The organism is Acidimicrobiales bacterium (assembly GCA_035512495.1).
Lineage (GTDB): Bacteria > Actinomycetota > Acidimicrobiia > Acidimicrobiales > CADCSY01 > DATKDW01.
Genome location: DATKDW010000025.1, coordinates 55,743 through 113,413 on the forward strand (window position 1 = coordinate 55,743; position 57,671 = coordinate 113,413).

Annotated in this window: 52 protein-coding genes and 1 tRNA gene (2 of these 53 cut by a window edge); 27 read left to right on the forward strand and 26 right to left on the reverse strand. The window is 71.8% G+C overall.

The window, feature by feature from the left end:
• The 3 genes in view from VMN58_02870 to VMN58_02880 are tightly spaced (at most 51 nt apart) and all read left to right on the forward strand, a layout consistent with a single transcriptional unit that may run on beyond the window.
• Positions 1-154, forward strand: the 3' portion of a protein-coding gene (locus tag VMN58_02870; GenBank protein ID HUF32137.1) for a hypothetical protein. It extends 104 nt beyond the left edge of the window; 154 of the gene's 258 nt are visible here — the last part of the coding sequence; the start codon falls outside the window, past its left edge; the stop codon is at positions 152-154.
• 51 nt (positions 155-205) lie between these two features.
• Positions 206-463, forward strand: coding sequence for a hypothetical protein (locus VMN58_02875; GenBank protein HUF32138.1), 258 nt, complete (start codon positions 206-208; stop codon positions 461-463).
• Positions 464-505: 42 nt separating this feature from the next.
• Positions 506-1,414 carry a hypothetical protein gene (locus tag VMN58_02880; protein HUF32139.1) on the forward strand — a complete coding sequence of 303 codons (909 nt, stop codon included), beginning with the start codon at positions 506-508 and terminating at the stop codon, positions 1,412-1,414.
• A 102-nt stretch (positions 1,415-1,516) separates the two neighbouring features.
• Here the strand turns inward: VMN58_02880 and VMN58_02885 are convergent, their stop codons facing one another.
• From VMN58_02885 to VMN58_02895, 3 genes are all read right to left on the reverse strand, one after another.
• Entirely contained in the window at positions 1,517-3,535 is a 2,019-nt protein-coding gene (locus VMN58_02885) for a M13-type metalloendopeptidase (GenBank protein ID HUF32140.1), read from the reverse strand.
• Positions 3,536-3,698: 163 nt separating this feature from the next.
• Entirely contained in the window at positions 3,699-4,529 is an 831-nt protein-coding gene (locus VMN58_02890; protein ID HUF32141.1) for an acyl-CoA thioester hydrolase/BAAT C-terminal domain-containing protein, read from the reverse strand.
• A complete protein-coding gene (locus tag VMN58_02895; GenBank protein ID HUF32142.1) occupies positions 4,526-5,194 on the reverse strand; it encodes a DUF402 domain-containing protein in 669 nt (222 codons plus the stop codon). Before VMN58_02895 ends, VMN58_02890 begins: the two co-directional genes overlap by 4 nt.
• Before the next feature lie 485 nt (positions 5,195-5,679).
• Between VMN58_02895 and VMN58_02900 the strand changes: the two genes are divergently transcribed.
• Positions 5,680-6,081 carry a PIN domain-containing protein gene (locus tag VMN58_02900; protein ID HUF32143.1) on the forward strand — a complete coding sequence of 134 codons (402 nt, stop codon included), beginning with the start codon at positions 5,680-5,682 and terminating at the stop codon, positions 6,079-6,081.
• Between the two features lie 61 nt (positions 6,082-6,142).
• Here the strand turns inward: VMN58_02900 and VMN58_02905 are convergent, their stop codons facing one another.
• The 5 genes from VMN58_02905 to VMN58_02925 are packed head-to-tail and all read right to left on the reverse strand — an operon-like array spanning position 6,143 to position 10,004.
• Positions 6,143-7,027: an ABC transporter ATP-binding protein gene (locus VMN58_02905; GenBank protein HUF32144.1), complete on the reverse strand. Its 885-nt coding sequence runs from the start codon at positions 7,025-7,027 to the stop codon at positions 6,143-6,145.
• Complete coding sequence (locus tag VMN58_02910; protein ID HUF32145.1) at positions 7,027-7,839, reverse strand: zf-HC2 domain-containing protein; 813 nt, start codon at positions 7,837-7,839, stop codon at positions 7,027-7,029. The genes VMN58_02905 and VMN58_02910 overlap by 1 nt, the downstream gene beginning before the upstream one ends.
• Before the next feature lie 31 nt (positions 7,840-7,870).
• Positions 7,871-8,410 carry an RNA polymerase sigma factor gene (locus VMN58_02915; protein ID HUF32146.1) on the reverse strand — a complete coding sequence of 180 codons (540 nt, stop codon included), beginning with the start codon at positions 8,408-8,410 and terminating at the stop codon, positions 7,871-7,873.
• Positions 8,407-9,051 (reverse strand): hypothetical protein, encoded by a 645-nt coding sequence (locus tag VMN58_02920; protein ID HUF32147.1) that lies wholly within the window; start codon positions 9,049-9,051, stop codon positions 8,407-8,409. Before VMN58_02920 ends, VMN58_02915 begins: the two co-directional genes overlap by 4 nt.
• Positions 9,051-10,004 carry a hypothetical protein gene (locus tag VMN58_02925; GenBank protein ID HUF32148.1) on the reverse strand — a complete coding sequence of 318 codons (954 nt, stop codon included), beginning with the start codon at positions 10,002-10,004 and terminating at the stop codon, positions 9,051-9,053. Before VMN58_02925 ends, VMN58_02920 begins: the two co-directional genes overlap by 1 nt.
• Before the next feature lie 146 nt (positions 10,005-10,150).
• Here VMN58_02925 and VMN58_02930 point away from each other — a divergent pair, with 146 nt between their 5' ends.
• Positions 10,151-11,452, forward strand: a complete 1,302-nt coding sequence (locus VMN58_02930) for an adenosylmethionine--8-amino-7-oxononanoate transaminase (protein HUF32149.1) — start codon at positions 10,151-10,153, stop codon at positions 11,450-11,452.
• A 23-nt stretch (positions 11,453-11,475) separates the two neighbouring features.
• On the opposite strand, the gene bioB is transcribed toward VMN58_02930, so the two are convergent.
• Complete coding sequence (gene bioB, locus VMN58_02935) at positions 11,476-12,429, reverse strand: biotin synthase BioB (GenBank protein HUF32150.1); 954 nt, start codon at positions 12,427-12,429, stop codon at positions 11,476-11,478.
• A 93-nt stretch (positions 12,430-12,522) separates the two neighbouring features.
• On the opposite strand from bioB, the gene VMN58_02940 reads away from it, so the two are divergent.
• Positions 12,523-13,632, forward strand: a complete 1,110-nt coding sequence (locus VMN58_02940; GenBank protein ID HUF32151.1) for an 8-amino-7-oxononanoate synthase — start codon at positions 12,523-12,525, stop codon at positions 13,630-13,632.
• Entirely contained in the window at positions 13,629-14,276 is a 648-nt protein-coding gene (locus VMN58_02945; protein HUF32152.1) for a dethiobiotin synthase, read from the forward strand. Before VMN58_02940 ends, VMN58_02945 begins: the two co-directional genes overlap by 4 nt.
• 18 nt (positions 14,277-14,294) lie before the next feature.
• Here VMN58_02945 and VMN58_02950 read toward each other — a convergent pair whose 3' ends face one another.
• Together VMN58_02950 and VMN58_02955 are read right to left on the reverse strand one after the other, a co-directional pair.
• Positions 14,295-17,648: a carboxyl transferase domain-containing protein gene (locus VMN58_02950; protein HUF32153.1), complete on the reverse strand. Its 3,354-nt coding sequence runs from the start codon at positions 17,646-17,648 to the stop codon at positions 14,295-14,297.
• 2 nt (positions 17,649-17,650) lie between these two features.
• The gene (locus VMN58_02955) at positions 17,651-19,006 is read right to left on the reverse strand and encodes an amidase (GenBank protein ID HUF32154.1); all 1,356 of its coding nucleotides are present in this window, start codon (positions 19,004-19,006) and stop codon (positions 17,651-17,653) included.
• Positions 19,007-19,071: 65 nt separating this feature from the next.
• Here VMN58_02955 and VMN58_02960 point away from each other — a divergent pair, with 65 nt between their 5' ends.
• Both VMN58_02960 and VMN58_02965 read left to right on the forward strand, forming a co-directional pair.
• Positions 19,072-19,716, forward strand: a complete 645-nt coding sequence (locus VMN58_02960; protein HUF32155.1) for a VOC family protein — start codon at positions 19,072-19,074, stop codon at positions 19,714-19,716.
• Positions 19,717-19,762: 46 nt separating this feature from the next.
• The gene (locus VMN58_02965) at positions 19,763-20,368 is read left to right on the forward strand and encodes a hypothetical protein (protein ID HUF32156.1); all 606 of its coding nucleotides are present in this window, start codon (positions 19,763-19,765) and stop codon (positions 20,366-20,368) included.
• A gap of 19 nt (positions 20,369-20,387) precedes the next feature.
• On the opposite strand, the gene VMN58_02970 is transcribed toward VMN58_02965, so the two are convergent.
• Positions 20,388-21,398, reverse strand: a complete 1,011-nt coding sequence (locus VMN58_02970; GenBank protein HUF32157.1) for an adenosine kinase — start codon at positions 21,396-21,398, stop codon at positions 20,388-20,390.
• Positions 21,399-21,505: 107 nt separating this feature from the next.
• Here VMN58_02970 and VMN58_02975 point away from each other — a divergent pair, with 107 nt between their 5' ends.
• From VMN58_02975 to VMN58_02990, 4 genes are all read left to right on the forward strand, one after another.
• Positions 21,506-24,079 carry a M1 family metallopeptidase gene (locus tag VMN58_02975; protein HUF32158.1) on the forward strand — a complete coding sequence of 858 codons (2,574 nt, stop codon included), beginning with the start codon at positions 21,506-21,508 and terminating at the stop codon, positions 24,077-24,079.
• Between the two features lie 9 nt (positions 24,080-24,088).
• On the forward strand, positions 24,089-24,886 hold the full coding sequence (locus VMN58_02980; protein ID HUF32159.1) for a PhzF family phenazine biosynthesis protein: 798 nt from the start codon (positions 24,089-24,091) through the stop codon (positions 24,884-24,886).
• A 63-nt stretch (positions 24,887-24,949) separates the two neighbouring features.
• Positions 24,950-25,393, forward strand: a complete 444-nt coding sequence (locus VMN58_02985) for a GNAT family N-acetyltransferase (protein HUF32160.1) — start codon at positions 24,950-24,952, stop codon at positions 25,391-25,393.
• Between the two features lie 61 nt (positions 25,394-25,454).
• Positions 25,455-26,183, forward strand: coding sequence for a class I SAM-dependent methyltransferase (locus VMN58_02990; GenBank protein HUF32161.1), 729 nt, complete (start codon positions 25,455-25,457; stop codon positions 26,181-26,183).
• A gap of 86 nt (positions 26,184-26,269) precedes the next feature.
• On the opposite strand, the gene VMN58_02995 is transcribed toward VMN58_02990, so the two are convergent.
• The gene (locus VMN58_02995; GenBank protein HUF32162.1) at positions 26,270-28,792 is read right to left on the reverse strand and encodes a glycoside hydrolase family 3 C-terminal domain-containing protein; all 2,523 of its coding nucleotides are present in this window, start codon (positions 28,790-28,792) and stop codon (positions 26,270-26,272) included.
• Between the two features lie 73 nt (positions 28,793-28,865).
• Entirely contained in the window at positions 28,866-29,453 is a 588-nt protein-coding gene (locus VMN58_03000; GenBank protein ID HUF32163.1) for a helix-turn-helix domain-containing protein, read from the reverse strand.
• A 116-nt stretch (positions 29,454-29,569) separates the two neighbouring features.
• Here VMN58_03000 and VMN58_03005 point away from each other — a divergent pair, with 116 nt between their 5' ends.
• The 4 genes from VMN58_03005 (at position 29,570) to VMN58_03020 (ending at position 39,153) form a co-directional block, all read left to right on the forward strand.
• Positions 29,570-30,622, forward strand: coding sequence for a hypothetical protein (locus tag VMN58_03005; GenBank protein ID HUF32164.1), 1,053 nt, complete (start codon positions 29,570-29,572; stop codon positions 30,620-30,622).
• Positions 30,619-31,983, forward strand: a complete 1,365-nt coding sequence (locus VMN58_03010; GenBank protein HUF32165.1) for an LLM class flavin-dependent oxidoreductase — start codon at positions 30,619-30,621, stop codon at positions 31,981-31,983. Before VMN58_03005 ends, VMN58_03010 begins: the two co-directional genes overlap by 4 nt.
• The gene (locus VMN58_03015; protein ID HUF32166.1) at positions 31,983-32,744 is read left to right on the forward strand and encodes an SDR family NAD(P)-dependent oxidoreductase; all 762 of its coding nucleotides are present in this window, start codon (positions 31,983-31,985) and stop codon (positions 32,742-32,744) included. Before VMN58_03010 ends, VMN58_03015 begins: the two co-directional genes overlap by 1 nt.
• A 157-nt stretch (positions 32,745-32,901) precedes the next feature.
• Complete coding sequence (locus VMN58_03020) at positions 32,902-39,153, forward strand: EAL domain-containing protein (GenBank protein HUF32167.1); 6,252 nt, start codon at positions 32,902-32,904, stop codon at positions 39,151-39,153.
• Positions 39,154-39,159: 6 nt separating this feature from the next.
• Here VMN58_03020 and VMN58_03025 read toward each other — a convergent pair whose 3' ends face one another.
• The 9 genes from VMN58_03025 to VMN58_03065 form a co-directional block, all read right to left on the reverse strand.
• Entirely contained in the window at positions 39,160-39,765 is a 606-nt protein-coding gene (locus tag VMN58_03025) for a nitroreductase family protein (GenBank protein HUF32168.1), read from the reverse strand.
• Positions 39,766-39,818: 53 nt separating this feature from the next.
• Complete coding sequence (locus VMN58_03030; GenBank protein HUF32169.1) at positions 39,819-41,285, reverse strand: S-layer homology domain-containing protein; 1,467 nt, start codon at positions 41,283-41,285, stop codon at positions 39,819-39,821.
• Between the two features lie 167 nt (positions 41,286-41,452).
• Positions 41,453-41,525, reverse strand: a tRNA-Ala gene (locus VMN58_03035).
• Between the two features lie 58 nt (positions 41,526-41,583).
• Complete coding sequence (locus tag VMN58_03040; GenBank protein ID HUF32170.1) at positions 41,584-42,102, reverse strand: hypothetical protein; 519 nt, start codon at positions 42,100-42,102, stop codon at positions 41,584-41,586.
• Between the two features lie 191 nt (positions 42,103-42,293).
• The gene (moaC, locus tag VMN58_03045) at positions 42,294-42,794 is read right to left on the reverse strand and encodes a cyclic pyranopterin monophosphate synthase MoaC (protein ID HUF32171.1); all 501 of its coding nucleotides are present in this window, start codon (positions 42,792-42,794) and stop codon (positions 42,294-42,296) included.
• Between the two features lie 21 nt (positions 42,795-42,815).
• Entirely contained in the window at positions 42,816-43,799 is a 984-nt protein-coding gene (gene moaA / locus VMN58_03050; protein ID HUF32172.1) for a GTP 3',8-cyclase MoaA, read from the reverse strand.
• A 13-nt stretch (positions 43,800-43,812) separates the two neighbouring features.
• Entirely contained in the window at positions 43,813-45,060 is a 1,248-nt protein-coding gene (glp, locus tag VMN58_03055; GenBank protein ID HUF32173.1) for a gephyrin-like molybdotransferase Glp, read from the reverse strand.
• On the reverse strand, positions 45,057-45,941 hold the full coding sequence (gene galU, locus VMN58_03060) for a UTP--glucose-1-phosphate uridylyltransferase GalU (GenBank protein ID HUF32174.1): 885 nt from the start codon (positions 45,939-45,941) through the stop codon (positions 45,057-45,059). The genes glp and galU overlap by 4 nt, the downstream gene beginning before the upstream one ends.
• Positions 45,938-47,176, reverse strand: a complete 1,239-nt coding sequence (locus VMN58_03065; protein HUF32175.1) for a sensor domain-containing diguanylate cyclase — start codon at positions 47,174-47,176, stop codon at positions 45,938-45,940. The genes galU and VMN58_03065 overlap by 4 nt, the downstream gene beginning before the upstream one ends.
• Positions 47,177-47,296: 120 nt before the next feature.
• Between VMN58_03065 and VMN58_03070 the strand changes: the two genes are divergently transcribed.
• Both VMN58_03070 and cpaB read left to right on the forward strand, forming a co-directional pair.
• Entirely contained in the window at positions 47,297-47,641 is a 345-nt protein-coding gene (locus VMN58_03070) for an FmdB family zinc ribbon protein (protein HUF32176.1), read from the forward strand.
• A gap of 88 nt (positions 47,642-47,729) precedes the next feature.
• The gene (gene cpaB, locus VMN58_03075; protein HUF32177.1) at positions 47,730-48,389 is read left to right on the forward strand and encodes a Flp pilus assembly protein CpaB; all 660 of its coding nucleotides are present in this window, start codon (positions 47,730-47,732) and stop codon (positions 48,387-48,389) included.
• A 15-nt stretch (positions 48,390-48,404) separates the two neighbouring features.
• On the opposite strand, the gene VMN58_03080 is transcribed toward cpaB, so the two are convergent.
• Positions 48,405-48,776 (reverse strand): BON domain-containing protein, encoded by a 372-nt coding sequence (locus VMN58_03080; protein ID HUF32178.1) that lies wholly within the window; start codon positions 48,774-48,776, stop codon positions 48,405-48,407.
• A gap of 52 nt (positions 48,777-48,828) precedes the next feature.
• Here VMN58_03080 and VMN58_03085 point away from each other — a divergent pair, with 52 nt between their 5' ends.
• Complete coding sequence (locus tag VMN58_03085) at positions 48,829-49,524, forward strand: CehA/McbA family metallohydrolase (GenBank protein HUF32179.1); 696 nt, start codon at positions 48,829-48,831, stop codon at positions 49,522-49,524.
• Between the two features lie 16 nt (positions 49,525-49,540).
• On the opposite strand, the gene VMN58_03090 is transcribed toward VMN58_03085, so the two are convergent.
• Positions 49,541-50,881 (reverse strand): TldD/PmbA family protein, encoded by a 1,341-nt coding sequence (locus VMN58_03090; protein ID HUF32180.1) that lies wholly within the window; start codon positions 50,879-50,881, stop codon positions 49,541-49,543.
• The gene (locus tag VMN58_03095) at positions 50,878-52,266 is read right to left on the reverse strand and encodes a TldD/PmbA family protein (GenBank protein ID HUF32181.1); all 1,389 of its coding nucleotides are present in this window, start codon (positions 52,264-52,266) and stop codon (positions 50,878-50,880) included. The genes VMN58_03090 and VMN58_03095 overlap by 4 nt, the downstream gene beginning before the upstream one ends.
• Positions 52,267-52,364: 98 nt before the next feature.
• Between VMN58_03095 and VMN58_03100 the strand changes: the two genes are divergently transcribed.
• From VMN58_03100 to thpD, 7 genes are all read left to right on the forward strand, one after another.
• Entirely contained in the window at positions 52,365-52,739 is a 375-nt protein-coding gene (locus VMN58_03100; protein ID HUF32182.1) for a hotdog domain-containing protein, read from the forward strand.
• Positions 52,740-52,875: 136 nt separating this feature from the next.
• Positions 52,876-53,847: a lysylphosphatidylglycerol synthase transmembrane domain-containing protein gene (locus VMN58_03105; protein HUF32183.1), complete on the forward strand. Its 972-nt coding sequence runs from the start codon at positions 52,876-52,878 to the stop codon at positions 53,845-53,847.
• 13 nt (positions 53,848-53,860) lie between these two features.
• Positions 53,861-54,727, forward strand: a complete 867-nt coding sequence (locus tag VMN58_03110) for a phosphatase PAP2 family protein (GenBank protein ID HUF32184.1) — start codon at positions 53,861-53,863, stop codon at positions 54,725-54,727.
• A gap of 194 nt (positions 54,728-54,921) precedes the next feature.
• On the forward strand, positions 54,922-55,455 hold the full coding sequence (gene ectA / locus VMN58_03115) for a diaminobutyrate acetyltransferase (GenBank protein ID HUF32185.1): 534 nt from the start codon (positions 54,922-54,924) through the stop codon (positions 55,453-55,455).
• The gene (gene ectB, locus VMN58_03120) at positions 55,452-56,723 is read left to right on the forward strand and encodes a diaminobutyrate--2-oxoglutarate transaminase (protein HUF32186.1); all 1,272 of its coding nucleotides are present in this window, start codon (positions 55,452-55,454) and stop codon (positions 56,721-56,723) included. The genes ectA and ectB overlap by 4 nt, the downstream gene beginning before the upstream one ends.
• The gene (locus tag VMN58_03125) at positions 56,720-57,118 is read left to right on the forward strand and encodes an ectoine synthase (protein HUF32187.1); all 399 of its coding nucleotides are present in this window, start codon (positions 56,720-56,722) and stop codon (positions 57,116-57,118) included. Before ectB ends, VMN58_03125 begins: the two co-directional genes overlap by 4 nt.
• A protein-coding gene (gene thpD, locus VMN58_03130) for an ectoine hydroxylase (protein HUF32188.1) crosses the window boundary here: on the forward strand, positions 57,118-57,671 show its 5' portion. It continues 373 nt past the right edge of the window; the window shows 554 of its 927 coding nt (coding positions 1-554); the start codon lies at positions 57,118-57,120; its stop codon lies off the right edge, out of view. The genes VMN58_03125 and thpD overlap by 1 nt, the downstream gene beginning before the upstream one ends.

Consider the following 57,671-nt stretch of genomic DNA (forward strand, 5'->3'; position numbering starts at 1 on the left):
TGATCTCAAGAGCGGACGCGGCCCAGTTGAGGTGCTCATCCTGCTCCAGCTCATCAGCGAGGCCATGGCGCTCGAAGAGCGAGGAGAGTCGGTCCCGAGCAGCCTGGAGCAAGAGATCACGCGACGCCGTGCGGCCGCCGACGCCTTTCTATGATCTCACTTGCCGACCGCCCAACCTGACGGCCACGGGTGTAGCGTGATCCGCATGGCAAGGGATCTTGTGCATTTCTTGCTCGTCTTCGACCACGAGACTGGCGAGCTCACCGAGCAAATCGACTTCGGTGGCAACTCCGAGGCGGCTGTCCGCGCCTACTCGGCGTGCGAGGAGACATACCGCGACAAGGCACGAGTCGAAGTGGTCCTCATCGCCTCAGATTCGATCGACACGATCCGAAGCACCCACTCGAACTACTTCGACGGCACCATCGTCCACGCTTCGCGGTTCCTCGCCGGACTCGGCTGAGCGGCTCGGCCGTTCACCGGCCGCCATCGCAGGGGGGCCACCTTGGCCAAGGCAGACTTCGACGAGATCTACACCTCGCCTGATCCTCGCCGGTACTACTCGACCCTGAGCGAGCACGATTACCAGATCCCCGCGCACAGCGGCGCTGTCTTCGGTCAACTCGCTGATGCGTTCGCTGCGGGCCCAAACTCGCGCGTCGTCGACCTGTGCTGCTCCTACGGCGTCAACGCCACCGTGCTCAAGCACGACCTGGAGTTCGACGAGATCATCCGGCACTACTGCGATCCGCCGGTCGACGACCTCGAGAGCGCGGAGCTCCTCGCTCTCGACCAGGAGTGGTATGCCACGCACCGGCGAGTCGACCCCACCCGGGTCAGCGGGGTCGACAGCTCGGCTCCCGCGATCTCCTACGCGACCGCGGCAGGCATCCTCGACGCGGGATTCGCGGAGGATCTCGAGGGGAGCGACCCCTCACCGGCGCTCGCCCGCGAGCTCCGCGATGCCGACCTGATCACCGTATCGGGTGGGATCGGCTACATCACCGATCGGACGATCGACCGCGTCCTGCGCTGCGCCCGCAGCCCGCGCCTCGCCGTGCTGTGCCTGCGATGGGTCGACTTCGCCCCGATCGTGGACGCGGGCGCCGCGCACGGCCTCGTGACCGAGCGCCTCGACGAGGCCACCTTCCCGCAACGACGTTTCGCCGACACCGAAGAACGCCTCTACGTCCAGCATGAGCTCGATCGGCTGGGGGTCGGGCAGAAAGGTCGGGAGGAGGATGGCTACCACCACACCGACCTCTACCTGCTCCGTCCTGAGCAGGAGGTCCTGGCGCGACCCCTCGATGCCCTCATCGAGCCGGCAGGCGCCATCGACGACGCTGGAAATCGATGGTCGAAGACCGACGAGGTCGACGTCTCCGTGTTCACCAGCGGCCAGGGCCTCCGGTGACCGGCCTCCCCCAATCCGCCTGCCGCTCCTGCGACGGAAGCTACGCGCAGCGTCAGTGACCGAGGAGCGCCATCCCAAGCGGGCACCTCGGGGGGCCACCCGCTACCAAATCGAGACGCGCAGCTCCGGGTCAAGCCACAGGCCATCACCGGGAGCGGTACCGAATGCGTCGTGGAAGGCGTCGACGTTGCGAACCGCATTCGCACGAAACTCCGGCGGAGAATGAGGACCGAGCGACAGGCGCTGGATCGCGTAGGCCTCCCGGAGGACCACTCGCCAAACGAGCGCCCAGCCGATGAAGAAGCGCTGGTCGCCTGTGAGCCCGTCGATGACGGGCGCATCCTCACCGCTAGCTCCGAGGCTGAGCCGGTAGGCGTGGTGGGCAACCGTCACGCCGCCAAGGTCCCCGATGTTCTCGCCCACGGTGAGGCCGCCGTTCACCGTGTGCCTCGGGTCGAGGCCTCGCGGTGACAGGCAGTCGTACTGCTCGATCAGCGCCTTGACCTTCACGTCGAAGCGCGCGCGGTCCTCGGGCGTCCACCAGTCCCGGAGTGTGCCATCACCGTCGTAGCGAGAACCCTGGTCGTCGAAGCCGTGGCCGATCTCGTGGCCGATCACCGCACCGATGGCGCCATAGTTGTACGCCGGATCGACGTCTGGATCGAAGAACGGCGGCTGCAGGATGGCCGCCGGGAAGACGATCTCGTTCATCGGCGGGTTGTAGTAGGCGTTCACCGTCTGCGGCGTCATGTGCCACTCGTTGCGGTCCACCGGGCCCTCAAGCTTGCCAAGCTGGTACTCGAACGCGAACGCGTCGGCCCGGCGGATGTTCCCGATGAGGTCGTGGGGGTCGACCTCGAGGCTCGAGTAGTCGCGCCACTTCACCGGCTTGCCGATCTTCGGGGTGAACGCCGCCAGCTTCGCGAGCGCCCGCTGCCGCGTCTCGTCCGCCATCCACTCGAGGTCAGTGATGCGCCGCCGGTACGCCTCGAGGAGGTTCTCCACGAGCTGCGCCATCTGCGCCTCGGCTTTCGGCGGGTAGTGGCGCTCGACGTATCGCTTCCCCACCGCCTCACCGAGCACCGCCTGGACGAGCCCGACGCCCCGCTTCCACCGCTCACGCAGCTGGGGAGCCCCGGTGAGCGTCCTGCCGTAGAAGTCGAAGTGCGCCTCGACGAACGCGCTCGAGAGGTACGGCGCCTGGGACGCGAGCACCCGCCAGCTGCTCCAGTGCTTCCAGGAGTCCAGATCCACCTCCTCGAGCAGGCGGCTGGTCGCCTCGACGACGTCGGGCTGGGCGACCACCACCTCCGCCCATGCCTGCTCGGTGATCCCGCCGGCCGTGAACAGCCGCGGCGCGACCGGCAGCAGTGCCTCCAGCTCGTCTGCGGATCGCAGGTTGTAGGTCTTCACCGCATCGCGGACGGCGGTCCGATCCCAGTGCGCGTCCGCCAGCCGCGTCTCCAGGCCGATCACGGCATCTGCCTCCTCGCCGCCGCCGATGCCGGCGAGGTCCATCAGGCCGATCATGGACGAGCGGTAGGCGACACGGAGCGCTTCGTGCTCGTCGAGCCGGTAGTAGGACTCGTCGGGCAGCCCGAGGCCGCTCTGGAAGAGGTGCAGGACGTTCCGGCTCGGGTTGCCCTTGTCGACGCCGACGTGCATCGAGAGCGGGCCTCCGACACCGAGACGGAGGAGCTCGCCGAGGAGCTGGACGAGCGCCTCCCGGTCGTGGATCGCCGCCACGCGTTCGAAGAGCGGTCGCAGCGGGGCAGCCCCGGCGGCCTCGACCGCCGCCTCGTCCATGAAGCTGGTGTACAGGTCGCCGATCTGCTGCAGCTCAGTGCCGCGAGGTGCCTCAGAGGCCGCCGCCTCCTCGATGATCGCCCGCACGTTCGCCTCCGCCTCGTCCCGCAGTATTTCGAAGGAACCGTGGACAGAACGGTCCTCCGGGATCGACACCGTCGCAGCCCAGGTGCCGTTGACGTGGCCGAACAGATCGTCCTGAGGGCGGATGGTGACATCGAAGTCGTGCGACCGCGGTGGGTCAGTAGTGGTCACGCGCTGGCTCCTGTGATGATCGACGTGGTGCGACGAGATGGTGCCATGGACTGCGAACACATGACACTGCCGCTCGGCGCCTGACGCCGCGGCGAACGCACCCGCACCGATTGATCACCGGCTCGCGCGGACACACCCCAGCGGCACGTCGCACCTATCGCCCGCGCCGAACGACGCCAAGCGGTTCAGCCCAAGCCCGCGCTATCGGCGCTTCGCGCGCTGGTCAGAAATGAAGCACTTCGAGGATCTGCGGCCATGCACGTTCACCGAGCGCGGCGTCAGCGCTCGGGTTGCCACCCCGCGCCATCTCACTGGATGGCTCGACGGCGGGTTCGCCGGGAAGACGGGCGTGGTGCCCGGCGCCCCGCCCGATGATGATGTCCACATCTCGGCCCTGTCGGCGTTCGGCGAGCTGACGGGCGAAGAGGTCTGACGGCCAGAGCTGATCGTCGTCGCCTGCGACGAGAACGAGGCGTGCCGGGGAGTCTTCGACTCGAAGCGCCGCTCGCTCCGCTTGGACTGGATCGACACGAAGGCTGTGCTCGTACATCGGCCGGTACGCGATCGGTTCCGGTGGAACTGGCCAGTCATCGTCGTAGTTGACGAACGGGAGCGGCTTGCCTTGCCATGTCCAAGACGACCGCTGCGGTCGGAGGTTCCCGTCGTGGCCAGCGCCGAGGTTCCCCCACGTCACCGAGGTCGGAGCGAAGCCGACGACGACGTTGACTCGGGCGTCGCGCACGGCGACCGCGAGCGCGGCTTCGGCTCCCTTGGACGTGCCCACGATGCCGAGCCGGCTCGGTGCGTGCTCCACCAGGACATCCAGCGCTAAGACAAAGGTTTTGAGCGGGATCTCGCAGATGCCGGGCGCCTGGCCGGAGCCACCGAAGTACCGCAACGTCGCGGCCGCGCACCCGGCTTCAGCGAACAAGCGGGCCCGGCTGTTGTCGACGCGACCGCTGGATCCAGCGATCACGAGAACTCCCGCGACGGGGTCCATGTCCGGCAGGAAGAGTGTCCCATCCGGAAGTCGGTCCGACGTGAGCTCCTTCACGTAGAGAGCGTGACTCTCGAACCAGGCGGCGTCGCGACTTGGCCCGCGAAGTCGTGAGGGAGTTCTGGTGCATCCCACCCATCCGGGACACTCCAGCTCGACCAACTGGAGCTGAAGGGCCCCGTCCGAGCTGCAATCTCCCGCTCCACTCGCTGGGCTTCGACCCTCACCGCCTCCTCGACTTCGGAAGCGAAGATGCCCCGTTCGATGCCGGCCCGGAAGGGTTCCTCGTCCTTCCATGTCCATGATCCGTCCGGCGCCACCACGATGTCGATGACCAAGTCGAGGGTGTCGTACCCACGAGCCCACCTTTGGAGGGGAAGCTGGAAGTTCACATACCAGTGCGCGAAGCGACCGTCGGCATACCAGGTGGCAGCAACGCTTGCCCAACGCCCGGCCCGGATGAAAGACAGGCTCGTCCCTCGAGCAGGGACACCTCGGTAGTGCCACCGTCGAGATGCGAGCGAAACGAGCTGGCGCTCCTCACGCGGGAGGCGTTCGCGGCCAGGAAAGAACCGGCTCGTCGCGAAACAGCCCACCACGCCTGCGGGGCACCAGTGCACGAGCTCCTCACCATCGTCGGCGACGACAAGAGCGGGACGGGCGGCCCACAGGAGGCCGTCCCAGACCTCACGGGCGATGATCAGTGAGCCCGGCTCAAACACGTCCACGAGTATCGCGGGGTCGAAGCAGGCCGCACAGAACAAGCGCCCCGAACTCCGCAGGCGACCGCTGCCACGACGCCGACGATCGGCGCGTGAGCGATGCGACGGCGGATTGAGATATCACGTCGAGGACGTGGTCGTTGACGAGGATCATCGTCGGTGCGGAATCGCGCGACGCCGGTGCCGTGAGCACGAGTTGGAGGGTATCCTTACGACGGCGTACATGTAAGGAGGATGGTCGTGGAAGCAGCTGCGAGGGTGACATCCAAGGGCCAGGTAACCGTCCCGAAGGCCGTCCGTGACGCACTCGGCATCTCTGAGGGTGACGAACTCGTCTTCCGAGTCGAAGGAAACCGGGCCGTCGTGGCCAGGACCCGAGACTTCCTTGAGCTGGCTGGGAGCATCGCCGTGCCGGCGCGGAGGCGCAACGTTGCCTGGGATGAGGTGATCCGCCGAACACGCGCGACGCGGGCAGCAGCCCGACGGTGAGCGCGTTCGTCGACACCAACATCCTGGTTCGCCACTTGACCGGTGACCCACCCGACCTCGCTGCGCGAGCCAGCGCGTATCTCGCGCAGGCCAACGAGCTCCTCCTCACTGATTTGATCACCGCCGAGACGGTGTACGTCCTCGAGTCGTTCTATGAGGCTCCCCGGGACCAGATCGCCGAGGCAATCCGCTCGCTGCTCGCGTTCGAATCGATCACCTGCGTGGACCCGGCTCTCCTCCTCAGGGCCGTGGAGGTCTACGAAATTGATCGCATCGACTTCGCCGAGGCCTACCTCGTTGCGTGCGCAGAGTCGACGGGTATCGGCGAGATCCTGTCGTTCGACCGGTCCGTCGACCGCGTGGCAACCGTCCAGCGGACAGAACCACCTCCGACCTGACCTACACATCACGCTTGCAGATCAACAGATCGGGGCCGGCGGTCGGTCGGCCATGTCCTGGTCACGGGAGAGCTCGTCCGGGAGAGCTTGGTTCGGCGGCGTTGGGGGATCGCTCGTCGAGCAGGAGCAGGTAGCCGTCCTCGACGGTCGGGGGGAGGAGGTCCGCTTGGTCCGGTGGCGAGCCGATGTGGCGGTGAGTGCCGTCCCCCATGCGCCAGGACAGCACCCCGCTCGGGTTGGCCTCTGGGGAGCGCCACACGCGCCCTTCGGCGACGCCGGCGAGGGCGGGCACGCCGCCGTCGAAGCGAACCTGACCATCGCTGAGGACCACGACCTGGTCGCAGAGGGCTTCGACGTCTTCGGTGAGGTGGGTGGCGAGGAGGACGACTCGATCGGCGGCGAGGCGGGACACGAGCCCGCGGAACCGCAGACGTTGCTCGGGGTCGAGGCCCGCGGTCGGCTCGTCCAGCACGAGGAGGTCGGGGTTGCCGAGGAGCGATTGGGCGAGGGCAACTCGCTGTCGCATCCCGCCCGAGAGCCGCCGCATCTTGCGGTGAGCGACGTCGGAGAGGTCGACGAGGTCGAGGACGCGGCGGACCTCGTCATGGCGGCTGCGCCGGTCGACGTGTTCCTTGAGGATGGCAATGTAGTCGACGTAGGCGAATGCGGTGAAGCTCGGGTGGTAGCCCGGCTCCTGGGGCACGTAGCCGAGGCGGCGACGTAGGTCCACCCGTTGGTTGGCATCGGCCGGGTCGAGTCCCTCGAAGTCGACGGTGCCCCGGTCGGCGGCAAGGGTGGTGGCGATGATGCGCAGCAGCGTCGTCTTTCCGGCGCCGTTGGGTCCGAGGAGGCCGCACACGCCGGCCCGAGCGGTGAAGGAGACGCCGTCGAGGGCGTCCGTTGTTCGGTACCGCTTCGTGAGCTCGGAGATGTTGAGCGAAGGCATCAGACCTCCCGATGGTCGAGGTGCGGAGCGCGGACGGTGACGACGGCACCAGCAACGACGGCGACGACGACGGCGAGGACCTGGGTGGATGGACCGAAGAGGGCAAGCCAGTCGCCGGCGAGGCGACCGGCAAGCGGCACCGCGACCAGCCACCCGGAGACGATCAGGCCAACTGCCGTCCATGGCGAGAGCCAGGTGCTGAGGGCGAGCGACGCTGCGGCCAGGGCCAGTGCAGGGAGAAGCCAGGCGACGGCGACCATGCCGGTCTCGAGGTAACCGAGGGTGCCGACCAGGCAGATCACGATCGACACGGTCGTGATCGCGATGGTGCGGATGAGGACGAGCCGCAGGCCCGACAGGGGCGCGGCGGCACCGACCTCATAGGCGGGGTCAGCGGCCGCGCCGAAGGATGCGCCGACACCGACGGCCGGGACCACGGCGGCGAGTGCGACAAAGGCGGCGATGTTGGCTGACCGGTCGGCGTCGGCGAGGACGAGCCCGAAGGTGGCGCTGACGGCCGCTGCAAGCGTCGTGGCCAGCACCAGCCCAGGGGTGGCCGCGAGCAGGCGGCCGATGGAGCTGGGGATCCCCAGGTGGCCCAGAAGGCGCTCGATCACAGTCGGTGGGGCGGCGTCGATGTCGTCAACGATGTCGTGCCACAGGGCGTCGGTCGTCTGTGGATCGTCGAGGTCCCGCACCAGACGGCGGCATCGTTCGCAGGAGACCAGATGGGCGTCGACGGATCCCGCGGTGATCGCGTCGAGACCCCGGTCGCGGTAGGCGGTGAGCAGCTCGTCGGCGTGCCAGCTCATTGGCAGCATCCCTGGGTCGTCGGTTCGGTGGTCATGCCAGCTCCGCCCGCAGCTCGCGTCGGGCCCGCATCATCCGGGTCTTGACCGTTCCCCGGGGCACGCCGAGGAGATGGGCGGCCTCAGCGGTGGTGAGGCCGTCGAGCACGGTTGCCTGGACGACCGCGCGCAGCTCGGGACTGAGCCGGCCGAGCGCGCCGGCGAGGTCGCCGTGCTCGACGCCGGCCAGCACCCGGTCCTCGGCCGACACCACCACCTCCGGCTCCCGCCGCAGTTCGAGGACGCGAGGCCGACGGCGGAGCTGGCCGATGAGGCGTCGGATGGCGATGCCCCACAGCCATGCAGGCACCGCGCCCGAACCGTCGTAGCGACCGGCGCCGCGCCACACGGCCACGAAGGTGTCCTGGAGCGCATCCTGGACGACGCCGTCGTCGGCGCACCGGTTCCGCAACCGCGCCGCCAGCCACGACACGTGCCGGTCGTAGAGCTCGCGCATGGCGTCGCGGCTGGCCTCGATGGCGATGCCCTCCAGCAGCTCGGCATCGGTGCACTGCGACCATCGCTGCCGGCTCATCGGCGCACCACGCTGAGGTGGCGAGTCGGGTCGGTGGAAACGAGGAGGTACACCGCGGCGGCCAGAACCAGCAGCGAGGCCCACCATCGGGCTGTCCCCGGATCGGCGCCCGGGAGCAGCCGCGCCCACGACCCACCGATCAACTCGACACCCAGGTGGACCAAGACGAGAGCAGGAGCGGCTGATCGCAGCCCGGTGCCCGGCCCCCAGCGCCGCACCGAGTGGCCAGCAACCGCCAGCGCGACGAGGACGTACGTGCCGAACTGCAGGAACAGCGTGTCGAGCTCCATGGTCGAGAACACCATCGTCGCCGAGGAGCTCCCGTCGGATACCACAGCCACACCGATCACCCAGGCGAGTCCAGCCGCAGCGGCGGTGGTGGTTGCCACGGCCCGGATCGTCCAGCGGACCCGGCGCCCGATCGGCGCCGATGCGGCCAGCGACTCGGTCGGGTCATCGACTGCCAATGCCACAATCGCGGCCAGCACCAGACCCGTCATCACCACCCACGACCGCAACCGATCGGGCGGGCCGGAGGCACCCAGCACGACGATGGCTCCCCCGGTCGTCGCAGTCGCGACGGCGGGTAGCGGGACGAGGCGCAGCCCGCCGAGCCAGGCTGCTCGGTGGCTGGCTGTCATCACGGCAGGTTCCCCACTGCGGTGGTGATCTGGAGGACGCCGCCGGTGGCGGCGACAGCCAGCCCTGCGAGGCAGGCGATCCGCACGGCCCAGTCTCGGCGCACCGAGCCGACGAGGGCGGCAGCCATGGCGCTGGTGAGGCCGATGAGGTACACGAAGTGCCAGCCCAGCGCGGTGGTGTCGAAGCCCTGCACAACAGGAATCGTGCTGCCGTCGTCGCCCACGGTGACCGAGCCGACGTGCTGGCTGGCGTCGGCGAAGGGCAGGAACCACCGAGCGTCGGGGTCGAGACTGGCCCAGGAGACCAGCACCACTTGGGCCAGCACAGCGGGGATCATCACCACGATCAGCCAGCGGGTCGGGATCCAACGGCCGAGCAGCAGCCCGAGCACACCGGCGACGAGCACGGCGGCCGGCCCCTGTGCCAGCTCGACCAGGCTCGGCGCGACGTCGGTGGCGGGGAACTCGAAACCCAGCGGGTACTCGACCGACCTCGCCCCGGGGTTGGGCTCGAGCGCGATCGGCAACCCGCTCCACGCCCGTGTCCCAACCCACACCGCGGCGACGGCCACCGCCGTCAAAGCGGCCAGCGACCCGAACGCCGCGATCTGTGCCCCCGACCGTTGATCACGCGTCGCCGGCATCGAGTCGTACAGCTCGTCGGTGCCGTCGTGACGACTCCGGGAGGCGACCAACACGCCGACGATGGGTACTCCGGTCGCGAAGACGAACACCGGCAGCCCGGTGAGGATCCGGTACCAGACGAACGTCTGGGTGTTCACGTCGAGGTGGAGCATCAGGGCGAAGAAGGTCCCGAGGGCGACGAAAAGGGCCGTGACCGGGTGGCGCAGCACGAGCCGGGTCTCGGCCCAAGCCAGGGCCCAACACGTCGGAGCGCCCCACCCGGCCCAGCGCCCGACGCGCCCCACGCCGGGCTCGTGCTCGACGACCACACCGTCCATGATCCTCTGTCGCGACGAGGACGCCGAACGGTTCACGAACCCACTCTCGCGCCAGCGCTCCTCACTGCCCACGGCACGCTGTACAAGCCGAGGTCGCGGCCGCAGGCTCGTGCTGAACCCGGGGGCATACTGAGCCGATGGCTGAAGGGACCGACCCCAACGACCTCGTCGCGCGGGATCGGGCGGTGGTCTGGCACCCCTATGCGCCCGTGCCCGTGGGGCTGCCGCCCGTCGTGGTCGCCAGCGCCCTAGGAACCCGGCTGCGCCTGGCCGACGGCCGGGAGGTCGTCGACGGCATGTCGTCGTGGTGGGCCGCCATCCACGGCTACCGCCACCCTGTCCTCGACGCCGCCGTCACCGACCAGCTCGCCGAGATGGCCCACGTGATGTTCGGCGGGATCACCCACCGCCCGGCGGTGGAGCTGTCCGAGCTGCTGGTCGAGATCACGCCTGGGGGTCTCTCGCACGTCTTTCTCTGCGACTCGGGGTCCGTGTCGGTCGAGGTCGCCATCAAGATGGCCCTCCAACACTGGCTCGGCCGCGGCTGCCCCGAGCGGCACCGCCTCCTCACCGTTCGCTCGGGCTACCACGGCGACACGCTGGGCGCCATGGCCGTGTGCGACCCAGAGACGGGCATGCACCACATGTTCTCGTCGGTGCTCCAGCAGCACCTCTTCGCCCCGGCACCCACCCCCGGCTTCGACGAGCCGTTCCACGACGACCACCTCCGGGAGATCGCCAACCTCCTCGCCGCCCACCGCGACGAAGTGGCGGCGGTCATCCTCGAGCCCGTGGTCCAGGGAGCGGGCGGGATGCGCTTCTACTCGCCGGCATACCTCGCGGGCGTCCGGGCGCTGTGCGACGAGCACGACGTGCTGCTCATCGCCGATGAGATCGCCACCGGGTTCGGCCGCACCGGCGAGCTCTTCGGCTGTGACCACGCCGGGGTGAGCCCCGACATCATGTGCGTGGGCAAGGCCATGACCGGCGGGTACCTCTCCATGGCCGCGACCCTCTGCACGACCGAGGTCGCCACGTGGGTCAGCCGGGCCGAGGCCGGCGCCCTGATGCACGGCCCCACCTACATGGGCAACCCACTCGGCTGCGCGGTCGCGCTTGCCTCGATCCGCCTCCTCCTGGACCAGCCCTGGCAGGACCGGGTGGCCGCCATCGGCACCGGTCTCCGAACGGGCCTGGCCCCAGCCGCCGAGCTCCCCGGCGTGGCCGACGTCCGGGTCCTCGGAGCGATCGGAGTGGTCGAGACCACCGAGGCGCTGCCCATGGACGCCATGCAGGAGGTGTTCCTCGAGCACGGGGTGTGGCTGCGACCCTTCGGCCGCCTCATCTACACCATGCCGCCCTACGTGACCACCGATGACGACGTCAGCCGCATCGCCGGCGCCATGGTCGCCGCGGTGGAGCGGGTGAAGGCGACCTGAGGCCGGCCGGAGGGACCGGCGGTTCAGGCGCCGGCTGCCACCTCGGTGTCGAGGCGGTCGAGCAGCCCCCGGTCGTGTTCGTCACCGGGGTTGGCGGTGGTCAGCAGCCGGTCGCCCAGGAAGATGCTGCTGGCACCGGCGTGGAGGCACAGAGCCTGGAGCTCGTCGGACATCTGCGACCGCCCCGCCGAGAGGCGGACCACCGAGGCCGGCATCATGAGCCGGGCGGCAGCGATGGTACGCACGAGCTCGAGGGGGTCGAGCTCCTCGGTGCCGAACAGCGGCGTGCCCGGCACCTGCACGAGCAGGTTGATGGGCACGCTCTCCGGGTGCGGGTCGAGCCGGGCCAGCTCGACGAGGAGCCCGGCCCGGTCGCGCCGGCTCTCGCCCATGCCGACGATCCCGCCGCAGCAGAGCTTCACGCCGGCATCGCGCACGTTGGCCAGGGTGTCGAGGCGGTCGCCGTAGGTACGGGTGGTGATGACCTCCCCGTAGAACTCCGGCGAGGTGTCGAGGTTGTGGTTGTAGAAGTCGAGCCCGGCGCCGGCCAGCTCGTGGGCCTGGGCAGGCGTGAGCATCCCGAGGGTGACACAGGTCTCCATGCCGAGGTCTCCCACCGCGGTGACCGCCCTGGCCACCTCGGTGACCTGACGGTCGTTGGGCGAGCGCCAGGCGGCACCCATGCAGAAGCGGGTGGCCCCGCTGGCCTGGGCCCGGCGGGCGGACGCCAGGATCTCCTCGATGGGCATGAGGCGCTCGGGCTCGAGGCCGGTGTTCCACTTGGCCGACTGCGGGCAATAGGAGCAGTCCTCCGGACAGGCCCCGGTCTTGACCGAGAGCAGGATGGCCGCCTCGACCACGTGGGGGTCGAAGCGCTCGCGGTGGACGGACTGGGCGTCGAACACCAGGTCGTGGAAAGGGCGGGCCAGCAACGCCTCGGCCTCGTCGACGGTCCAGTCGTGGCGCTCCGGGCTCATGCTGCAGAGATTGGCCGGTCTACCGCCGCAGCCACAAACTGGCCCGGGGCCGCGAGTGGCCCGGCTCGGGGTCGGCTGCCATCGTTGGTCGCCATGACCTGGGAGAGCTGGATCGAATCACAGCTCGACGACATCCGTGCCGCCGGCCAGTGGCGGCGGACGCGCAGCTTCGACGCCCATGGTCCCGAGGGCCGCCTCGAGGGCGAGGACGTCGTGTCGTTCGCCTCGAACGACTACCTCGGCCTTGCCACCCACCCGTCGGTCGTGGCCGCCGCGTCGGCCGCCGCCGAGCGGTGGGGCACCGGCTCGACGGCGTCACGCCTCATCGTCGGGACCCGCCCCGGCCACTGCGAGCTCGAGGAGGAGATCGCCGACTGGAAGGCCACGCCGGCAGCGGTGGTCTTCTCCAGCGGCTACAGCGCCAACCTCGGGGTGCTGGGTGCCCTCGGGGGACCCCACGTCACCGTGTGCAGCGACGAGCTCAACCACGCCTCAATCATCGACGGGTGCCGCCTGAGCCGCTCGGCGGTGGCGGTCTACCGCCACGGCGACGTCGATCACCTCGAGAAGCTGCTGGTGGCCGCGCCCGGCCGCCGCGTCGTGGTCACCGACACGGTGTTCTCCATGGACGGCGACGTTGCGCCGCTGCCCGCCCTCCGGGAGGTCTGCGCCCGCCACGACGCCCTGCTCGTCATCGACGAGGCCCACGCCGTGCTCGGACCAGACCTCCCCGACGACGGGGACGGGCCGGTGACGGTGCGGGTGGGCACCCTGTCGAAGGCGCTCGGCTCGGTCGGCGGCTGGGTAGCCAGCTCGACACCGATGATCGACCTGCTGGTGAACCGGGCTCGGTCGTTCATCTTCACCACCGCCCTGACCCCGCCCGACACCGCGGCCGCCCTGGCGGCGCTGCGGATCGTGCGCTCGGCCGAAGGCGACGCCCTCGTGGCCAGGCTGCGGGAGGTCACCGACCGCGTGCGGGACGGTCACCCGTCGCCCATCGTCCCGATCCTCCTCGGGGACGAGGATCGGGCGGTCGAGGCCGCCGATGCCCTCCTCGAGCTCGGCCTCCTGGTGCCGGCGATCCGTCCCCCCACGGTCCCCCCGGGCACGTCGAGGCTGCGGATCGCCATGTCGGCCGCCCACTCCGACGACATGGTCGAGCGGCTGCTCGACGGGCTCGGCCGGATCGGGGTCCGATGACCTCGCCGAAGCGGCCCTCCTCCCTCGTCGTGGTCGTCGGCACCGCCACAGAGATCGGCAAGACCTGGGCCACCTGCCGCATCGCCCAGTCGGCCCGGGCCCGCGGGGTCCGCCTCGCCGCCCGCAAGCCGGCCCAGTCCTTCGAGGCCACCGCGTCCGGAGCGCCCCTCGAGCCCACCGACGCCGACCTGCTGGGCGACGCCACCCTCGAGGCCCCCACCGACGTGTGCCCCGCCCACCGCTGGTACCCGGTGGCGATGGCCCCGCCGATGGCGGCCGAGGTCCTCGACCGGGCGCCGATCCTCCTCGACGAGCTCGTCGACGAGCTGTGGTGGCCCGGCGACGCCGAGGTCGGCGTGGTCGAGACCGCCGGCGGGGTCCGGTCGCCACTCGCCCACGACGCCGACAGTGCCCAGCTGACCCACCGCCTTGACCCCGACTTGGTGCTGCTGGTCGCCGACGCCGCCCTCGGCACCATCAACAGCACCCGTCTCTCCACCGAGGCCCTGCGGCCGCTGCGGACCGTGGTCCTCCTCAACCGCTACGACGCCGGCAACGACCTGCACCGGCGCAACCGCCAGTGGCTTCAGGAGCGCGACGGCCTCGAGGTCGTCGTCGACCCCACCGAGGTCCCGCTCCGGTAGCAGGAGGGTCGAGCCGTCCTACCAGGCGTCGATCCAGGGGACCTTCTTGTCCGTGCGCGGGGGCGCGGGCGGCAGCGAGCGCAGCCCGGCCAGGACCCAGCGCCGAGTGTCGGCTGGGTCGATCACGTCGTCGAGGGCGGTGCCCTCGGCCCGCACGAGGGCCTTGCCGGCGGCGTAGGCCCGAGCGACCATCTCGTCGAAGCGCGCCCGTCGCTCGACCGGGTCCTCGATGGCGGCCAGCTCGTTGCGGTAGCCGAGCTTGACCGACCCTTCGAGGCCCATGCCCCCGAACTCCCCGGTGGGCCAGGCGACGGTGAACATGGCCGCCTGGTAGCTCCCGCCCGTCATGGCGATGGCGCCAAGGCCGTAGCTCTTGCGCAGGACCACCGAGAAGATCGGCACGGTGAGGTTTGCGCCGATGACGAAGAGCCGGGCGCAGTGCCGGATGAGCCCCGTCGTCTCCGCCTCGGGTCCGACCATGTTCCCCGGCGTGTCCTGCAGGGAGAGCACGGGGATGTCGAACGCCTCGCACAGCTGCAGGAAGCGGGCCGCCTTGTCGGAGGCGTCGGAGTCGATGGCGCCGCCGAGGTGCTGGGGGTTGTTGGCGAAGACCCCCACGGGCCTGCCCTCGACGCGGATGAGCGCGGTGACCATCGCCCGCCCGAACTCGGGCCGGAGCTCGAGCACCGAGGCGGTGTCAGCGATCAGCTCGATCACCCTCCGGACGTCGTAGACGCGGAGGCGGTCCTCGGGGATCGCTCGCCGGAGCAGGCGCTGGTCCTCGCACGCCCACTCGTCGACCGGGCCCTGGAAGTACGACAGGTACCGCTTGGCGACGGCGACCGCCTCGGCCTCGTCCTCGACGAGCACGTCGATCACGCCGTTTCGCTGCATCACGTCGACGGGGCCGATCTCCTCGGGACGGAACACCCCGAGGCCACCGCCCTCCACCATGGCGGGTCCACCCATGCCGAGGGCCGAGTCGCGGGTGGCGATGATGACGTCGCAGCACCCGAGGATGGCGGCGTTGCCGGCGAAGCAGCGCCCCGAGGTGACACCCACCAGCGGCACCGCCCCGCTGAGGCGACCCCAGTACTCGAAGCCGCGGACGAAGCCACCCCCTTCGGTGTCACCCGGGCGGCCGCCCCCGCCTTCGGTGAAGAACACGGTGGGGAGCCGCCAGCGCAGCGCCAGCTCCGACAACCGATCGAGCTTCTCGTGGTTGTGGGCGCCCTGGGTCCCGGCGAGCACTGTGTAGTCGTAGGAGAGCACTGCGCAGCGGGCGCGATCCTCACCGAACAGCTCGCCGTTGACCTGGCCGAGGCCCATCACCAGGCCGTCGGCGGGCGTCTGGTCGATCAGCTCCTCGATGGTGTTGCGCCGGCGCCGGGCCGCCACGGTGAGGGGCCCGTACTCGGTGAACGTGCCCGGGTCGAGGAGGTCGTCGATGTTCTGCCGCGCCGTGCGCTGGCCGCTCCGGCGGCGACGAGCGACGGCGTCGGGCCGCGACTCGTCGAGCGCCCGCTGGTGACGGTCGATCACCTCGACCAGGTCGGGGCGGATCTCGTTGAGGTCGACCTCCTCCTCCTCGACCTGCCCCTCGGCCGCGTCGACCTCGGCCTCCTCCAGGAAGGCGAGCGGATGGCCCTCGAGGACAGCGTCGCCGGCGCTCACCGCCAGGGCCCGCACGACCCCGCTGCACGGCGCACCGACCACGTGCTGCATCTTCATGGCCTCCATGACCAGGAGCTGCTGGCCAGCGCCGACGGGGTCGCCGACCGCCACCGAGACCTCGATCACGGTGCCCTGGATCGGCGCCGGGACCGGGCGGGTCCCGTCGGGGCCCTCGATGTCGTCCCCCCGGTTGCCCGACGCCGCGGCCCGGCCGTGGTCCAGCACCGCGAGGGGGTCGACGGCGTCGACCACGGCGCCGGCAAGCGACGGGCTCCCCGTGCCGACAGCCTCAACGTGGCGTCGCGGCTGGTCGGTGGCTCCCACCAGGTCGTCGAGGTGGTCGTCGATGAAGCCGGTGTGCACCTCGCCTGCGAGCACCAGGGGGTGACCGAGGAGGGCCCGGAGGAACGACACGTTGGTGGACGCCCCCTCGATCCGCAGCTCGGACAGGGCCCGCTCGGCCTTGGCCATGGCGGCGGCGCGGTCGCCAACGGGGGTGTGGACGATGACCTTGGCGAGGAGGGAGTCGTAGCGGGCGCTGGTCCGGTAGCCGGCGTAGCCGAAACCGTCGACCCGCACCCCCGGGCCCGAGGGGAGCTCGTGGACCGAGAGCAGCCCCCCGGACGGGCGCACCGAGCCGTCCGTTCCCATGGTCTCGAGGTTGACCCGGGCCTGAACGGCCGTGCCCCGGGGCGTGGGCACGTCGCTCTGGGCCAAGCCCACGCCGGCGAGGGTCCGGCCCGCGGCCAGGTCGAGCTGGAGGCGGACGAGGTCGAGGCCGAGGACCTCCTCGGTCACGGTGTGCTCCACCTGCAGGCGTGCGTTGGCCTCGATGAAGATCGCCAGCGAGTCGTCGCCACCGTCGGCGTCGACCAGGAACTCGACGGTGGCCAGGTTGCGGAGGCGTGCCGCTCGGCCGAGGGTGACGGCGGCGTCGAGGAGCCGCTGGCGGACGGCCGCCGGCAGGGAGGCGGCGGGCGCCACCTCCACCACCTTCTGGCGCTGCCGCTGCAGGCTGCACTCGCGGTCCCACAGGTGGACGACGTGGTCGCCGTCGCCGGCGAGCTGCACCTCGACGTGGCGAGCCCTGGCCACCAGCTGCTCGACGTAGAGCGAGGGGTCGCCGAACGCCGCCGCCGCCTCCGACGCACACCGCTCGAAGGCCGCCTCGAGCTCCGGCGCCGAGGTCGCCGGACGGGTGCCGCGACCGCCGCCACCCGACACCGCCTTGATCATCACCGCCCCACCAGGTCCCAGGCTCTCCAGGAAGGCGAGGGCGTCGTCGAGGCTGGTCGGCCCGTCGGTGCCGGGCAGGACCGGCACCCCCACGTCGCTGGCCAGCACCCGGGCCCGCGCCTTGTCGCCGAAGAGGTCGAGCGTCTCGGGGGAAGGACCCACGAAGGCCAGACCAGAGCCGGCGCAGCGCCGGGCGAAGTCGGCGTCCTCGCTCAAGAAGCCGTAGCCCGGGTGGACGGCGTCGCACCCGCTCGCCAGCGCAGCCTCGACCACCCCCTCGGCGTCGAGGTAGGCGGGCGGGCCCACCCCAGACAGCGCCACGGCCTCATCGGCCACCCGGATGTGGAGCGCGGCGGCATCGTCCTCGGCGTGCACGGCCACCGTGGAGATCTCCATCTCGGCTGCCGTGCGAGCGATGCGCACGGCGATCTCGCCCCGGTTGGCGATCAGCAGCTTGCGCATGGTCAGGTGGGCAGGACCTGGCTCGAGGCGGCGATCACGAGGTCCTCCCGTCCGAAGGCCCCCACCAGCTGGGCGCCGACGGGCAGGCCGGCGGCCCGGTGCACCGGCAGGCTGATGGCGGGCTGTCCGGTGATGTTGAACGGCAGGGTGAACGCCACCATGGCGAACACGTCGACCTCGCCAAGCTTCGGCGGGAGCGTGGCGAGGGTCGGTGTCACGAGGAGGTCGTGGTCGGACCACCACGTCGCCACCTGTCGCGACCACGAGTGCATGGCCTGGGTCGCCTCCCAGTAGGACACGGCGTCGACGGTACGGCCGGCCTCGGCCGCGGCCCAGGTCTCCGGCTCCACGTCGGCCTCGGTGATCTCCTCGCCGACCATCCGGCCGATGCGAGCCAGCTCGCTGGCGACGTGGACCTGGAGCATGGTGACGTAGGCCAGGTTGGCCGAGGGATCAGCGAGCGCCGCCGGGTGCTCGTCGACGACCTCGTGCCCGGCGTCGGCCAGCTCGTCGGCGAGGTGCCGGGCGGCCGCATCGCACTCGGCGTCGACCTCGGCGAAGGGCGTGTCGGTGAGCACACCGATCCGAAGGCGACCCGGGTCGCCGCCCACCTCGTCGAGCCACGGCCGTCGGGGTGGCGGCGCCGTGTAAGGGTCGCCGGGCCCCGGCCCGGCGGTGGCGTCGAGGATGGCGGCGGTGTCGCGCACCGAGCGGCACACCACGTGCTCGTGGGTCATCTGGCCCCAGTACTCGGCGAACTCCGGGCCAATGGTGGTCCGCGCCCGCGAGGGCTTCAGGCCCACGAGCCCGCAGCACGACGCCGGTATGCGAATCGATCCGCCCATGTCGTTGCCGTGGGCGGCTGCCACCCATCCGTCGGCGACCGCCGCCGCCGAGCCGCCGGAGGACCCTCCCGGCGTGCGCTCGAGGTCGTGGGGGTTGCGGGTGGGCCCATAGGCCGCGGGCTCGGTGGTCGGCATGAGCGCCAGCTCGGGCAGGTTGGTGCGCCCGAGGACCACGAAGCCGGCAGCCCGGTACCGCTCCGCCAGCCACTGGTCGCGCGCCGCCACGTGGGCGTGGCGCTTCAGGAAGGCCATCCCGGCGTGGAACGGCTCCCCCGCCATGGCGCAGACGCCGTCCTTGACGAGGAACGGCACCCCACGGAACGGACCATCCGGGAGGTCGCCGGCGGCCTCCGCCCGGGCGGCGTCGAAGCGCTCGTGGATGACGGCGTTGAGCTCGGGGTTGCGCGCCTCGATCCGGGCGATCGCCGAGTCGACGAGCTCCAGAGGAGACACCGCCCCCGAGCGGACCAGCTCGGCCTGCCCGACGGCATCGTGGTCCAGCGGTTCGGTCATTGCGCCAACCTAGGACGTGTCAGCCGAGCTTGGAGGTCCGTCGGGCGGCGGTAGGGTCGCCGACCGTGTCCGTCCGCCTCGTCGCCCTCGACATCGCCGACCCGTCCGAGACGTGGCGCCAGGCCGGCTTCGAGGTCGACGTCGACGGGGGTTGCCGGGTCGGCGCGGTGCGCCTCTGGCTCGGCCGCGCTCCGGGAGGCCGCGGCGTCCTCGGCTGGACCCTCGCCGGCACCGAGGCGCTGACCGAGGTCGACGGGCTGCCCACCACGGTGGCGCCCGACGAGGAGCCGGCGGTGCCTGCCCACCACCCCAACGGCGTCACCTCCGTCGATCACGTGGTGATGCGGACCCCCGACCTCGACCGCACGGTGGCCGCACTGTGCGCCATCGGTGCCGAGCCGCGCCGCACTCGTCCCACCACCGGCCCCGACGGCTCCGCCATCACCCAGGTCTTCTTCCGGCTCGGCGAGGCGATCCTCGAGCTTGTCGGCCCGCCGGAGCGCGCTGGCGACGGGCCGGCGCGGATCTGGGGCCTGGCCTTCACCTGCGCCGACCTCGACGCCACCACGGCGAGCCTGGGCGACCTGGTGGGGACCCCCCGCGACGCCGTGCAGCCCGGGCGGAGGATCGCCACCATCCGCCGCTCCGCCGACCTCACCGTGCCGGTTGCGCTCATGAGCACCGGGCCCGGGCGCCGAGAGCCCCGCTGAGGGCGCGGCGGCGGGGGTCCCTCCACCGGCCTACGCTCGCCCATCCATGCTCGATCACGTCTTCACCGATGCCATCGGGGCCCTCCGCGAGGCGATGGAGGGCGCCATGCTCGAGCGGCAGGCATTCGAGGAGCGCTTCCAGGTCGACGTCCTCCTCGGCGACGTCACCTGGGAGACCAGCTACGGCCTCCCCGGCGAGGGGTCGCCGCCTCGGGTGCGGGCCGACGTCACTCTCGACTGGCCCACGTGGTCGCAGACCACCTACCGCAGCTGGTACATCGGTGAGCCGTTCGACGAGCCACCCGAGATCATCGTCGAGGTCGCCCTGCGGGTGCAGGGCCTGCGCGATCGGCCCGACCCCCAGCGCGTCCTCAGTGTGCTCCCGATCCTGAGCCCGCCGGTGGGATCGGAGACCCTCGACCGGTCGGGGCCGACCATCGAGCAGGTCTACGGCAACGACCTCACCACCGGCGAGTACGCCATCGAGGTCTCCTACGAGGGCAGTGTGCTCCTCGACGAGTCCACCCTCGCCGATGGCTCGGCGCTCGACGACCAGTTCGGCGGCATGGGCGGCTGGGTGGCGTCGACGCTCGTGCGCCTCGGCGACCTCGAGTTCTCGTTCCTCCCTCCCGACCTCGACGACGACCACTGACGACCTGCGAGGTGGCCGGTCACCCGAGCAGCGGGGCGGCGAGGTCGGCCAGGTCGGCCACGGGGCGGGCACCGAGGTGGGAGATGACCTCGGCTGCTGCCATCGAGCCCAGGCGCCCACAGCGCTGCGGCTCCATCCCCCGAGTGTGGCCGTAGAGGAAGCCGGCGGCGTAGAGGTCGCCGGCGCCGGTGGTGTCGACGACCTTCGCCACGGGATCGGCCTCGATGTCGTGACGCTCACCACCGACGATCACCGTCGATCCCTCGGCGCTTCGGGTGACGACCACCGTCCGGCACGTGTCGGCGGCCTGCCCGATGGCTGCCTCGAGGTCGTCGGTCTCGTAGAGGAGCCGGATCTCGGCGGCGTTGGCGAACAGCACGTCGATCTCGTCGACGACCAGCTGGCGGAACGCCGAGCGGGCACGCTCCACGCAGAACGAGTCGGACAGCGTCAGCGCCACCTCGCGCCCTGCAGCGTGGGCGACGGCGGCAGCCCGGGCGAAGGCCTCGCGGGCCGGCCCCTTGTCGAACAGGTAGCCCTCGAGGTACGTGACCGACGCCGACGCCAGGAGCGCCTCATCGACGTCGTCGGGGCCGAGCTCGCCGGCGGCCCCGAGAAGCGTGCTCATCGTGCGCTCGCCGTCGGGCGTCACCACGATGAGGCAACGGCCCGTCGGCGAGCCGTCGGTGGCGGGCGGGACCGGGAACGCCACCCCGAGCGAGCGGATGTCGTGGGCGAAGACCTCACCCAGCTGGTCGGCGTGCACCCGGCCGATGAACCCACCGGTGCCGCCCAGCGAGGCGAGCCCGGCGAGGGTGTTCGCCGCCGACCCGCCCGAGACCTCGACCGCCGGCCCCATGGCGTCGTAGAGGGCGGCCGAGCGCGCGGTGTCGACCAGCGCCATCGAACCCTTGACCAGCCCGTGGGCGTCGAGGAAGGCCTCCTCTGCCTGCGCGATGACGTCGACGATGGCATTGCCCACCCCCACCACGTCGAGGCTGGCGGCGGCGGTCGCAGGGGTGGGGTCCATGGCCCTCCGTCTACCAGCGGCGGAGCCTGCGGACCAGCCAGGATCGGCCCCGGCGGGCGCCGTTAGGATCAGGCCTCCCCACGCCCACGCCCCTCGCGAGGTCACCCGTGCACGACTCCAGCGCCAGCACCCCTGGCGACGAGCACCTCTACCGCCTTCCCCGCACCGTGCTCCCCCGGCGCTACGACCTGACGATCGCACCCGACCTCGACGCCGCCACCTTCAGGGGTGAGGAGGCGGTGGAGGTCGAGGTGACCACGCCGGTCGACCAGGTGGTGCTCAACGCCGTCGACCTCGACCTCGATGAGGCGTGGGTCGCCGACGGCGCCGGAGCACGGATCGAGGCCACGATCTCGCTCGACGCCGGCGCCGAGCGGGCCACCCTCGCCCTCGCCTCGACGCTCCAGGCCGGCACGGCCACGGTCCACATCCGCTTCCGCGGGACCCTCAACGACAAGCTCAAGGGCTTCTACCGCAGCACCTTCACCGACGAGGACGGCGTCGAGCGGGTCATCGGCACCACTCAGATGGAGCCGACCGACGCTCGTCTGGCGTTCCCCTGCTGGGACGAGCCCGACCTCAAGGCGACCTTCGCCGTCACCTTGGTGGTAGCCGAGGGCCTCCTCGCCATCTCCAACGGCGGCGCAGTCAGCGAGTCCCCCACCGACGACGGCCGCGTGGCGATCCGCTTCGCCGAGACGATCCCCATGAGCACCTACCTGGTGGCGTTCGTGGTCGGGCCGCTCGAGGCAACCGAGGCCGTCGACGTCGACGGCATCCCGCTCCGGGTGGTCCACGTGCCCGGCAAGGGCCACCTCGCCCCCTACGCCCTCGAGGTCGGTGCGTTCTGCCTGCGTTACTTCGCCGACTACTACGGGATCGACTACCCCGGCGACAAGTGCGACCTCATCGCCCTGCCCGACTTCGCCGCCGGCGCCATGGAGAACCTCGGTGCCATCACCTTCCGGGAGGCCGTGCTCCTCATCGACCCCGACAGCGTCACCCAGGTCGAGCTCCAGCGGGTCGCCGACGTGGTGGCCCACGAGCTGGCCCACATGTGGTTCGGCGACCTGGTGACGATGAAGTGGTGGAACGGCCTGTGGCTCAACGAGGCGTTCGCCACCTTCATGGAGCTGGCCGCCGTCGACGCCTTCAAGCCCGAGTGGCGGCGCTGGGTGTCGTTCACCAACGAGCGGGCGGCTGCCTTCGCCGTCGACTCGCTCGCCAGCACCCGACCGGTCGAGTACCCCGTGCACTCGCCGGAGGATGCCGAAGGGATGTTCGACGTCCTCACCTACCAGAAGGGCGCATCGGTCCTGCGCATGCTGGAGCAGTACCTGGGGACCGACGGCTTCCGCGCCGGCATCCGCCGCTACCTGAAGGCCAACCAGTTCGGCAACGCCGAGACCACCGACCTCTGGGATGCCATCGAGGACGCCACCGGCGAGCCGGTGCGCCGGATCATGGACTCCTGGATCTTCCAGGGTGGGTACCCGCTGGTGAGCGCGTCCGTCGACGGCGACCTCCTCACCCTCGAACAGCGCCGCTTCCGCTTCCTCCCTGACGCAGAGGAGAGCACCACGTGGTCGGTGCCGGCGCTGGTGTCGTCGGGCGGGACGGCCCACAAGGTCCTCCTCGAGGGCGACTCCGCCACCTTCAAGCTCCCTGATGCCGCCGCGGGCGTCGTGGTCAACGCGGGTGGGCACGGCTTCTACCGGGTGCGCTACTCCCCAGCCCTGCTCAACACGCTCCAAGACCGTCTCGCCGACCTCCAGGCGGTCGAGCGAGCATTGCTGCTCGAAGACACGTGGGCCGCCGTGCTCGCCGGCGACACCGACGCCACCTCCTTCCTCGCGCTGGCCCACGCCTTCGTCGACGAGACCGACCGCACGGTGTGGGCGACCCTCGTCACTGCCCTCGGCAGCCTCGACCGGATCCTCGACGGCGACGCCCGCGCCGCTTTCCAGGCCTTCGTGCGCGAGCTGGTCGGGCCCGCCCTGTCCCGCCTCGGCTGGACGCCCGACCCCGGGGAGGACGAGCTCACCCGCCAGCTCCGCGGCACCCTCATCTCCACCCTCGGCAACCTCGGCGACGATCCCGAGGTGGTCGCCGAGGCCCGACGCGTCCACGACACCGTCCTCGCCGACCCCGGTGCCGTCGACCCCAACGTCGCCGCCGCCGTGGTCGGCGTGGTTGCCACCCACGGCGGCCCCGACGAGCACGACGCCTTCTGGGAGCGGTACCGCACCTCGCCCTCGCCCCAGGAGTCGCTCCGCTACCTCTACGCGCTGGCTTCGTTCCCGGACGAGGACCTGGTGCTCAGCGCCCTCGAGCGCTGCCTGTCGGGCGACATCCGCTCGCAGAACGGCCCCTTCCTCGTCCTCCTCGCCCTCGGCAACCGCGACGCCGCCGCCGCGGCCTGGGACTTCGTGACCCGGTCGTGGGACGGTCTCAACGAGCGCTTCCCCGACAACGCCATCCCCCGGATGCTCGGGGGTATCACCGCCCTGTCGGAGCCCGCCCTGGCCAGGCGCGTCGAGGCGTTCCTCGCCGAGCACCCCGTCCCCCAGGGTGCCCGCACGGTCGAGCAGCACCTCGAGCGGCTGCGGGTCAACGTCGCGTTCCGCCAGCGCGAGTCCGAACGGGTGGCGGCCCACCTCGCCGGCGGCTCCCTCCCCTAGGGTCACGGCGTGCCAGTGCCGCTGTTCCAGGTCGACGCGTTCGCGTCGTCGTTCTTCACAGGGAACCCTGCCGCCGTCTGCCTGCTCGACGAGCCGGCCGAGGCGGGGTGGATGCAAGCCGTCGCCGCGGAGATGAACCTGTCGGAGACGGCCTTCGCCGTCCCCCGGTCGGACGGCTCCTGGGACCTGCGGTGGTTCACGCCTGCCATCGAGATCGACCTGTGCGGTCACGCCACCCTCGCCACCGCCCACGCCCTCTGGGAGTCCGGACGGGCGCTGGCGGGCGGGACCCTCCGCTTCCATACCCGCAGCGGCGAGCTCACGGCCGAGCAGCGCGAGGGCTGGATCGAGATGGACTTCCCGTCCGTCCCACCCACCGAAGAGTGGGCCCCGCCCGACCTCATCGAGGCCCTCGACGTGCAACCGACCCACACCGCCACCAACGGCACCGACTGGCTGGTCCAGCTGCGGACCGAGGCCGAGGTCCGAGCCGTCCGTCCCGACATCCGCCGCTTGGCCACCATCCAGTGCCGAGGCGTCATCGTGACCGCCGAGGCCGACCACGACACCCCGGCCGACATCGTGTCGCGCTTCTTCGCCCCGTCGGCCGGCGTCGACGAGGATCCCGTCACCGGATCGGCCCACTGCTGCCTCGGCCCCTGGTGGTCCGAGCGCCTCGGTCGCTCCGAGCTGCGCGGCCTCCAGGTGTCGGCACGGGGCGGCGAGGTGCGGGTGCGCGTGCTCGGCGACCGCATCGCCCTCGGCGGCAGCGCCGTGACGGTGGCCCGCGGCGAGCTCCTCGTCTAGCTGCCTCGGCGACGGCCGCTGAGGGCAAGGTTGGAGCCAAGAATGCCCTCTAGCGTCCCGCGGGTGAGTCCGTCGTTCTCCGTGGTGGCCGCCGAAGCGCTCTTGCCGGATGGCCTCATCTCACTCGCCGGCCATGCGGACCGGGAGGGCATCCGGATCGTGGCGACGGTGCTTCAGCGGTGGCGTGACGGAACCGAGCGCTTTCGGGCACCGGGCGAGGCGATCCTGGCCGCGACCTCCGGCGGAGAGATCGTCGGGATCGGTGGCCTGTCGCAGTGCCCCAACGTCGAACGCGCGCTGCGCATGCGTCGGTTCTACGTGGCCCCCGCGTGGCGACGACAAGGGGTCGCACGAGCGCTCGCCAGCGGGCTGATCGCTGCCGCGTTCGAGCACACAGACGTCATCACCTGCAATGCAGGCGCCTCGGCCGCTGCGGCACCGTTCTGGGAGAGCATGGGCTTCTTGCCAGTCGACGTAGAAGGGATCACGCACATCCGTCGGCGCTGAAGTCTTCGGCCGACGGCGGAGCGCCCCAAATGCCTGATCGCCACGACACAATCGTCTTGTGATGCTGACGGATCCGCGACTCGCGTCGCTGTACGACATCGACAATCCCGACGGACCTGACCACGACCACTGGCGGCGGCTCGCCGACCAGGTCGAACCACTCACGATCATCGACCTCGGGTGCGGAACCGGGCTGTTGACGGTGTCGTTGGCATCAGTAGCTCGTCGGACGATCGGGATCGACCCAGACGCGGGCATGCTCGCCGTCGCCCGGCGACGACCCGAGGCCGAGAACGTCGAGTGGCGTCTCGGTGACTCACGAGCCATCGAAGAATCGGGCGTCGAACTCGTTCTCATGACAGGCAACGTCGCGCAGCACGTCGGTCCCCGCCACTGGCCCGGAACACTCGAGAAGGTCTCCGCCGCCCTCTCGCCCGGCGGCGTGCTCGGCTTCGAGACCCGCAATCCCGACGCTCGAGCGTGGCGAGGTTGGACGCCAGAGGCGACGTGTTCGACTCGCGAGACCCTCCACGGAAAGCTGACGGAGTGGCTGGAAGCAACCGAGCCAGATCAGGATGGGACGGTCATCCTCACCGCTCACAACCTGTGGTCCGAGTCAGGCGAGGATCTCGTCGTCGAGCAGCCGCTGACCTTCCGAGGCCTCGAAGAGCTCGTCGAGGATCTCGCAGCGGCCGGCCTGTCGGTCCGAGCCGTTCACGGCGGCTGGGACGGCGAGCAGTTCAACGCGGCCTCAGCCCTCATCGTCCTGACGGCTGAGAAGATCGCGTAGGTCGATCTGCAGTCGGACGCTGGCCTTCAGAGGCCGCAGTCGTCCACATCAGAGGGACGCGTCAGCCGGCTCTGCTCTCCCCGACCTCAGCCCCCGAGCTCGACGGACACCGACGACCGGAGGTCGCGCGACGACGCGCCCACGATGGCCTCGTAGGTGCCGGGGTGGACCACCCAGGTGCCGGAGGCCACGTCCCAGGTGCGGAACGCCACCCGGTCGAGGTCGAGCACCACGTCGTCGGCCTCGCCCGGAGCCAAGGTGGCCTTGGCGAAGGCCTTGAGCTCAGCCTGGGGCCGGCCGGCGCCGTCCGGTGGCCGCACGTACAGCTGGACCACCTCCGAACCCTCCCGGTCGCCGGTGTTGGCCAGCGGCACCGTGACCGAGACCTGCGGCGTGTCCACCGACCCGTCGGCCACCGACAGCGTGGCGTCACCCCACTCGAAGGTGGTGTACGACAGCCCGTGGCCGAAGGGGAAGCGGGGTTCGATCCCCCGGGCGTCGTACCAGCGGTGGCCGGTGAGCAGACCCTCCTCGTACACGAGCCGGCCGCCGCTGCCGGGGTAGGACGACGCCGCCGGGTGGTCCGCCAGACGGGCCGGGATCGTGTGCGGAAGGCGCCCGCCGGGCTCGGCGTGGCCGAGGAGCATGTCCGCCAGTGCTGGGCCCATCTCCTGGCCGCCGAACCAGACCTGCAGCGCGGCACCCACCCCCTCGACCCAGTCCATGTCGACCGGGCTGCCGGCGTTGACCACCACGACGGTGCGGTCGTTGACGGCCGCCACCGCCTCGACCAGCTCGGCCTGCCGACCGGGCAGGGCGATGTCGTCGCGGTCGTTGCCCTCCGTCTCCCACTCCCCCGTGGTCCCGACGACCACGACGACCACGTCGGCGTCGGCCGCCGCCGCCACCGCCCGGTCCAGCAGGTCGGCCGGCTCGGGCGGGTCGATGCCGACGCGGATGCCCTGGACCGTCGACGCCGGATCGGTGGCCAGCTCGGCCACCACCTCCACCGGCACTCCCTCCTCCAGCTCGACGCCGGCGCGGAGCTCGGCGGAGCCGTTGGCGTAGAACGTGTCGCCCGGCTGCGGGTCGGTCCACGAGTCGATCACCTCGACACCGTCGACGAAGAGCCGGCTGCGCCCGACCGCCGACAGCCCGAAGGAGTGCACCCCCGTCGCCACCGGCAGGTAGGTGGCGGTGAAGCGCCCCGAGAACGACGACTGGTCGGCCAGGCCACGCACCCGCCCGAAGAACGTCGTGGTGATCCCGTCGGCTTGCCACGTGCGGGCCGGGTCGCCGTCGAGCTCGAGGCCGTCGTAGAGCTCGACCGCCACCGGAGCGTCCTCGAGCCGAGCCGCTACGACCAGGCTCGACGCCGAGGGGCGGTCGGTGGCCACGCCACCGCGCCACTGTTCCGGGGGGACGGAGTGGGCGAACTTGTGGTTGGTGCAGCCGGGCTCGTGGATGACCTCGACCCCGTCGCCGAGCGACGCCCGCAGGGCGTCGAGCGGGCCGACGATGTCGCCGTGGGGCAGGACCTGGCTGCTGCCGCCGCCCTGCACCATGAACGACGAGACGTTGGGGCCGATGAGCGCCACCCGTTCGAGGCGGTCGCGGTCGAAGGGGAGGACGCCATCGTTGCGAAGCAGCACGGTTCCCTCGATCGCGGCCCGGCGGGCCAGCGCCCGGCGACCCGGATCGTCGTCGGCCCGCTCGGGCGGCTCCCCGGCGTCGTCGAGGCGGCCGGCCCGCTCGGCCAGGTGGAGCACACGGCGCGCCAGGTCGTCGAGCACCTCCTCGGGCACGTCACCAGCCCGAACGGCGTCGGCGAGCCGGGGACCGAGCCAACCCACGGGGCCGGGCATCTCCAGATCGCAACCGGCCAGGGCGGTGGACACGGTGTCCTTCACCGCGCCCCAGTCGGAGACGACCATGCCCGGCCAGCCCCACTCCTCCTTGAGGATCCCGGTGAGGAGGCGCCGACTCGCGGTCGCGGTCTCACCGTTGACCCGGTTGTACGCCGCCATCACCGTCCAGGGGTCGGCCTCGGCCACCGCCCGCTCGAAGGGGAGCAACGACACCTCTCGCAGGGTCCGCTCGTCGATCTCGACGCTCACCTCGTGACGGTCGAGCTCGGTGTCGTTGCCGACGAAGTGCTTGATCGACGCGCCGATGCCGGCGCCCTGGAGGCCCTGGACGAAAGCAACCGCGAGGCGTGCCGTGAGCAGCGGGTCCTCGGCGTAGCACTCGAAGTTGCGCCCGCCGATCGGGGTGCGCTGCATGTTGACCGTCGGACCCAGCAAGACGTGAGCCCCCTTGGTGCGAGCCTCTTCGGCGAGGGCGGCCCCGACCTGCGCCAGGAGGTCGGTGCTCCAGCTGGCGCCGAGCGAGACCCCCACGGGAAAGCAGATGGCGGAGGCCCCGCTGCGGCCGTCGCCGCGGGCACCAGTCGGGCCATCGGTGACCTTCACCCGGCCCACCCCGGCCGCCGGAAGGGGGATGGTGTGCCAAGCCCCGGAGCCCACCGTGAGGCTGGCCTTCTCGTCGATGCTGAGACCGGCGAGGATCGCCTCCACCCGCCCCGACGCCCAGACGCTGCCAGCGGTCATCCGCTCTCCCTCCACGACGGTCCCGCCCGTGCGGTCGACCCCCGACCGTACCGACCTCGATGGCCTGCGTCCGTCAGCGCGACGCCCAGGTGGTGACCATGGCCACCACGGTCCGGTGGGCCAGGTCGAGCAGCTCCTCGTCGCGCTCGGGGTCCCCGACGGCCAGCCACCCCAGGACCGCCTCGACGAGCCAGTCGACGATGGCGTCGGCAGCCCACCGCGACAGCACCTCGTCGTCGAGGCGGTCGCCGAGGAGGAGCCGCGCCGCCCCCACCGCCCGCTGGCGGTGCTCCTGGGCATAGTCGGCGAATGGCGCCTCGCGGGCGGCGTGGCGCCAGAGGAGGACGAAGCCGTTGGGCTCCTCTCGGGCCACGGTCAGCAGCGTCCGGGCCCCGATGCCACCGCGGGGGCCCGGGCCCTCCAGGCCGACGAGGAACTCCTCGGCGAGCCGGCTCGACACGGACTCGAGCACGGCACGGTAGAGCTCCTCCTTGGAGGCGAAGTGCCGGTAGACGATCAGCTTGGTGATCCCCGACGCCGTGGCGACGTCCTCCATCGAGGTGGCCGCGAAGCCGGTGCGGGCGAAGGCGGCAGCCGCCCCCCGGAGGATGGTGGCCTGGCGCTGCTCCCGGGTCAGGAGCTGGCGGCGGGGCAGCGCCACACCTGCAGTCGCGCTCGAGCTCGTGCTGGTTGGTGGCACGGCGACCTCGTCTCTTGTGCGGTGTATACCCACGAGTATACACTTGGACCCGCACGCAGGACCACCCCAAGGGACCCATGACCACGCTCCAGACCACCTTCACCGAGGCCGAGATCCTCAGCGACCACCGCGTGGTCGAGCCGCTGCTCGCCGGCGGCGTCCGCTGCCACGGTGGCTTCGACGAGGACGGCACCTACGTGTCGCCCCGCACCGCCCACCGCACCCCCGCCATCGAGGCGTGGCAGGCCAAGCACGTCGAGGACTTCGGCACCGAGATCCTGTACGTCCCGCTCGAGACCTGGCCCGAGCACTTCCCCAACCTGGCTCAGGCCCGCCACCTGGTCACCAGCGGTGTCCCCGAGCCCCTGATCGGCACGCTCACCCGCATCGGCACCGTCGAGGGCTTCGGGGCCAACATCCGGTTCCTCCAGCCCGGCGACATGCAGCGCCACTTCGACGAGAGCATCGAGGGCACGGCCCTCGACCACCTGGGCAAGGGCCTCTTCGAGGCCCACGGCCGCGACGAGGCCGGCTGGGAGGAGGAGGCCGGCCACAAGGACATGTGGTTCGCCGCCCGTGACATCGCCTTCGAGTCGCCCGAGTCCAAGGTCGACATCGAGGCGATGCTGGCCCGCATGGGCTTCGGCCAGCCCGGTTCCGGCGGCGGGGGAAGCATCGCCGACCGGGTCCTCCCCGTCGACATCGACCACAACGTCGAGCTCATCGCCTCGCTCATGGTGCGGGTGCTGTTGATCGAGGTGCAGGCGTTCCACACCTTCGCCTGGGCCGAGGCCTGGCTCTCCGACCCCGACCTCGTCGCCGGCGACGGCGAGGCCGCCCGCCTCGTCTCCTACATCCGGGCCGACGAGACGCCCCACGTGGGGTACCTCAAGACCGCCCTCACCGAGATGCGGGACCGCACCTGGATCGGCGAGTCGGGCAAGCGCTACGCGGGGACCGACATGATCGGACGGCTGTGGGACAAGGGCCTCGACCAGTCGCTCGGCGAGGGCAAGCGCCAGAGCCAGGCCGCGGTCCTCGGCGAGGTCGAGCACTGGTGCGGCACGCGCGACGACGCCAGCATCCTCGAAGGCTTCCACGCTCTCGGCGACGAGGCGGTGGCTCGGTGAAGTTCGGCATCTTCTACGAGCACCAGCTGCCCCGGCCCTGGGACGACGGGTCCGAGCTGACGCTGATCCAGGACGCCCTCGAGCAGATCGAGCTGGCCGACCGGCTGGGCTTCGACGTGGTCTGGGAGGTCGAGCACCACTTCCTCGAGGAGTACTCGCACTCGAGCGCACCCGAGGTCTTCCTCGCCGCCGCCAGCCAGCGCACGAAGGACATCCGCCTCGGCCACGGGATCATCCAGACGGCGCCGGGCTACAACCACCCCGCCCGCACCGCCGAGCGGCTCGCCATGCTCGACCTCGTCTCCGGCGGCCGCGTCGAGTTCGGCTCGGGCGAGTCGTCGTCGGAGGCCGAGCTCGGCGGCTTCCGCATCGACCCCGTCACCAAGCGGGAGCAGTGGCAGGAGGGCCTCGAGGTCACCCTCCGGTGCATGACCGAGACCCCCTTCACGGGTGTCGACGGGCGGTGGGTCCAGATGCCCCCGCGCAACGTCGTGCCCAAGCCGGTGCAGAAGCCCCACCCGCCCCTCTGGGTGGCGTGCTCCCGCCGCGACACCATCCTCATGGCCGCCGAGAAGGGCATCGGCGCCCTCACCTTCTCCTTCATCGACCCCGAGGAGGCCGAGCAGTGGGTGGGCGACTACCACCGCACGCTGGCCGAGAAGGGCGTGCCCATCGGCAAGGCCGTCAACGCCAACGTGGCGTGCGTGACCCCGATGATGTGCGCCCCCACCGAGGACGAGGCGCTCGCCCGCGGGCTCGAGGGCGGCAACTTCTTCGGCTACTCCCTCGCCCACTTCTACGTCTTCGGCGACCACAAGCCTGGCGTCACCAACGTCTGGCAGGAGTACCAGGAGCGCCGCGGCGAGCGCGGGTTCTCACCCGACACCGCTGCCGCCGTCGAGCAGGAGCGCCTCGGCGCCAAGATCGCCGCCGAGGGCACCAGCGGCGGGGGCCTGCGAGGGGCCACCGGGACCCCCGACCAGCTGCGGGAGTTCCTCCTCCGCTACGAGGAGGCCGGCGTCGACCAGCTCATCTTCGTGATGCAGGCCGGCAAGAACCGCCACGAGGACATCTGCGAGTCGCTCGAGCTCTTCGGGCGCGAGGTCCTGCCCGAGTTCAAGGAGCGCGAGCAGGCAGGCGCCGTCGCCAAGGCCAAGCGCCTCGAGCCCGTCATCGACCAGGTCATGGCCCGCGGCGGCCTCGAGACCTCGCCACTGCCCGACCCCGACTACTCGTTCCCGGCCATGCCCCGAAAGATGGTCGACGCCTCCGGCGACGAGGGGGCAAAGCAGTGGCTCGAGAAGATCGCCCAAGATCAGGCCGCGGGCAACCGCGACGGCTCCGCCGGGATCCTCGGCTGATGGCGGCCTCGGGGTTCGACGACCTGGCAGGGCGGGTGGCGCTCGTCTCCGGAGGCGCCTCCGGGATCGGCCTCGCCACCGCCGAGCGACTGGCCGCCGAGGGGGCCACGCTGGTGATCGCCGACGTCGACGAGGATGGCGGCCGCCGGGCCGCCACCAAGGTCGGCGGGCGCTTCGTCCGCACCGACGTCACCGATCCCGCTGCCTGGCGGGCGCTGGTCGACGACGTGGTCGCCACCGAAGGCGGCCTCGACATCGCCCACCTCAACGCGGGGGTGCTCACCGGCGAGGGCGACCTGCGGTCCCTCACCGACGCGCAGTACCGCCGCATCACCAGCGTCAACATCGACGGGGTCGTCTTCGGCGCCCGGGCTGCCGGCGCCGCCATGGTCGAGCGGGGCGGCGGTGCCATCGTGGCCACGGCCTCCATGGCCGGGCTCATCGCCTTCTCGATGGACCCGATCTACACCATGACCAAGCACGCTGTGGTCGGCCTCGTGCGAGCCCTCGGCCCCCCCTTCGCCGCCCACGGCGTCACCGTGAACGCGGTGTGCCCGGGCATCGTCGACACGCCCCTTGTCGGTGCCGGGTCGAAGCCGCTGCTCGAGGCGGCGGGCCTCACCCTCATCTCCGCCGAGCAGGTCGCCGACGCCGTGGTCACCGCGGTCCGCTCGGGGCTCACCGGCGAGGCTTGGGTCGTGCGGGCCGGGGTCGAGAACCAGCGGTTCACCTTCCCGGGCGTCGAGCTCGCCGTCGGCTGACGACCGGCGTCGCCGGGCTCACGGCCCGGCAGCCGGACATCGGTGCACATCGGTCCATTTCGGCCGCGCACTACGTCAAGTCCGGCAGGAATGCGCCGAAGAAGGCATGATGGCACCACCCAACCGCGCGCCGCGGCCGGATGGAGGCAACGAGATGGTGGCAGCCGCCACGGAAGGGACGGTCGTCGGAGACCGGTTCCTGTGTCGGCGCCTCATGAAGCGCGGGCTCGGGGTTGACACCTGGCTCGGCGAGGACCTGGTCGAGGGTGGCGCCATCGTGGTGGTCAAGACCGTCGTCAGGAGCGCGGTCTCCGCCACTGCCCGGCTGCGGTTCGAGCACGAGGCCGACGTCCTGCGCCAGCTCCAGGGTGGACGCCGACTGCTCGTCGCCGCCGGCCACGACGGCGACCTCCTCTACCTGGTTCAGCCCTTCCACGAAGGTGCCACGCTCCGCCACCTCCTCGATCGGGACGGCGCCCTCACGCCGGCGATGGCGATCGAGGTCGCCATCCAGGTCCTCGCGACCCTCGAGGTCGCCCACGCCCACCAGGTCCTCCACCGCGACCTCAAGCCGGCCAACATCGTGATCGACGACACGGGGCCCTCGCTCGAGGTCGTCCTCATCGACTTCGGGCTGTCGCGCTCCGCCAGGCTCGACCCGGCGGTCCGCGACGAGCCGGTCGGCACCGCCCGCTACCTCGCCCCGGAGGCCGCCGGCCTGATCGACGTCGCCGTGGAGGAGCCGGCCGACCTCTACAGCCTCGGCATCGTCATGTTCGAGAGCCTCACCGGCAGCCCGCCCTTCACCGGCACGACGGTGGGCGAGGTGCTCCGCCAGCACCTCAACATCGACCCGCCACCGCTGCGCACGCAGGACGTCGACATCCCCCGCGCCCTCGAGGCGATCGTCTCCCGCCTGCTGCGCAAGAACCCCAACGACCGTTACCAGTCCGCGACTTCGGTCAGCGCCGATCTGCATGCACTGGACGAGGCGATGCGGCGCGGCGATGCCGACCCCGCCCTCACCGTCGGCCTCCACGACCGTCGGACCGTGCTGACCGAGCCGGCCTTCGTGGGACGCGAGCACGACCTGTCGCGCCTCGCAGAGCTGGGGGCGATGACCACCAGCGGCCACGGCGGGCTGGTCCTGGTGGAGGCCGAGTCGGGAGGCGGCAAGACGCGCCTGCTCGACGAGCTAGCGCTGCAGGAACGCCGTGGAGGCAGCTGGATCCTGCGCGGCCAGGGCACCGACCAGGCCGCCCCCCGACCCTTCCAGCTCCTCGAGGGACTGGCGGAGGCAGTGGTCGACGAGGCCGGTCGGCGTCCGGAGGTCGCAGCCGAGCTGTGGGAGCTCCTCGGCGAGCGGACCGACGCCCTCGTCGACGCCCTGCCCGTCCTGCGCGCCATCCACCCGGACCGCCCATCCGCTGGTGCCAGCGAGGAGACCGGCCCCGAGATGTTCGGCGAGGCCCGCAGCCTCGAAGCCCTCGTCGCCCTGCTGGCGGGCCTGGGCTCCCCCCAACGACCCGCCCTCGTGCTGCTCGACGACTGCCAGTGGGCCGACGGGCTCACCCTGCGACTCATCGACGCCTGGCAGGCGTGGTCTTCGGTGCAGGACGGGGAGGTGCACACCCTCGTCGTGGCCGCCTTCCGCAGCGAGGAGGTCGGGGCCGGCCACCGCCTGCGCGCCACGCAGTCCCGGGTCCACCTGAAGCTCCGCCCATTCGAGCCTGCCGACATCGCCCGCCTGTGCGAGTCGATGGCCGGACCGCTGCCCGACGAGGCGCTGTCGACCATCACTCGCCTCGCCGACGGCAGCCCGTTCATGGCGGCGGCGGTCCTGCGGGGCATGGTCGAGTGCGGGGCCCTCGTTGGCGAACCCGACGGCTGGACCGTCGATGCCGCCCCCATGGCCGAGGTCCAGATGTCGCGCCGCGCCGCGCTGTTCCTCGTCCAGCGGCTCGAGCTGCTGACCCAACCGACCCTGGCCATGCTCTCGGTCGCGGCCGTCCTGGGCAAGGTCGTCGACCTCGACATGGCCGTCGAGCTCAGCGGCATCGAGGACGCACAGGTGGTCGCCTGCCTCGAGGAGGCGCGGCGACGCCGGATCGTCTGGGTCGACGAACAGGCCGACCGGGTGGCCTTCACCCACGACAAGCTGCGGGAGGCCCTCCTCGAGCGCCTCGCCGACGACGAGCGCACTGCCCTCCACCGGGGGGCCGCCGCCACCATCGAGTCCCGCGACCCGACCCGGACCTTCGAGCTCGCCTACCACTTCGACGCTGCGGGCCAGCACGAGCAGGCGCTGCCCTACGCCCTCGAGTCGGCCGCGGTGGCCCGCTCCCGCTACGCCCTCGAGATCGCCACCGACCACTACCGGATCGCGGAGCGGGCAGCCGAGGCTGATCCGGCGACCAGCGACGACACGCGGGCCCGGATCACCGAGGGGATCGGTGAGGTCCTCAGCCTCCAGGGCCGCTACGAGGAGGCCGAGGAGGAGCTCGGCCGGGCGCTGGCCCTCCGAACCGATCCCCTGCACCGGGCCGCCATCGAGGTCCAGCTCGGCGACGTGGCCTTCAAGTCGGGCCGGCCGGAGGAGGCCTGCCGGGCCCACGAGGCGGCCCTGCGACAGCTCGGCAGGTGGGTCCCGCGCTCCACGGCCGCCCTCATGGTGGCGATCCTCTGGGAGGCGCTCGTCCAGGTGGTCCACTCGCTGGACCCGCGCACCGCACGTGGGGCCCGGCGACAAGAGTCGACACCCGAGGAGCGCCTGGCCCTGCGGATCCTCAGTCGCCTGGCGTACGCCTACTGGTTCCACGCCGGCACGGTGCCCTGCGCCTGGTCCCACCTGCGGGAGATGAACCTGGCCGAGCGCCGGCGACCCTCTCCGGAGCTTGCCCAGGCGTGGTCGGAGCACGCCCCGGTCACCACGATGGCACCGTGGTACGGGCGCGGCCTCGCCTACGCCCAGCGGTCGCTGGTGATCCGGCAGGACCTGGGCGACACCTGGGGCCAGGGGCAGTCGCTGGGCTTCGCCGCGGTCGTCCTCTACGCCGCGTCGAGGTTCGAGGAGTGCATCGAGACGACAACCGAGGCGCGCAGGCTGCTGAGCCGCACCGGCGACCGGTGGGAGGAGAACACCGCCACCTGGCACCTCGCCTACTCCCACTACCGCCTCGGTCACCTCGACCGGGCCGTGGCCATCGCCCGGGAGCTCCACCGGGACGCCCGGTCGATCGGCGACGACGCCGCTGCCGGCATTGCCCTGGCGGTGTGGGCCAAGGCCTCCGAGGGCCGCGTCCCGGCCGAGCTGGTGGCCGCTGAGCTCGAGCGCGACAACGGCGACGCGCACACCACGACCGAGCTCCACGTCGCCGAGGGCGTGCGACTGCTGCACGCCGGGCGCACCGACGAGGCCATCACCTCATTCCAGCGGGCCGAGGCGACCTACCGCGCCGCCGGCCTCCGCCAGGAGTACGTGGCACCCGTCCTGCCCTGGTCGGCGACCGCCCTCCGGGTGAAGGCCGAGCAGGTCGACCCGTGCGCATCGGGCACCGGCGCCGCCGGGCAGCTCCGTCACGCCCGCCGCGTTGCCCGCCGGGCCGCCCGCCTGGCGCGGGCCTACCGCAACAACGCTCCCCACGCCCTCCGGGAGGTCGGCCTCCTGGCCGCGCTGAGCGGGCACCGCCGGCGCGCCCGTCGGGCCCTCACCCGCTCCCTGGCGATCGCCGAGCGCCAGGGAGCCACCTACGAGGCAGCCCTCACCCGCGCCGCCCTGGCCCGCACCACGGGCGACGCCGAAGCCCGGATGTCGGCCGAGGCCGAGCTCGCGTCGTTCCGACAGGAGCTTGCCGGCGGAGCCGACCTCGACCTCGAGGCCCCGGAGCTGTCGCTCGCCGACCGCTTCAGCTCCCTCCTCGACGCGGGCCGGGCCATCGCCGCGGCCCCCTCCCCTGCCGTCCTCAACGCCGCCGTCCGCGATGCGGCCCTCACCCTCCTGCGGGGCGAGCGCTGCCACGTCATCGAGCTCGAGGGGGACCTCGGTGAGATGTTGACCACCGCCTCCGGGGAGCAGGTCGACGAGCTGTCGCGGAGCCTGATCACCCGCGCCATCGAGACGGGTGCACCGGTGGTGGTCGACGACCTCGACATCGAGGACTCGAGCGAGAGCCTGATCCTGGCCGGCCTCCGGTCGGCCCTCTGCGCGCCCATCCGGTGCGAGGGCGAGGTCGTCGCCTGCTTCTACGTGACCCATCGCCTCATCGGCGGGCTCTTCGACGACGTCGCCGTCCGGCTCGCCGAGTTCATCGCCGCCCTCGCCGGCGCCACCCTGGAGCACGTCGCCGGCAGCGAGGCCCGCTTCCGCTCGCTGGCGCAGAACTCGACCGACGTCATCACGATCGTGGACCGCGTGGGACGGATCACCTACCAGAGCTCGTCCCTGCAGCGAGTTCTCGGGTTCGAGCCGGTCGAGCTGGTCGGCCAACCCCTGGCCGGGTGGGTGCACCCCGACGACCTCAGCCCTCTGCAGGAGTTCCTATCCGCTGCCCCGAGCCTGGAGAACGGCTCGGCGGTGGTCGAGTGCCGCCTCCGTCACCGGGACGGCTCGTGGCGTCACGTCGAGACCTCGATGAACAACCTGCTCGCGGACCCGAGCGTCCGTGGGGTGGTGCTGAACACGCGCGACATCAGCGACCGGGTGGAGCTCGAGGGCGAGCTGCGACAGCGCGCTTGGCACGACAGCCTCACCGGGCTCGCCAACCGCTCCCTGTTCACCGAGCGCGTCGACCAGGCGCTCGCTCGGCGCAACCGCGACCCGAGCGGCGTCGCCGTGCTGTTCCTGGACCTCGACGACTTCAAGTCGATCAACGACACGCTCGGCCATGTCGCCGGCGATCTCCTGCTCCGCGGGGTGGGCGAGCGCCTGTCGTCGTGCGTCCGCCCGGGCGACACCGTGGCCCGCTTCGGCGGTGACGAGTTCGCCGTCTTGCTCAGATCCACCGGTCAGGGCGATGCCGAGCAGGTGGCCCTGCGGATCATGGAGGCCCTGGCAGCACCGTTCGAGCTGCGCGGCCACATGCGTGCGGCGCGGGCGAGCCTCGGAGTGGCCATTGCCGTGGCCGACAGCACCGCCGACGATCTGGTCACCAACGCCGACGCCGCCATGTACGTCGCCAAGGCGCGAGGGAAGGGCCGATACGAGATCTTCGAACCCACCATGCGAGCCCACGCCCTGGAGCGATCGGGCCTGCGTTCCGACCTCGAGTGGGCACTCGCCCGCGACGAGCTCGTCATCCACTACCAGCCGGTCATCGACGTCGCCGGTGGCCAGGTCACCGGGTTCGAGGCACTCCTCCGGTGGCAGCACCCGGTGCGGGGCCTGCTCGCCCCCGACGCCTTCATCGACCTGGCCGAGTCGTCGGGCCTCATCGTCGACATCGGCGCGTGGGTGCTGCGCACGGCGTGCCAGCAGTCGGTGGCCTGGCAGCAGACCTTCCCGGAGTCGAAGGCATCGATGGCGGTGAACCTCTCGGCCCGCCAGCTGCAGCAGCCGCACCTCGTCAGCCAGGTCGCCGCCATCCTCGCCGAGACCGGCATCGACCCGGGGCGGGTGGTGCTGGAGATCACCGAGAGCGCCACCGTCGACGACACCGAGGCGGCCATCGAGAAGCTGCAGGAGCTGAAGACCCTCGGTCTCTGCCTCGCCATCGACGACTTCGGCACCGGGTACTCCTCGCTCAGCTACCTGCGACGCTTCCCCGTCGACCTGTTGAAGGTCGACCGGTCGTTCGTCGCCGGGCTCGGCCACGACACCGAGGACTCCGCCATCGTGGCCAACGTCATCAGCCTCGCTCACGCCCTCGGGCTCGCCGCGGTGGCTGAGGGCGTCGAGACCGTCGAGCAGCTCGAAGTGCTCGGCGAGCTCGGCTGCGACCTGGCCCAGGGCTACAACTGGCGGCGCCCCACCGACGTGGCCCACGTCGAGCAGTGGCTGACGATGGTGGAGAACGTCCAGAGCCCCACGGTGCCGCCGCAGCAGCAGACCCAGGGAGTGCTCCTCGTCGACGACCGTGGGGGGGTCCGGGCGGCCATCCGCATCGCCCTCGAGATGGACGGCCACTTCCGGGTGGTGGCCGAGGCTGGGGACGGCGAGCATGCCGTCAAGCTGGCCCGTCACCACCAACCCGACCTCATCCTCCTGGACCTGGCCATGCCCGGGATGGGGGGCATGGAAGCACTGCCGCTCCTGCACCGGGCGGCGCCCGGGGCGAAGGTCGTGCTCCTCACCGCCCTGGAGCCGGTCGACGTCCCGGACGCCATCCTGTCGCAGGCGCTCGGCATCTTCGACAAGGCCACCGACCTCAGCTGCCTCGTCGACCGGCTCTCCAACCTGGTGACCCCGGCCTGAACCGGCTCACCCGCGGGGCCGCGTCTCCTTCCACCCGTCCCAGTAGGTGATCTCCTCGATGGGCCGGCGGGCGGCCTCGCCCCAGCGCCCGGTCGGGTACCCGACGGGGATCATCGCCCACGTCTGGACGTCGTCGGGCAGGCCGAGCACCGCCCGCACCTCGTCCTCCCGCGCCTTGTGCACGGTGGTCAACGTGGTGCCGAGGCCGAGAGCGCGCGCGGCCAGGAACAGGTTCTGCACCCCCGGGTACACCGAGGCGGGGTCACCGGCGCGGCTGGCGGGGATGATGATCACCGGTGCGTCGCCCATGTGCTCGCCGAGGTGGTCGGCCGAGCTCAGCACCCGGGTGAGGGACGGGTCGGCGTCGGGGCCGGTGTTTCGCTGGGCGTAGAGCTCGCGCACCGGCGCCCAGCACTCCCGGTAGATGTCGCCGAGCCGGCGCCGCTTGTCGGCGTCGGTGACGACGATCCACCGCACGGGCTGCGAGTTGCCGCCGGTGGCCGCCTTGGAGGCGGCCTCGAGGATCGTCCAGAGATCGTCCTCGGCGACCGGCCGGTCGTGGTCGAGGCGGCGCATGGCGCGGGTGGTCCGGATGGCTTCGAAGACGTCCATGTGGTGAACCTAACGCCTGCTCGGCCCGTCCGGCCGGGGCGGCGCGGCGATCGTCAGCCGCTCGGCGGCTCGACGTCGCCACGGTGGACGAAGAGGTCCAGCGTCCGGGCGAGGAAGCTCGCCATCTGGTCGCGGCGCGCCGGGAGCGAGGGGCTGTAGGTGGTGGCGGTGGTGCCGGCAGCGATCCGCGCCTCGGCAACCTTGTCGATGGCCTCCTCGTGGGTGTTGCCCCTGGTGTCGGCGAAGTGGCTGCCCGAGGAGGCCATGGGCTCGCCGGTGGCGTGCTCCACCGACCGGACGATGAACGACGCCATCTGGTCGCGCCGGACCGTCGCCGCCGGCGAGTAGGTCGTGTCGCTGGTGCCCCGGACCACCCCGATGGCGGCCAGCTGGTTGATGCGGTCCTCGTGGGCGTTGCCGCGGATGTCGCTGAAGCCCTGATCGCTGGGCGGGGGCAGCGCCACACCCACGGCCTCGAGGGTCCGGGCCACGAACGACGCCATCTGGTCGCGCCGGACCTCCCCACCGGGCTCGTAGCGGCCAGGGGCGACCCCCGACGTGATGCCCCACCACGTGATGCAGTCGATGGCAGCCTCGTGCGGGTTGCCCCCGGTGTCGTGGTAGCCCCCCGGCGGCACCTCGCCGTCGGGGCAGGCGCGGGCGATGCGGTCGTCGGCCGAGCCGCCGGACACCTCCGGGCCGTGCCCGTCGCCGAGCGCCAGGGTGACCCACAGGCCGGTGTGACGCTCCATGTAGGCGAGCATGCGGCTGAGGTCGCTCACCCCGTTGCTCCCGACGGTGGGGGCGATCTCGATCGTCGACAGCACACCGAAGCCACGGCCGTGGGCGTCGATGAAGGCGCTCCCCGAGTCCCCCGGGATGCCGGGCGTGGCGGTGTACACCTTGTGGGTCCACCCGCCACCCGCTTGGCCGAGACTGATGCCCTCCTTGGGGCTCAGCGTCCGGATGCCGAGCCGCAGCGGCGAGCTGCCGTAGCTGTAGACCTCGTCGCCCTGGGCGGTGGACGTGGCGATCCCGGTCGGGCCACCCCACACCGGCACGGTGGGGTTCACGCGCCCGTGGTCGGCGGGGTCGATCCGCACAAGGGCGAAGTCGTTGTACCGGCACGCATTGGACGACTGCTCGCCGGCCGCCTGCATGGTGACCCACGAGTTGTAGACCATCGTCCCGGGCTGGGTGGCCCCCTCGATGTCGACCTGGGATCCCACCGGGGCGGTGCTGGCGACGCAGCCGTTGGTCTCGGTGCTCTCGCTGGTCGACGCGCAGTGGGCGGACTGGCCGATGTAGATGTCGCTCGTGTCGTAGAAGACGAAGTTGGAGGTGCAGCGACCCTCGGTGTCGGTCACCACGCCAGGGTGGACCGACGCCTCATCCGCCGGAGCCCACTGCGGGGTCGGGTGATCGGGCGACGACGAGCCGAGGGCGGCAGGGGCGGCGGCCAGCGTGGCCCCGAGCAAGAGGACCGAGAGCACGGAGAGGAGCCGGTGCCAAGCCGCCATGGAGTTCACACCAGATACTTCGACGCCGCCTCGTCCGTCGCCTGCCCGCGCCGGAGCCCTGTTGGTCCTGCCGTGGTCGGCCGCCGGCCTGCTTGCGGTCTTCGCCCCGATGACGATACGCCTCTACAACCAGGAGCGCTGATCCGCGGAGTTGGTGCCGGTGTGGGTGGAGGTGAGCGGAATCGAACCGCCGACTTCTACGTTGCGAACGTAGCGCTCTGCCAACTGAGCTACACCCCCGGGGGGCGGGGCCACGATAGCCGGGCGCCCCGAGGCGCCTGCTTCGGAGGCGGTGCGGCTAGTTCGAGGCGGAGCGGCGGAGCAGCATGGCGGGCTCCACCGAAGCCGGGCCGGGGAGGAAGCGCACCTTCATGTCACGCTCGGCCGCCATGTTGCGGACCTGGACGAGCATGACGATGTAGCCGACGAAGAGCAGGTCGAGGACCAGGTGCAGCGCGAGCATCACCCGCAGGCCGGGGATCATGCCCAACACGAGCGACCCGCCCATGGCGGCGAGGAGGCCGCTGAGGATGTCCTTGCGGCGCTTGCGGACCATCGCCCGGGGCGAGGGCCCGTAGGTGGCGCGGGGGCGGGGAGCGAAGGACGCTTGGTGCTGGGTGCTGACGTGGGTGGCCACCGGGCGCAGGCGGGTGACGTTGCCGGCCACCGGCGGGGTGGTGCGCTCGAGCACCGAGAGCTGGTTTCGGAAGGCGCCGATCGAGTCGGCGGGGCCGCGCTCGGCGCGAGCCCGCAGCAGCTGCGGGACGAGGAACACCGCCCAGACCATGGCAAGTACCAGCAGGACCACTAGCGACACGCTCCGCCCTCTGCTTCCTGTGCTCGGGACCGTACCGGGCCGCAGGGCGGCGCCGGTGGATGGTCAGCGGCCCCGACCGGGGCCCGGATCAACGACGCCGGTGTGCGACGAGAACGTTACGGTTCTACTACGAACGGTTGCCAACCACAACCCGGGGGCATGCCGTCCGGTCGGCTCCGGGGCCCCCGAACTCAGGAAACGTCGGGTTCGGGCTCGGCCGGACGACGGTAGGTGCCCGAGCGTCCGCCCGTCTTCTCCCACAGGGTGACCTCACCGATGCTCATCGAGCGGTCGGCCGACTTGCACATGTCGTAGATGGTGAGGGCGGCCACCGAACAGGCCATGAGCGCCTCCATCTCGACGCCCGTGCGGTCGATGGTCTCGACCTGCGCCTCGACCTCGATCCAGGTGTCGTCGATGGTGAAGTTCACGAAGACCGAGCTCACCAGCAGCGGGTGGCAGAGGGGGATGAGGTCGGGGGTCCGTTTGGCCGCCTGGATGCCGGCCACCCGGGCCACCGAGAGCACGTCGCCCTTGCTCACCGCCCCGTGGGCCACCAGGGCCGTCGTCTCCGGCTCCATGAACACCTTGCCGCGGGCGATGGCCCGGCGGTGGGTGGCCTCCTTGGGCGCCACGTCGACCATGCGGGCCCGCCCCAGCGGGTCGAGGTGGGTGAGGCCGCGGTCCGACATCGACATGCCGGGAGAGTCTAATCAGCCGCCGATCTGACTCATCGACCTCGGGGGTTGGACGAAGGTGGTGGTGCCGATGCCGTGGCCGGCCCACTTGCCGGCAACGACCCCGCTGACGACCGCGGCCAGCTCGTCGTCGGTGGCGCCGGCACGCATGGGCCCTCGCAGGTCGGTGTCCTCCATGGAGAACAGGCACGCCCGCAGGGCGCCCTCGGCGGTGAGGCGGATGCGGTCGCAGCGGTCGCAGAACGGCGCCGTCACCGACGGGATGGCCCCCACCCGACCCCGGCCGTCGAGGTACTCGAAGACCTCCGCCGGGTCGGAGCCGCGCGCCAGGGGACGCAGGGGGTGCACCTCGGCGATGGCGGCGATGATCGCCTCGCCGGGCACGACCTTGGCCCGCTCCCAGCCGTGGTCGGCGTCGAGGGGCATGTACTCGATGAAGCGCACCTCGACCCCCCGCTCCCGGCCGAGCTCGGCCATGGCCAGGACCTCGTCGTCGTTGACGCCGACCATGGCCACCACGTTGAGCTTGACCGGGTCGAAGCCGACCTCGAGGGCGGCGTCGATGCCGTGCAGCACCCGGTCGAGCTCGTCGCGCCGGGTGAGGGCGAAGAAGCGGTCCCGACGCAGGGAGTCGATGGAGATGTTCACCCGCCGCAGGCCCGCGCCGCGCAGGTCGGCGGCCTGGACGGCGAGCGTGGAGCCGTTGGTGGTCATGGACAGGTCGACGTCGAGGGCGGCGAGCTTCTCGACCAGGAGCGGCAGGTGGGCCCGCACCGTTGGCTCGCCGCCGGTGAGGCGGATGCTGTCGAAGCCGAACCGCTCGACGCAGAGCCGGGCCACACGCTCGATCTCCTCGAACGTGAGGATGTCCTGGCGGGGCACCCAGTCCATCCCCTCCTCCGGCATGCAGTAGGTGCAGCGGAAGTTGCACCGGTCGGTGACCGAGATGCGCAGGTCGCGGTGGGCGCGCCCGTAGGAGTCGACGAGGGGAGCCGGCATGGCCCGTCCGAGCCTACGGGCCGGCCACCTCTTCCGACAGGAGGACCACGTCGAGCTCGCCGCCGGCCACCACCCCCGTCCCGTCGGGCAGGACCCCGAGGGCGTTGGCGGCAGCGAGGGCCGAGAGCTGGTGCGAGCCCTGGCCACCGGCGGAGCGCACGTGGTGACGCCCGTCGGCGCCCACGGTGGCGACCAGGCGCACGAAGTGCACCTTCCCGTCCGGCCTGCGGAGGATGTCGTGCTCGGCGAAGGCCCGGACCCGGGGCCGGTGGAGGCGGTCGTCGGGGTGGCCGATCATCCGGCGCAGGGCCGGGCGGGCGAACAGCTCGAAGGAGACCATCGAGGACACGGGGTTGCCCGGGAGCCCGAACACCGGCGTGCCCTGCACGAGGCCGAAGGCGAACGGCTTCGCCGGCTTGATGGCGACCTGCATCCACACCATCTCCCCGAGCCGGTCGAGGACCTCTCGGATCAGGTCGAAGTCGCCCACGCTGACCCCGCCGCTGGTGACGAGGACGTCACAGGCCGACGTGGCCTCCCGGATCACGCCGGTGATCGCGTCGAGGTCGTCGGCGACGGTGCCGAAGTCGATCACCTCGCACCCCGCCTCCCCGGCGAGGGCGACGAGCATCGGGCGGTTCGAGTCGCGGATCTGGCCCGGCCCGAGCACGCCGCCGCCGTCGACGAGCTCGTCGCCGGTCGAGAGGACGCCCACGACCGGGGCCCGGCGGGTGGGGACCCGCACCAACCCCAAGCTGGCCAGCACCCCGATCACCCCGGGCGTGACCACCTCGCCCTCGCCCACCACCACGTCGCCCGGGCGCACGTCGTCGCCCGCACGGCGAACCGACTGCCCGGCCGCCACGGCCTCCTCGACGACCACCGTGTCGCCCTCACCCGGTGAGGTGCACTCCACCATGACCACGGCGTCGGCGCCCGGCGGCATGGGCGCCCCGGTCATGATCCGCACCGCCTCACCGGGCCCGACCTCGACGTCGGGGGCAGCGCCGGCGGCGAGCGTGCCCACCACCCGGAGCGCCACGGGGGCCGCTTCGGTGTCGGCGGCTTGCACGGCGAAGCCGTCCATCGCCGAGTTGTCGAAGGGCGGGACGTGCTCCTGGGCCGTCACCGGAGCCGAGGTCACGCTGCCGACCGCCTGGCCGAGGGGCACCGTCCGGGGGTGGAAGGCGTGGCACGAGCGGAGCACCAGTGCCTGCGCCTCGTGGAGGGGGGTCAGGCCCCCGGAGCTCGGGGTGCTCATGGCGTCTCCATGTCGCGGACGAAGTCGGCGAGGTAGGCCCGGAAGTCGGCGCCGAGGTCGGGGTGGGCCGCGCCGAGGGCGACGGTGGTCCGGAGGAAGTCTGGCTTGTTCCCGATGTCGTGGCGGCCCTCGCTGAAGATGTAGCCGAGCACGTCCTGCTCGGCGAGGAGGAGGTCGATGGCGTCGGTGAGCTGGATCTCGCCCCCCTTGCCCGGGGTGACCCGGTCGAGGGCGTCGAAGATCGCCGGCGGGAACACGTAGCGGCCGGTGGCCGCCAGGTCGGAGGGGGCGTCGGCGGGGGCGGGCTTCTCCACGATCTGGCGGATGGCGACGAGCTCGTCGCGGCCCGCCACAGGCTCCACCCGGGGGCAGCCGTAGGACGAGATCTCCGTCATGGGGACCGCCTTGAGGGCGATGACCGCCGCGGCGTGCTCGTCGTGGGCGGCGATCATGCCCTGCAGGAGCCGCCCGCCGTCGACCATCAGGTCGTCGGGCAGGAGGACGGCGAAGGGCTCGTCGCCCACGTGGTGGCGGGCCACCGCCACGGCGTGACCGAGGCCCAGCGGCCGACCCTGGCGCACGTAGGCGAACGACGCCAGGTCGTTGATGGCCCGCACCTCGGCCAGCGCCTCCTCCTTGCCGCCCTCGGCCAGCTCGGCCTCGAGCTCGGGGAACACGTCGAAGTGGTCCTCGATCGGCTTCTTGGTGCGGCCGGTCACGATGCAGATGTCGGTGATCCCGGCTGCCACCGCCTCCTCGACCACGTACTGGATCGCCGGCTTGTCGACGATGGCCAGCATCTCCTTCGGGGTCGCCTTGGTGGCCGGGAGGAAGCGCGTGCCGAGGCCGGCGGCGGGGATGACGGCTTTGCGGACGGTCATGGGCTCGCTCTCGACGGATCGATGTCGTCGGGAGCATGGCAGACCCGGTTCTTGCCGAGCGCCTTGGCCCGGTACATCGCGGCGTCGGCCGCACCGACGAGCGCGGACACGCTGGCACCGTCGGCGGGGCGGAGCGCCACGCCGACCGAGACGGTCACCCGCAGGTCGCCAACGTCGGTGGTGAACGGCTCGTCGGCGATCGCCCCCCGGACCCGCTCGGCCACCCGGAGGGCCCCGGCGAGGTCGGAGCGGGGCAGGACCAAGGCGAACTCCTCACCGCCGTACCGGGCGACGACGTCGACCTCGCGGGTGGCCTCGACCAACCGCTGGGTCAGCTCCACCAGGATGCCGTCGCCGACCTGGTGGCCGTGGGTGTCGTTGATCGGCTTGAAGTCGTCGATGTCGAGCATCACCACGCCGAACTCCTCGTTGAAGCGCTGGGCACGGTCGAGCTCCTGGCTGCAGCGCAGGTCGAAGTGGCGCCGGTTCCAGACGCCGGTGAGCCCGTCGGTCACCGACAGGCGACGAGCTTCCTCGTGCAGGTAGGTCTTGTCGATGGCCGCGCCCGCCTGCACGGCGAGAGCGGTCAGGTCGTCGAGCTCGGCGCTGCCGAAGTGGCCGGCGCCGGCGCGCCCGTAGAGGGCGAGCACCCCGTAGAGCCGGCCTCGGGCGTGGATCGGGACGGCGAGGGCGGCATCGACCCGGGGCTCCGGATCGACCGGCTCGACGTCGTGGTGCGGCCACGCGCGGGGAGAGCCCGTGGTGGCAACCGCGCCGGCGAGGCCCTCGTCCCGTCCCAACCTGACGCCATCGAGCCAGACCACGCCCCGATTGGTGAGGGCGACCAGGTGCGAGCCGGCGTCGGCGTAGAAGACCCCGACCTCGGCACCTGCCACCACCATGCCGGTGTCGAGGACGACGTCGACGAGGGCGGCGCGGTCGTCCGACGACTCCAGGACCGAGCCCAGTCGCAGCAGCGCCTGGCGGAACTCGATGCGGTGGCGCTCGAGCTCGTTGACGAAGGTCGTCACGCCCGAGGACGCCCACCAGGTGAGCCCGGCCACCCCGGCCACCACGCCGAAGCCGACCACGGCGAGGCGCCACGTCTCGGGCCCGCCTTCCACGCCGACGAGGCTGGCGAGCAGCACGACCAGGGCCACCAGGGGCAACAGGACGGCAGCAGCCACCAACCCGACGAGGCGCTGGCGAATGGTCACCGCTCGGCTGGGTCGCACAGTCGGCACATGGTAGGTGGACCCTCCCCCCGGTACACTTGGCACTCACACACGCCGAGTGCCAGCGTCGCCCCGGCAGCGCCGTCGCCACCACGCCCCTCCCCCCGCTGCGAGGTCCCCTTGCCCACGTACGAGTACGCATGCAAGAGCTGCAGTGAGCACCTCGAGGTCGTCCAGCGCTTCACCGACGACGCCCTCACCGAGTGCCCCACCTGTGAGGGCAAGCTGCGCAAGGTCTTCAGCGCGGTGGGCATCACCTTCAAGGGCAGCGGGTTCTACAAGACCGACTCGCGAAGTGGCGCTCGCCGCTCGTCGGGCGGCGAGAGCGGCTCCGACACGTCCACGCCGTCGTCCGACGGGGCGAAGTCCGAGTCCAAGAAGTCCGAGTCCACGGGGTCCGTGTCCAAGGGGTCCTCCTCCACCGACTCGGCCTCGTCGAGCTCGTCGACGACGACCACCACCTGACCCCACCAGGCCCTGGTGGGCCCCTGCGTCCCCGGCTACCGTCGGGCGGGCGCTTCCCCGCACCGCAGCACCGTGCCGAGGAGCGCCCATGCACGCCATCAGCCGACCATCCCCGACGCGTCGCCGGCGTCCGACCCTCCCCCGCCGGCCCGGGCCGTTCTGGCTCCTCGCCGTCGCCCTGGCAGCCCTCACCGCCATCGTCGCCGGGCGCGGCCTCGGGGTCGCCACTGCCGACCTCGCCCGCTACGGCGACCCCGGCCCCGTGCTGGTGGCCGTCCGCCACGTCCCGGCCGGGTCACCGCTGTCGACTGACGACACCGAGGTCCGCTCGCTGCCGGCGGCGCTCGTGCCCGACGGGGCGGTGCGGACCCGGGCCGACGGGCGCGTGGCGGCCACCGACCTGTACCCCGGCGAGGTGGTCCTGTCGGCCCGCCTCGCACCCGAGGGCCTCTCACCGGTCGCTGCCCTCCTCCCGCCGGGCACCCGTGGCGTGGCCGTGCCCGCCGGCCCTGCGGCACTGGCCCTGCGGACCGGCGACGTGGTCGACGTCCTCGCCACCTTCGACCTCACCGGCACCGGCTCCGGGGATGGCGAGCCCACGTTCCCGGTGGCCCGCCGGGCCCTGGTGGTCGACGTCGGCGACGACGCCGTGACCCTGGCGGTGGCTCCCGGCGAGGCCGCACGGGTGGCCTTCGCCCTGACTGCGGGGACCGTCACCCTGCTGCTCGCCTCGGTGGCCGGACCCTGACCGACGGCCGAGCGGTCAGCGGCGACTGCGGGGGAGGCGCCGGCCGAGCAGGTCGCGCACGTCGTGGATGCCCGGGGTGTCGTCGGCGAGGTCGATCGCCCGGTCGGCCACCTCGGGGGTGACGACACCGGAGAGGTGGGCCACGCCTTCCACGACCTCCACCTGGAGGGCGGCGACGTCGCGGGTGAGGGGGTCGCCGGTGAACCGCGCCCGCAGCCGGCCCTCAGCGAGGACGTCGGTGGTGTCGCCCCCCACCAGCTTCGGGACGGCCCGGGCGGCATAGCGGCCCCAGTCGGCGATCTCGTTGCGGTGCCGCCAGGCGAAGAGGGCGAGGGTCACCCGGTTGACGGGCGAGGCGAAGCGGGCGACACGACGGAGAGCTCCCATGACCCGCAGTCTGCCCTCCACGACGCGAGACGACGCCCCCTACCATCGGGGCATGGCCGTGTCGCTCCACCCCCACCTGGCGACCGACCCGCCGCCGGGTTGGGTGCGCCTCGACATGCACAGCCACACGATGTGGTCCGGCGACGCAACCACCACCCCCGACGAGCTGGCCGGCGCCGTGACCGCGGCGGGCATCGACGTCCTCTGCATCACCGACCACGCCACCACCAACGGGGCATTCGAGCTGGCGGGCCGGCTCCCCTGCCGGGTGATCGTGGGCCAGGAGCTGCGCACCGGCGCCGGCGAGGTCATCGGGCTCTTCCTGGAGGAGCGGTTGCCGGCGGGCCTCTCCGCCAGGCAGGCGGCCGAGCGGATCCGCGCCCAGGGCGGCCTGGTCTACATCCCCCACCCGTTCGACCCCGTCCGGCACTGCCTGGCCGAGGCCGAGCTGCACGAGCTGGTGGCCGAGGGCCTGGTCGACGCCATCGAGGTGCGCAACGCCAAGACCTCGCTCGAGTCGCTCAACGCACGCGCCGCCGACTTCGCGGCAGCCCACGGGCTGGCCGCCGGTGCCGGCAGTGACGCCCACGTCCCCGAGGCCGTCGGTGCCGCCTACGTCGAGCTACCCGACTTCGACGGGCCCGCCGACCTGCTCACCGCCCTCCGCTCGGGCCGGGTGGTGGGCCACCACTTCGACGCCCCCCGCGCCTGGCGCCCCAGGATCGTGCCCTCCACCACCGCCCTCTAGTAAGCGTCGGGCCCCGTCAGCTCCCGGAGAGGGAGACGTCGCGGATGGCGAGGCTGGTGGCGCCGGTGCCCCCGGGCAGCCACTCGAGGTCGGCTCCCACCGCCACCACGTCGCGCAGCATGCGCTGCAACGTGGAGGCGATCGTGATCTCCCGGACCGGCTCGGCGGTGGCGCCGTCGCGGATCATCATGCCCTCGGCGCCGACGGAGAAGTCGCCGCTCACCGGGTTCACCCCCGAGTGGAGGCCACTCACGCCCTGGACCAGGAGGCCGTCGCCCACCTCGGCGAGCAGCTCCGCGGCCGAGAGGGTGCCCGGCACGATGGCGAGGGCGCGCGCACCGGTGCCGGGCGTGGAGGCGTAGCTCCTGACGGCGGAGCCGGTGGACGCCGTGCCCGCCCGACGGCCCGACCAGGTGTCGTAGAGGAAACCCTGGAGGACGCCGCCGTCGAGCAGGGCGTTCCGTCGCGAGGCCAAGCCCTCGGCGTCGTAGGCCGCCGCCCCGAAGGAGGCCACGTCGGTGGGATCGTCGACCAGGGTCAGCAACGGCGACGCCACCTCCTCACCAACCCGGCCGGCGAAGAGTGACCGGCCCTTCAGCACCGCCTCGCCGTTGAGCGTGCCCCCCACGATGGAGAGGAACGAGGCCGTGACGTGGGGGTCGAACACGACGGTGAGGCGCCTCGACGGCGCCTGGCGGGAGCCGAGCAGCCGGGTGGCGCGGTCGACCGCGTCAGACGCGGCCTCGTCCACGTCGAGGGCGTCCAGTCGGCGACCCACCGAGATGCCGTGGCCGGTCTGGGTCTCGCCGTCGGCCTCGGCCAGGGCGGAGACGCTGAGGTAGCAGTTGCCCGATCGCCAGGACGCGGCGATCCCGGTGCTGGTGGCCACAGCGGCCTCGCCCATGCCATCGCCGTAGATCGCGGTGCGGACTCCGCTGATGCGCGGGTCGCCGTCGAGGGTGGCCCGCTCGAGGGAGAGGGCGAGGGCGACCTTGTCGTTGGTGCCGGTCCCGGCGAGCGCGTCGTCCCAGGGGTCGACCGAGGCCGGCTCGACCTCGTCGGGCACGGCGAGGCCGGCGTGGTCGTCGGGGGTGCCGAAGGTGGCGTTGTCGCGCGCCTCGGCGAGCGTCTCGGACAGCGCCTCGGGCTCGAGGGTGCCGGCCGAGGCAAAGCCTTGACGACCCCCGCTGACGACCCGCACCCCGAGCCCCGCCGACGCTGCCTGCGAGAGCGACTCGACCTCGCCCCGGTAGGCGCGCACGGTCGTGCCGGTGCTGCGGGCCACGTAGGCCTCCACCTGCTCGCCGTCCCGGGCCCAACCGGCCACCTTCTCGGCCAGCGCACGCAGCTCGGTCATGCCGCCGTCCCACCGACCGTCAGGGCGGGGACCCGCAGCGTCGGCTGCCCGAGGCCCACCGGGACGCCTTGGCCGTCCTTGCCGCACGTGCCGGGTCCGCCCATGGCGAAGTCGACGCCGACGGCGTCGATGGTCCGCAGCACCTCGGGGCCGTTGCCGATGAGGTTGCCCTCGCGCAGCGGCTCGGTGATCACGCCGTCCTCGATGAGGTAGGCCTCGGTCATCCCGAAGACGAAGTCGCCGGTGGCGGTGTTGACCTGCCCGCCGCCCAGCTTGGCCACGTAGACGCCGTGGGGCGTCTGGGCCACGATCTCGTCCGGGTCGTCGGTGCCGGCGGTCAGGTAGGTGTTCGTCATGCGCACCATCGGGAGGTGCTTGTACGACTGGCGCCGGCCGTTGCCCGACGACCCCCGGCCCTCCTGGCGTGCCCGCAGGAAGTCCCACATGTAGTCGGTGAGGACACCGTCCTCGATGAGCACGTTGCGCTGGCCGGGCCGGCCCTCGTCGTCGATGGCGGCGGTGCCCCACTCGGTGTCGACGGTGCCGTCGTCGACGAGCGTGACGAGGGGGCTGGCCACCAGCTCGCCCCGCCGACCCTTGAACACCGAGGCACCCTTGCCCACGAGGTCGGCCTCGAGGCCGTGTCCGCAGGCCTCGTGGAACAGCACGCCGCCGCTCCCGGGCCCGATGACGACGGGGGTGGTGCCGCTCGGCGCGGGCCTGGCGAGGAGCTTGACCAGTGCCCGGCGGGCCGCCTCCTCGGCGGTGGCCTCCGGGCTGCGGAGGTCGAACAGCTCCATGCCCATGGTGAGGCCGACCGACTCGTTGCCCGTCTGCATGCCGGTGTCGCCCGAGGCAACGCAGCTGACGCGGAAGCGGGTCCGAACCTGCTCGTCGCCCGCCAGGAGCCCGTCGCTGTTGGCCACCAGGATGTGGCGGTGGCTGTCGCCGTAGCCGACGCTCACCTGGGCGATGTCGCCGCCGGCGGCGCGGGCGGCCTCGTCGGCCCGCCGCAGCAGGTCGACCTTGGCCTGCTTGCCCACCGAGGTCGGCCGCACGACCCGGTCCGGGGCCCGGTGCTCACCGGCGGGCCCCAACACCACGGTGCGGCCCTCGCCGGCACCCCGCGCCGCCGACGCCGCCGCCCGAGCGGCGGCGACCAGACCGGCTTCGGAGAGGTCGGCGGTGTGGGCGAAGCCCGTGGTCTCGCCGGTGACGACGCGGATCCCCGCCCCTCGCTCCCGGCCCGACGTCACCTCCTCGACCTGCCCGCCGTCGAGGCTGGCAGACGATGAGCTCCGGTCCTCGGCGAAGACCTCGGCGAAGTCGGCCCCGTTGCCCAGGGCGACCCCGAGGACTCGCTGCAGCACCTCGCCGTCGATCACGCTCGTCTCCCTCGGATGCGTCGAGTGGTCACCGCCGGAGTGTGCCAGGACGGCGCGGTGTTGGCTCGCCCATCGCTGCGACCCTTATCCTCGGGACCGTGCCCGTAGAGACCGGACTGTCCGCCGAGATCGAGCTCACCGTCACCGACGCCGACACGGCGATCGCCCTCCGGTCGGGCGACGTCCCGGTGCTCGCCACCCCGCGCATCATCGCCCTGTGCGAGGAGGCGAGCGTGGCCGCCGTGGTCGACCAGCTCGAGCCGGGCCAGACGAGCGTCGGGCACACCGTGCAGCTCGACCACGTCGTGCCGACCGCCGTGGGCGGCCGAGTCCGTGCCGAGGCCACCCTTTCGAAGGTCGCCGGGCGGAAGCTCACCTTCACGGTGTCGGTCAGCGACACGAGGGGCCTGGTGGCGGCGGGCAAGATCGCCCGGGTCATCGTCGACACCGAGCGGTTCCTCGAGAAGGCCTGACCCAGGGTTCGACCCGGCCCGACCAGGGGACATACCCACCCATCGTGACGTGATCGCGGCAAGTGGGGAGGCGCCCGGACGGGTTCGAGGCGTAGGCTGAGGGCGTTGAGTCCACTGCGCGGCGAGAGGGGGACCCATGGGCGTTCGACGGCACCTCCCCGTCATCCTCCGCGTGCTGGCCAGCGCCACCATGCTGGCGATCCTCCTGCCCCAGGTCCGCCTGTCGTCCCTCCTGCCCACATGGGACCCCCGAGCCGTGATGTGGCTCGGACTCGCCCTGGCGGTCACGCTCCTCGGCCTGGTGCTCTCGACGCTGCGGTGGCGGGCGGTGCTCGTGGTCCTCGGGCTGCGCGCCCGCGTGCGCACCCTCTTCGGCCACTACCTGGCCGGGCAGTTCGTCGGGAACTTCCTGCCCTCGACCATCGGCGGCGACGTGCTGCGGATCGCCCGCCTGTCGGCCAGCAACGGCGAGCGGCCGGGCACGTTCGCGTCGGTGGTCCTCGAGCGCCTCACGGGGTGGCTGGTGCTGCCGCTGCTGATCCTCGCGGCCATGGTGATCAATCCCACCCTGGCCGACCTGGGCACCGCCAGCGCCGTCGCCTTCGCCCTCGCCGGCGTCACCCTCGTGCTGCTCGTCGCCGTGGTGGTGGCCGTCATGAGCCCCGGCATCGGCGGGCGCCTCTCGGGGTCGAGCGGGTGGCGTCGCTTCGCCGGTGCCGTGCACCTCGGTCTGTGCCGCCTCCGCGACCACCCCATCGCCGCCGTGGGCGTGCTGCTGACCGGGTTCGCCTACCAGCTGGTCCTTGTGCTCGCCGCCTACTTCGCCGCCCTGTCCCTCGGCCTCGATGTCGGACCCACGGCCATCCTCGCCTTCATGCCCGCGGTCGCCATCGCCCAGGTCATTCCGATCTCGCTCGGTGGGCTCGGGGTTCGGGAGGGCGCCTTCGTCCTCTTCCTCCATCCCCTCGGCGTCAGCATCGAACAGGCCATCACCCTCGGGCTGCTCGTCTACGGGTTGAACCTCACCGTGAGCCTCCTCGGCGCACCGGCCTTCGCTGCCGGGGGGCGCTCCGCCAAGGTCCCGGCACCGACCCAAGCGCTGGCCTGACCACCCCGCCACGATGAGCACGTCCCCCGGTTCGACGCCGCGCGACCTGAGCGCCGCCGGTGCCCCCTGGCTGCGCTGGTGGAAGGAGCTCGCGTACGTCGTCGCCTTCTACGGCGTCTACTCGGTGGTCCGCAACCAGTTCGGGTCGGCCGCCGTCTCCGCCGTCGAGGCCCGGGCCAACGCCGAGACCATCATCCGCATCCAGCAGGCCGTCGGCACGTACCACGAGCAGACCATCCAGTCGTGGTTCCTCGGTGCCCGGTGGTTCATCCAAGCGTGGAACCTCTTCTACGGCACCTTCCACTTCGTCGTGACGGCGATGGCGCTGATCTACCTGTTCCGGCGCTTCCCCCGGCGCTACGTCAGGTGGCGCACCGCGCTGGCGTGGACGACGGCGCTGGCGCTCGTCGGCTACGCCACCTTCCCGCTCATGCCGCCCCGCCTGCTCCCCGACAGCTACGGCTTCGTGGACACGCTGGCGGTCTACGGCGGGCTGTGGTCGTTCGACGACGGACCCATGGAGGCGGTCTCGAACCAGTACGCCGCCATGCCGAGCCTGCACTTCGGCTGGTCGACGTGGTCGGCGTGCGCCCTCTTCCCGGTGGTGCGGCGCGGGTGGGCCCGGGCCCTCCTCGTCGTCTACCCGGTGGCCACCCTCTTCGCCATCATCGTGACCGGCAACCACTTCTGGCTGGACGCCGCCGGTGGGGCCCTCGTGCTCGCCCTCGGGTACGGCGCTGCCCGCTTGTGGGACCGCCGCATCGACCGCCGGCAGGCAGAGCGGCTCGGCCGGGTCGTCGACGACCCACCCCCGGGAGACCAGGCCGAAGCCGAGGTGATCAGCGCGCCCCTGACGCCCAACGGGCGCGCGGAGGTTTGATCAAGGCGGTGACCGAGGTAGGGTCGACGTGCTCGCACGACCGCCGTGCCACGGTCGGGCGTGTGCCTCGCAGGCAGGGTGAGCTCATTCCCAGCCGCAAGGTGCTCGTGGCGGTCGCCCGCCACCTGGCTCGGCGCTGCCACCACCCTCGCGGGTGACGGCACGACACCGTCCGACGACCCTCCCCCAGAGCCATCCCGGAACCAACCGCCACGCTCCGCTCCGCCACCGTCTCCGATGCCGCCGCCATCTGGCGCATCGTCAGGGACTCGGGGACCCTCGACGGCAACTCCCCGTACGCCTACCTCCTGCTGTGCCTCCACCACGCCGAGACGTGCGTGCTGGCCGAGGTGGGCGGGGAGCCGGCCGGCTTCGTCGTGGGCTACCGGCCGCCGGGCCGGCCCGACACCGTCTTCGTCTGGCAGGTCGCCGTGGCCCCTGAGCACCGCGGGCGCGGCATGGCCGTCGACCTGCTCGACACCCTCCTCGACCGCACCGCCGACTCCGGGGTGCGCTACCTGGAGGCCACCGTGACCCCGAGCAACGAGCCGTCGCGCCGGTTGTTCTCGGGCGTCGCCGCCCGGCGGCGCGCCGAGATCGCCATCGCGCCGCTGTTCGGCACCGACCACTTCCCCGAGCCTGGCCACGAAGAGGAGCACCTCTTCAGGATCGGTCCCCTGGGACCCCTGAGCCAGCACCACCCGCCAGCAACAGAGGAGCACCCGTGAACACGTTCGAGAGCTTGGAGTCCGAGGTCCGCAGCTACTGCCGGACCTGGCCGGCGGTGTTCGACCGCGCCCAGGGCGACAGCATCTACGACGTCGACGGCCGCCAGTACTTGGACTTCTTCAGCGGCGCGGGCGCGCTCAACTACGGCCACAACCACCCCGCGCTCAAGCGCAAGCTCATCGAGTACATCGAGCGCGACGGGATCACCCACAGCCTCGACACCCACACCTCGGCCAAGCGGGCCTTCCTCGACCGCTTCGACGAGACGATCCTCCAGCCGCGCGGCATGCGCTACAAGACGATGTTCCCCGGGCCCACCGGCACCAACGCGGTGGAGAGCGCCCTCAAGCTGGCTCGCAAGATCACCGGGCGGGAGACGGTGGTCGGCTTCACCAACGGCTTCCACGGCATGACCCTCGGGTCGCTCTCGGTCACCGGCAACGCCATGAAGCGGGCCGGCGCCGGCGTCAGCCTCCCCAACGCCACGTGCATGCCATTCGACGGCTACCTCGGCGGCGAGACCGACACCCTCGGCTACTTCGAGGCGGTCCTCGACGACAGCGGGAGCGGGGTCGACACCCCGGCGGCGGTGATCATCGAGACCGTGCAGGCCGAGGGCGGGATCAACGTCGCCAGCTTCGACTGGCTGCGCCGCCTGGCCGACCTCTGCGCCCGGTTCGGGATCATGTTCATCGTCGACGACATCCAGGTGGGCTGCGGGCGCACCGGTTCGTTCTTCAGCTTCGACAAGGTCGGCATCGAGCCCGACATCATCTGCCTCTCCAAGTCGCTCAGCGGCTACGGGCTGCCCCTCGCCACCGTCCTCATGAAGCCCGAGCACGACGTGTTCTCGCCCGGCGAGCACAACGGCACCTTCCGGGGGCACAACCCGGCCTTCGTCACCGCCACCGAGGCGCTGAGCTTCTGGGAGGGCGACACCTTCAGCGACGAGGTGCTGTTAAAGGGCCAGACCATGGGCGACGGCCTCCGGGAGATCGCCGACGGCCTCGACGGTGTCTCGGCCGAGCTTCGCGGCCGCGGGATGCTCAAGGGCTTGGCCTTCGACCGCCCCGACCTCGCCGGGCTGGTGGCACGCGCCGCCTTCACCCACGGGCTGCTGATCGAGACCGCCGGCCCCGACGACGAGGTCCTCAAGCTCCTGCCGCCGCTCACCATCGAGGAGGAGCGCCTCGAGACCGGCCTCGAGATCATCCACGCCGCCGCGCACGAGGTGCTCGAGGGCGCGGTGGAGGAGGTCAGCCGATGATCGTGCGCACCCTCGACGAGCTCGTCGACACCGAGCGCGACATCGTCGCCGACACGTGGCGCAGCCGTCGCCTGCTGCTGGCCAAGGACGGCATGGGGTTCTCGCTCCACGACACGATCCTGCGCGCCGGGACCATCACCGAGATGTGGTACCAGCACCACCTCGAGGCGGTGTACTGCATCGAGGGTGAGGGCGAGCTCGAGGACCTCGCCAACGGCACCGTGCACCGCATCGCCCCCGGCACGATGTACGCGCTCAGCGAGCACGACAAGCACATCGTCCGCGCCACCTCCGACCTGCGGATGGTGTGCGTGTTCAACCCGCCCTGCACGGGGAGGGAGACCCACGACGAGGAGGGCACCTACCCCCTCCTCGCCGAGGAGGCCGACGCCTGATGACCACGGTCTCGACCGACACCACCGACCTCTACCCCTCCCGGGTCGACGCCGAGCCTTCGATCGCGCCCCGCCTCGACCCGGTGGTCCACCCCTCCGTCGAAGAGGCGGCCCCCGGGCCGCTCGACCACGACGCCCTGCGGGCGTTCGACCGCGACGGCTTCCTCTTCCTGCCCGACGTGTTCAGCGCCGACGAGATGGCCGCCTGCCGTGACGAGCTCGACCGGCTCCGCCACGACGAGCGCGTCCGCCGGGCACCGCAGACCATCGTGGAGCCGGCGAGCGACGAGGTGCGCTCGATCTTCGAGGTCCACCTCGGCAGCGAGATCCTCAGCCGCCTCATCCGTGACCGGAGGATCGTCGAACGGGCCCGCCAGATCCTCGGCAGCGACGTCTACATCCACCAGAGCAGAGTCAACCTCAAGCCCGGCCTGCGGGGCAAGGAGTTCTACTGGCACTCCGACTTCGAGACCTGGCACGTCGAGGACGGCATGCCCGCCATGCGTGCCCTGAGCTGCTCGGTGGCGCTCACCGAGAACAACGAGTTCAACGG

Coding starts and splice junctions, on each gene's coding strand:
- VMN58_03085 (HUF32179.1), top strand. CDS start 48,829: ATGGCCGTGTCGCTCCACCCCCACCTGGCGACCGACCCGCCGCCGGGT.
- VMN58_02905 (HUF32144.1), bottom strand. CDS start 7,027: ATGCCTTCGCTCAACATCTCCGAGCTCACGAAGCGGTACCGAACAACG.
- VMN58_03105 (HUF32183.1), top strand. CDS start 52,876: ATGGGCGTTCGACGGCACCTCCCCGTCATCCTCCGCGTGCTGGCCAGC.
- VMN58_02995 (HUF32162.1), bottom strand. CDS start 28,792: ATGACCGCTGGCAGCGTCTGGGCGTCGGGGCGGGTGGAGGCGATCCTC.
- VMN58_03090 (HUF32180.1), bottom strand. CDS start 50,881: ATGACCGAGCTGCGTGCGCTGGCCGAGAAGGTGGCCGGTTGGGCCCGG.
- VMN58_03005 (HUF32164.1), top strand. CDS start 29,570: ATGACCACGCTCCAGACCACCTTCACCGAGGCCGAGATCCTCAGCGAC.
- VMN58_03030 (HUF32169.1), bottom strand. CDS start 41,285: ATGGCGGCTTGGCACCGGCTCCTCTCCGTGCTCTCGGTCCTCTTGCTC.
- VMN58_02965 (HUF32156.1), top strand. CDS start 19,763: ATGCTCGATCACGTCTTCACCGATGCCATCGGGGCCCTCCGCGAGGCG.
- VMN58_02990 (HUF32161.1), top strand. CDS start 25,455: ATGCTGACGGATCCGCGACTCGCGTCGCTGTACGACATCGACAATCCC.
- galU (HUF32174.1), bottom strand. CDS start 45,941: ATGACCGTCCGCAAAGCCGTCATCCCCGCCGCCGGCCTCGGCACGCGC.
- cpaB (HUF32177.1), top strand. CDS start 47,730: ATGCACGCCATCAGCCGACCATCCCCGACGCGTCGCCGGCGTCCGACC.
- VMN58_02970 (HUF32157.1), bottom strand. CDS start 21,398: ATGGACCCCACCCCTGCGACCGCCGCCGCCAGCCTCGACGTGGTGGGG.
- VMN58_02945 (HUF32152.1), top strand. CDS start 13,629: ATGACCTCGCCGAAGCGGCCCTCCTCCCTCGTCGTGGTCGTCGGCACC.
- VMN58_02920 (HUF32147.1), bottom strand. CDS start 9,051: ATGACAGCCAGCCACCGAGCAGCCTGGCTCGGCGGGCTGCGCCTCGTC.
- VMN58_03080 (HUF32178.1), bottom strand. CDS start 48,776: ATGGGAGCTCTCCGTCGTGTCGCCCGCTTCGCCTCGCCCGTCAACCGG.
- VMN58_02875 (HUF32138.1), top strand. CDS start 206: ATGGCAAGGGATCTTGTGCATTTCTTGCTCGTCTTCGACCACGAGACT.
- VMN58_03125 (HUF32187.1), top strand. CDS start 56,720: ATGATCGTGCGCACCCTCGACGAGCTCGTCGACACCGAGCGCGACATC.
- glp (HUF32173.1), bottom strand. CDS start 45,060: ATGAGCACCCCGAGCTCCGGGGGCCTGACCCCCCTCCACGAGGCGCAG.
- VMN58_02950 (HUF32153.1), bottom strand. CDS start 17,648: ATGCGCAAGCTGCTGATCGCCAACCGGGGCGAGATCGCCGTGCGCATC.
- VMN58_02930 (HUF32149.1), top strand. CDS start 10,151: ATGGCTGAAGGGACCGACCCCAACGACCTCGTCGCGCGGGATCGGGCG.
- VMN58_03025 (HUF32168.1), bottom strand. CDS start 39,765: ATGGACGTCTTCGAAGCCATCCGGACCACCCGCGCCATGCGCCGCCTC.
- VMN58_02940 (HUF32151.1), top strand. CDS start 12,523: ATGACCTGGGAGAGCTGGATCGAATCACAGCTCGACGACATCCGTGCC.
- moaC (HUF32171.1), bottom strand. CDS start 42,794: ATGTCGGACCGCGGCCTCACCCACCTCGACCCGCTGGGGCGGGCCCGC.
- VMN58_02910 (HUF32145.1), bottom strand. CDS start 7,839: ATGAGCTGGCACGCCGACGAGCTGCTCACCGCCTACCGCGACCGGGGT.
- moaA (HUF32172.1), bottom strand. CDS start 43,799: ATGCCGGCTCCCCTCGTCGACTCCTACGGGCGCGCCCACCGCGACCTG.
- bioB (HUF32150.1), bottom strand. CDS start 12,429: ATGAGCCCGGAGCGCCACGACTGGACCGTCGACGAGGCCGAGGCGTTG.
- VMN58_03110 (HUF32184.1), top strand. CDS start 53,861: ATGAGCACGTCCCCCGGTTCGACGCCGCGCGACCTGAGCGCCGCCGGT.
- VMN58_02955 (HUF32154.1), bottom strand. CDS start 19,006: ATGACCGAACCGCTGGACCACGATGCCGTCGGGCAGGCCGAGCTGGTC.
- VMN58_03015 (HUF32166.1), top strand. CDS start 31,983: ATGGCGGCCTCGGGGTTCGACGACCTGGCAGGGCGGGTGGCGCTCGTC.
- VMN58_02915 (HUF32146.1), bottom strand. CDS start 8,410: ATGAGCCGGCAGCGATGGTCGCAGTGCACCGATGCCGAGCTGCTGGAG.